The 57,671-nt window shown below is 36.7% G+C and carries 61 protein-coding genes and 1 tRNA gene (2 of these 62 running past the window's edge); 9 read left to right on the top strand and 53 right to left on the bottom strand.

What is annotated here, in order from left to right:
- From pstC to AC1DS7_RS11220, 7 genes are all read right to left on the bottom strand, one after another.
- Positions 1-505: the 5' portion of a phosphate ABC transporter permease subunit PstC gene (pstC, locus tag AC1DS7_RS11250; protein ID WP_002143149.1), read on the bottom strand. The gene continues 446 nt to the left of window position 1, outside the view; 505 of the gene's 951 nt are visible here — the first part of the coding sequence; its start codon is at positions 503-505; its stop codon lies beyond the left edge, outside the window.
- A 27-nt stretch (positions 506-532) separates the two neighbouring features.
- The gene (locus AC1DS7_RS11245; RefSeq protein ID WP_002143150.1) at positions 533-1,450 is read right to left on the bottom strand and encodes a PstS family phosphate ABC transporter substrate-binding protein; all 918 of its coding nucleotides are present in this window, start codon (positions 1,448-1,450) and stop codon (positions 533-535) included.
- 230 nt (positions 1,451-1,680) lie between these two features.
- Positions 1,681-1,815, bottom strand: a complete 135-nt coding sequence (locus AC1DS7_RS11240; protein WP_372488305.1) for a hypothetical protein — start codon at positions 1,813-1,815, stop codon at positions 1,681-1,683.
- 157 nt (positions 1,816-1,972) lie between these two features.
- A complete protein-coding gene (locus AC1DS7_RS11235) occupies positions 1,973-4,096 on the bottom strand; it encodes a peptidoglycan D,D-transpeptidase FtsI family protein (protein WP_016100608.1) in 2,124 nt (707 codons plus the stop codon).
- Positions 4,097-4,205: 109 nt separating this feature from the next.
- Positions 4,206-5,483 carry an MFS transporter gene (locus AC1DS7_RS11230; RefSeq protein ID WP_431181696.1) on the bottom strand — a complete coding sequence of 426 codons (1,278 nt, stop codon included), beginning with the start codon at positions 5,481-5,483 and terminating at the stop codon, positions 4,206-4,208.
- Positions 5,484-5,605: 122 nt separating this feature from the next.
- Positions 5,606-6,217: a superoxide dismutase [Mn] gene (sodA, locus tag AC1DS7_RS11225; RefSeq protein ID WP_001052029.1), complete on the bottom strand. Its 612-nt coding sequence runs from the start codon at positions 6,215-6,217 to the stop codon at positions 5,606-5,608.
- A gap of 220 nt (positions 6,218-6,437) precedes the next feature.
- Positions 6,438-6,511, bottom strand: a tRNA-Ile gene (locus tag AC1DS7_RS11220).
- A gap of 239 nt (positions 6,512-6,750) precedes the next feature.
- On the opposite strand from AC1DS7_RS11220, the gene yqgB reads away from it, so the two are divergent.
- The 3 genes from yqgB (at position 6,751) to ispG (ending at position 9,229) form a co-directional block, all read left to right on the top strand.
- The gene (gene yqgB, locus AC1DS7_RS11215; protein WP_002034056.1) at positions 6,751-7,518 is read left to right on the top strand and encodes a protein YqgB; all 768 of its coding nucleotides are present in this window, start codon (positions 6,751-6,753) and stop codon (positions 7,516-7,518) included.
- A 64-nt stretch (positions 7,519-7,582) separates the two neighbouring features.
- Positions 7,583-7,954: a hypothetical protein gene (locus AC1DS7_RS11210; RefSeq protein WP_002088653.1), complete on the top strand. Its 372-nt coding sequence runs from the start codon at positions 7,583-7,585 to the stop codon at positions 7,952-7,954.
- 165 nt (positions 7,955-8,119) lie between these two features.
- Positions 8,120-9,229 carry a flavodoxin-dependent (E)-4-hydroxy-3-methylbut-2-enyl-diphosphate synthase gene (ispG, locus tag AC1DS7_RS11205; protein WP_198285196.1) on the top strand — a complete coding sequence of 370 codons (1,110 nt, stop codon included), beginning with the start codon at positions 8,120-8,122 and terminating at the stop codon, positions 9,227-9,229.
- Positions 9,230-9,313: 84 nt separating this feature from the next.
- Here ispG and AC1DS7_RS11200 read toward each other — a convergent pair whose 3' ends face one another.
- The 4 genes from AC1DS7_RS11200 to AC1DS7_RS11185 all read right to left on the bottom strand — a co-directional run bounded on the left by AC1DS7_RS11200 (position 9,314) and on the right by AC1DS7_RS11185 (position 12,403).
- Complete coding sequence (locus AC1DS7_RS11200) at positions 9,314-9,727, bottom strand: Fur family transcriptional regulator (RefSeq protein WP_002015164.1); 414 nt, start codon at positions 9,725-9,727, stop codon at positions 9,314-9,316.
- Positions 9,728-9,740: 13 nt separating this feature from the next.
- Positions 9,741-10,574 (bottom strand): metal ABC transporter permease, encoded by an 834-nt coding sequence (locus tag AC1DS7_RS11195; protein WP_002015165.1) that lies wholly within the window; start codon positions 10,572-10,574, stop codon positions 9,741-9,743.
- A complete protein-coding gene (locus AC1DS7_RS11190; RefSeq protein ID WP_002015167.1) occupies positions 10,574-11,344 on the bottom strand; it encodes a metal ABC transporter ATP-binding protein in 771 nt (256 codons plus the stop codon). Before AC1DS7_RS11190 ends, AC1DS7_RS11195 begins: the two co-directional genes overlap by 1 nt.
- Before the next feature lie 180 nt (positions 11,345-11,524).
- Positions 11,525-12,403 (bottom strand): YitT family protein, encoded by an 879-nt coding sequence (locus tag AC1DS7_RS11185; protein ID WP_002015168.1) that lies wholly within the window; start codon positions 12,401-12,403, stop codon positions 11,525-11,527.
- Between the two features lie 151 nt (positions 12,404-12,554).
- On the opposite strand from AC1DS7_RS11185, the gene AC1DS7_RS11180 reads away from it, so the two are divergent.
- On the top strand, positions 12,555-12,809 hold the full coding sequence (locus tag AC1DS7_RS11180; protein WP_002088657.1) for a DUF2624 domain-containing protein: 255 nt from the start codon (positions 12,555-12,557) through the stop codon (positions 12,807-12,809).
- 19 nt (positions 12,810-12,828) lie between these two features.
- Here the strand turns inward: AC1DS7_RS11180 and AC1DS7_RS11175 are convergent, their stop codons facing one another.
- The gene (locus tag AC1DS7_RS11175; RefSeq protein ID WP_476998976.1) at positions 12,829-13,725 is read right to left on the bottom strand and encodes a deoxyribonuclease IV; all 897 of its coding nucleotides are present in this window, start codon (positions 13,723-13,725) and stop codon (positions 12,829-12,831) included.
- A gap of 250 nt (positions 13,726-13,975) precedes the next feature.
- On the bottom strand, positions 13,976-15,286 hold the full coding sequence (locus AC1DS7_RS11170; protein WP_002015172.1) for a DEAD/DEAH box helicase: 1,311 nt from the start codon (positions 15,284-15,286) through the stop codon (positions 13,976-13,978).
- 179 nt (positions 15,287-15,465) lie between these two features.
- On the opposite strand from AC1DS7_RS11170, the gene vrrA reads away from it, so the two are divergent.
- Positions 15,466-16,179: a VrrA/YqfQ family protein gene (gene vrrA / locus AC1DS7_RS11165; protein WP_476998975.1), complete on the top strand. Its 714-nt coding sequence runs from the start codon at positions 15,466-15,468 to the stop codon at positions 16,177-16,179.
- An 89-nt stretch (positions 16,180-16,268) separates the two neighbouring features.
- Complete coding sequence (locus AC1DS7_RS11160) at positions 16,269-17,219, top strand: 4-hydroxy-3-methylbut-2-enyl diphosphate reductase (RefSeq protein WP_002015175.1); 951 nt, start codon at positions 16,269-16,271, stop codon at positions 17,217-17,219.
- A gap of 40 nt (positions 17,220-17,259) precedes the next feature.
- On the opposite strand, the gene AC1DS7_RS11155 is transcribed toward AC1DS7_RS11160, so the two are convergent.
- The 31 genes from AC1DS7_RS11155 to gpr form a co-directional block, all read right to left on the bottom strand.
- Positions 17,260-18,381: a Nif3-like dinuclear metal center hexameric protein gene (locus tag AC1DS7_RS11155; RefSeq protein WP_002190694.1), complete on the bottom strand. Its 1,122-nt coding sequence runs from the start codon at positions 18,379-18,381 to the stop codon at positions 17,260-17,262.
- Positions 18,378-19,085 carry a tRNA (adenine(22)-N(1))-methyltransferase gene (locus tag AC1DS7_RS11150; RefSeq protein ID WP_002190695.1) on the bottom strand — a complete coding sequence of 236 codons (708 nt, stop codon included), beginning with the start codon at positions 19,083-19,085 and terminating at the stop codon, positions 18,378-18,380. Before AC1DS7_RS11150 ends, AC1DS7_RS11155 begins: the two co-directional genes overlap by 4 nt.
- Before the next feature lie 166 nt (positions 19,086-19,251).
- The gene (gene cccA, locus AC1DS7_RS11145; protein WP_002015178.1) at positions 19,252-19,608 is read right to left on the bottom strand and encodes a cytochrome c550; all 357 of its coding nucleotides are present in this window, start codon (positions 19,606-19,608) and stop codon (positions 19,252-19,254) included.
- A 385-nt stretch (positions 19,609-19,993) separates the two neighbouring features.
- Positions 19,994-21,121 (bottom strand): RNA polymerase sigma factor RpoD, encoded by a 1,128-nt coding sequence (gene rpoD, locus AC1DS7_RS11140; protein ID WP_000764062.1) that lies wholly within the window; start codon positions 21,119-21,121, stop codon positions 19,994-19,996.
- Between the two features lie 59 nt (positions 21,122-21,180).
- Positions 21,181-22,983 (bottom strand): DNA primase, encoded by a 1,803-nt coding sequence (gene dnaG, locus AC1DS7_RS11135; RefSeq protein WP_002015179.1) that lies wholly within the window; start codon positions 22,981-22,983, stop codon positions 21,181-21,183.
- An 889-nt stretch (positions 22,984-23,872) separates the two neighbouring features.
- Positions 23,873-24,685 (bottom strand): pyruvate, water dikinase regulatory protein, encoded by an 813-nt coding sequence (locus AC1DS7_RS11130; protein WP_002015180.1) that lies wholly within the window; start codon positions 24,683-24,685, stop codon positions 23,873-23,875.
- A gap of 29 nt (positions 24,686-24,714) precedes the next feature.
- The gene (gene ccpN / locus AC1DS7_RS11125; RefSeq protein WP_002015181.1) at positions 24,715-25,347 is read right to left on the bottom strand and encodes a transcriptional regulator CcpN; all 633 of its coding nucleotides are present in this window, start codon (positions 25,345-25,347) and stop codon (positions 24,715-24,717) included.
- A gap of 106 nt (positions 25,348-25,453) precedes the next feature.
- Positions 25,454-26,200, bottom strand: coding sequence for a DNA repair protein RecO (gene recO, locus AC1DS7_RS11120; RefSeq protein WP_002129136.1), 747 nt, complete (start codon positions 26,198-26,200; stop codon positions 25,454-25,456).
- Positions 26,201-26,233: 33 nt separating this feature from the next.
- On the bottom strand, positions 26,234-26,377 hold the full coding sequence (locus tag AC1DS7_RS11115) for a YqzL family protein (RefSeq protein ID WP_000883924.1): 144 nt from the start codon (positions 26,375-26,377) through the stop codon (positions 26,234-26,236).
- Between the two features lie 176 nt (positions 26,378-26,553).
- Positions 26,554-27,459 (bottom strand): GTPase Era, encoded by a 906-nt coding sequence (era, locus tag AC1DS7_RS11110; protein WP_002088672.1) that lies wholly within the window; start codon positions 27,457-27,459, stop codon positions 26,554-26,556.
- Complete coding sequence (locus tag AC1DS7_RS11105; RefSeq protein ID WP_016100605.1) at positions 27,452-27,850, bottom strand: cytidine deaminase; 399 nt, start codon at positions 27,848-27,850, stop codon at positions 27,452-27,454. The genes era and AC1DS7_RS11105 overlap by 8 nt, the downstream gene beginning before the upstream one ends.
- 99 nt (positions 27,851-27,949) lie before the next feature.
- The gene (locus AC1DS7_RS11100; protein ID WP_002190697.1) at positions 27,950-28,303 is read right to left on the bottom strand and encodes a diacylglycerol kinase family protein; all 354 of its coding nucleotides are present in this window, start codon (positions 28,301-28,303) and stop codon (positions 27,950-27,952) included.
- A complete protein-coding gene (gene ybeY, locus AC1DS7_RS11095) occupies positions 28,300-28,770 on the bottom strand; it encodes an rRNA maturation RNase YbeY (RefSeq protein ID WP_002088675.1) in 471 nt (156 codons plus the stop codon). The genes AC1DS7_RS11100 and ybeY overlap by 4 nt, the downstream gene beginning before the upstream one ends.
- The gene (locus AC1DS7_RS11090; protein ID WP_002015188.1) at positions 28,767-30,911 is read right to left on the bottom strand and encodes an HD family phosphohydrolase; all 2,145 of its coding nucleotides are present in this window, start codon (positions 30,909-30,911) and stop codon (positions 28,767-28,769) included. The genes ybeY and AC1DS7_RS11090 overlap by 4 nt, the downstream gene beginning before the upstream one ends.
- Positions 30,912-31,108: 197 nt before the next feature.
- Positions 31,109-32,068: a PhoH family protein gene (locus AC1DS7_RS11085; protein ID WP_002015189.1), complete on the bottom strand. Its 960-nt coding sequence runs from the start codon at positions 32,066-32,068 to the stop codon at positions 31,109-31,111.
- A gap of 3 nt (positions 32,069-32,071) precedes the next feature.
- The gene (gene yqfD, locus AC1DS7_RS11080) at positions 32,072-33,271 is read right to left on the bottom strand and encodes a sporulation protein YqfD (protein WP_476998974.1); all 1,200 of its coding nucleotides are present in this window, start codon (positions 33,269-33,271) and stop codon (positions 32,072-32,074) included.
- Between the two features lie 249 nt (positions 33,272-33,520).
- Positions 33,521-33,814 (bottom strand): sporulation protein YqfC, encoded by a 294-nt coding sequence (gene yqfC / locus AC1DS7_RS11075; RefSeq protein ID WP_002067170.1) that lies wholly within the window; start codon positions 33,812-33,814, stop codon positions 33,521-33,523.
- 107 nt (positions 33,815-33,921) lie between these two features.
- Positions 33,922-34,365 carry a GatB/YqeY domain-containing protein gene (locus AC1DS7_RS11070; protein ID WP_000054578.1) on the bottom strand — a complete coding sequence of 148 codons (444 nt, stop codon included), beginning with the start codon at positions 34,363-34,365 and terminating at the stop codon, positions 33,922-33,924.
- Between the two features lie 15 nt (positions 34,366-34,380).
- Positions 34,381-34,554, bottom strand: a complete 174-nt coding sequence (gene rpsU / locus AC1DS7_RS11065) for a 30S ribosomal protein S21 (protein WP_000048061.1) — start codon at positions 34,552-34,554, stop codon at positions 34,381-34,383.
- Between the two features lie 395 nt (positions 34,555-34,949).
- The gene (mtaB, locus tag AC1DS7_RS11060; protein WP_002067163.1) at positions 34,950-36,302 is read right to left on the bottom strand and encodes a tRNA (N(6)-L-threonylcarbamoyladenosine(37)-C(2))-methylthiotransferase MtaB; all 1,353 of its coding nucleotides are present in this window, start codon (positions 36,300-36,302) and stop codon (positions 34,950-34,952) included.
- A gap of 6 nt (positions 36,303-36,308) precedes the next feature.
- Positions 36,309-37,058 carry a 16S rRNA (uracil(1498)-N(3))-methyltransferase gene (locus tag AC1DS7_RS11055; RefSeq protein ID WP_002015195.1) on the bottom strand — a complete coding sequence of 250 codons (750 nt, stop codon included), beginning with the start codon at positions 37,056-37,058 and terminating at the stop codon, positions 36,309-36,311.
- Positions 37,059-37,203: 145 nt separating this feature from the next.
- Complete coding sequence (prmA, locus tag AC1DS7_RS11050) at positions 37,204-38,142, bottom strand: 50S ribosomal protein L11 methyltransferase (protein WP_002067162.1); 939 nt, start codon at positions 38,140-38,142, stop codon at positions 37,204-37,206.
- Between the two features lie 28 nt (positions 38,143-38,170).
- A complete protein-coding gene (dnaJ, locus tag AC1DS7_RS11045) occupies positions 38,171-39,277 on the bottom strand; it encodes a chaperone protein DnaJ (RefSeq protein ID WP_002015197.1) in 1,107 nt (368 codons plus the stop codon).
- Between the two features lie 202 nt (positions 39,278-39,479).
- Positions 39,480-41,315 carry a chaperone protein DnaK gene (gene dnaK / locus AC1DS7_RS11040; RefSeq protein ID WP_002015198.1) on the bottom strand — a complete coding sequence of 612 codons (1,836 nt, stop codon included), beginning with the start codon at positions 41,313-41,315 and terminating at the stop codon, positions 39,480-39,482.
- A gap of 26 nt (positions 41,316-41,341) precedes the next feature.
- The gene (gene grpE / locus AC1DS7_RS11035) at positions 41,342-41,908 is read right to left on the bottom strand and encodes a nucleotide exchange factor GrpE (protein ID WP_002165061.1); all 567 of its coding nucleotides are present in this window, start codon (positions 41,906-41,908) and stop codon (positions 41,342-41,344) included.
- A gap of 114 nt (positions 41,909-42,022) precedes the next feature.
- Complete coding sequence (gene hrcA / locus AC1DS7_RS11030) at positions 42,023-43,039, bottom strand: heat-inducible transcriptional repressor HrcA (protein WP_002034070.1); 1,017 nt, start codon at positions 43,037-43,039, stop codon at positions 42,023-42,025.
- A gap of 133 nt (positions 43,040-43,172) precedes the next feature.
- On the bottom strand, positions 43,173-44,312 hold the full coding sequence (hemW, locus tag AC1DS7_RS11025; RefSeq protein ID WP_002015202.1) for a radical SAM family heme chaperone HemW: 1,140 nt from the start codon (positions 44,310-44,312) through the stop codon (positions 43,173-43,175).
- 51 nt (positions 44,313-44,363) lie between these two features.
- Positions 44,364-44,738 (bottom strand): winged helix-turn-helix transcriptional regulator, encoded by a 375-nt coding sequence (locus tag AC1DS7_RS11020; RefSeq protein WP_002015203.1) that lies wholly within the window; start codon positions 44,736-44,738, stop codon positions 44,364-44,366.
- Between the two features lie 189 nt (positions 44,739-44,927).
- Positions 44,928-46,751 (bottom strand): elongation factor 4, encoded by a 1,824-nt coding sequence (gene lepA / locus AC1DS7_RS11015; protein WP_002034072.1) that lies wholly within the window; start codon positions 46,749-46,751, stop codon positions 44,928-44,930.
- A gap of 208 nt (positions 46,752-46,959) precedes the next feature.
- Positions 46,960-47,322 carry a DUF3679 domain-containing protein gene (locus tag AC1DS7_RS11010; RefSeq protein WP_061689604.1) on the bottom strand — a complete coding sequence of 121 codons (363 nt, stop codon included), beginning with the start codon at positions 47,320-47,322 and terminating at the stop codon, positions 46,960-46,962.
- Positions 47,322-48,425, bottom strand: a complete 1,104-nt coding sequence (gene gpr / locus AC1DS7_RS11005) for a GPR endopeptidase (RefSeq protein ID WP_002088693.1) — start codon at positions 48,423-48,425, stop codon at positions 47,322-47,324. The genes AC1DS7_RS11010 and gpr overlap by 1 nt, the downstream gene beginning before the upstream one ends.
- A gap of 180 nt (positions 48,426-48,605) precedes the next feature.
- Here gpr and rpsT point away from each other — a divergent pair, with 180 nt between their 5' ends.
- The gene (gene rpsT / locus AC1DS7_RS11000) at positions 48,606-48,863 is read left to right on the top strand and encodes a 30S ribosomal protein S20 (protein ID WP_002088694.1); all 258 of its coding nucleotides are present in this window, start codon (positions 48,606-48,608) and stop codon (positions 48,861-48,863) included.
- An 83-nt stretch (positions 48,864-48,946) separates the two neighbouring features.
- Here rpsT and holA read toward each other — a convergent pair whose 3' ends face one another.
- Positions 48,947-49,957 carry a DNA polymerase III subunit delta gene (gene holA / locus AC1DS7_RS10995; protein WP_002067332.1) on the bottom strand — a complete coding sequence of 337 codons (1,011 nt, stop codon included), beginning with the start codon at positions 49,955-49,957 and terminating at the stop codon, positions 48,947-48,949.
- Positions 49,958-50,305: 348 nt separating this feature from the next.
- Here holA and AC1DS7_RS10990 point away from each other — a divergent pair, with 348 nt between their 5' ends.
- On the top strand, positions 50,306-50,440 hold the full coding sequence (locus tag AC1DS7_RS10990) for a YqzM family protein (RefSeq protein ID WP_000997609.1): 135 nt from the start codon (positions 50,306-50,308) through the stop codon (positions 50,438-50,440).
- Positions 50,441-50,471: 31 nt separating this feature from the next.
- On the opposite strand, the gene AC1DS7_RS10985 is transcribed toward AC1DS7_RS10990, so the two are convergent.
- The 3 genes from AC1DS7_RS10985 to AC1DS7_RS10975 all read right to left on the bottom strand — a co-directional run bounded on the left by AC1DS7_RS10985 (position 50,472) and on the right by AC1DS7_RS10975 (position 54,028).
- Complete coding sequence (locus AC1DS7_RS10985; RefSeq protein ID WP_016100603.1) at positions 50,472-52,793, bottom strand: DNA internalization-related competence protein ComEC/Rec2; 2,322 nt, start codon at positions 52,791-52,793, stop codon at positions 50,472-50,474.
- 14 nt (positions 52,794-52,807) lie between these two features.
- Entirely contained in the window at positions 52,808-53,365 is a 558-nt protein-coding gene (locus AC1DS7_RS10980) for a ComE operon protein 2 (RefSeq protein WP_016100602.1), read from the bottom strand.
- A gap of 63 nt (positions 53,366-53,428) precedes the next feature.
- Positions 53,429-54,028: a helix-hairpin-helix domain-containing protein gene (locus AC1DS7_RS10975; protein ID WP_002034076.1), complete on the bottom strand. Its 600-nt coding sequence runs from the start codon at positions 54,026-54,028 to the stop codon at positions 53,429-53,431.
- A gap of 77 nt (positions 54,029-54,105) precedes the next feature.
- Between AC1DS7_RS10975 and comER the strand changes: the two genes are divergently transcribed.
- Positions 54,106-54,933, top strand: a complete 828-nt coding sequence (comER, locus tag AC1DS7_RS10970; protein ID WP_016100601.1) for a late competence protein ComER — start codon at positions 54,106-54,108, stop codon at positions 54,931-54,933.
- Positions 54,934-55,105: 172 nt separating this feature from the next.
- Here the strand turns inward: comER and AC1DS7_RS10965 are convergent, their stop codons facing one another.
- The 5 genes from AC1DS7_RS10965 to yhbY all read right to left on the bottom strand — a co-directional run.
- Positions 55,106-55,855: a class I SAM-dependent DNA methyltransferase gene (locus AC1DS7_RS10965; protein ID WP_002088700.1), complete on the bottom strand. Its 750-nt coding sequence runs from the start codon at positions 55,853-55,855 to the stop codon at positions 55,106-55,108.
- A complete protein-coding gene (gene rsfS / locus AC1DS7_RS10960; protein ID WP_000653209.1) occupies positions 55,852-56,208 on the bottom strand; it encodes a ribosome silencing factor in 357 nt (118 codons plus the stop codon). Before rsfS ends, AC1DS7_RS10965 begins: the two co-directional genes overlap by 4 nt.
- On the bottom strand, positions 56,205-56,774 hold the full coding sequence (yqeK, locus tag AC1DS7_RS10955; protein ID WP_002143180.1) for a bis(5'-nucleosyl)-tetraphosphatase (symmetrical) YqeK: 570 nt from the start codon (positions 56,772-56,774) through the stop codon (positions 56,205-56,207). The genes rsfS and yqeK overlap by 4 nt, the downstream gene beginning before the upstream one ends.
- Complete coding sequence (locus AC1DS7_RS10950) at positions 56,764-57,333, bottom strand: nicotinate-nucleotide adenylyltransferase (protein WP_002015218.1); 570 nt, start codon at positions 57,331-57,333, stop codon at positions 56,764-56,766. Before AC1DS7_RS10950 ends, yqeK begins: the two co-directional genes overlap by 11 nt.
- Positions 57,334-57,468: 135 nt before the next feature.
- Positions 57,469-57,671, bottom strand: partial view of a ribosome assembly RNA-binding protein YhbY gene (yhbY, locus tag AC1DS7_RS10945; protein WP_002015220.1) — the 3' portion only. It continues 91 nt past the right edge of the window; 203 of the gene's 294 nt are visible here — the last part of the coding sequence; the start codon falls outside the window, past its right edge; the stop codon is at positions 57,469-57,471.

Here is a 57,671-nt window from a genome sequence, read left to right as displayed (position 1 = left end):
CATTAAAAAACTGTAAATCTGGTATAATCCGTTGTAAAAGTGGTGTGACAACTGTTAACGCGAAAAAACCATATACAATTGTCGGGATACCTGCTAGTAGCTCTAACAACGGTTTTAATATTTTCCGAGCGCCATTCGAAGCGTATTCGCTTAAAAATACGGCACAACCTAAACCAATAGGAATTGCTACGAACATGGCAATTGCTGTTACAAGGATTGTTCCACATATAAGTGGTAATATACCGAACTTTGGATCTTCAAAAAAAGGTAACCATTCCTTTTCTGTCAAAAAAGAATACAATGATATCTTTTGAAAAAACATGATTGTTTCATTTGCCAACGTAATAATAATTCCAAGTGTCGTTACAATGGACACGCTAGCAATGGCTTTTAGTATTAACGGAACAATTCGATTGATTCGCTGCGTTTTTTTTCTTCTATTTGTATTTCTCTCAATCAAATGTTGTACAGAAAATGTAATTTGACTTTTGTCATTATGAGCCAAAGATGAAAACCCCTTTCCACCCTGACATTACCTTTTTATTTCTGTTAACATTCGCAGCTGTTCATTATATTTTTCTTTTGGTAATTTTACATATCCGACCTCTTCAGCAAGGCTTCCAACATGCTTAATCATAAACTCAACATAATTTGCTACATTAATTTTATTTCTGATAGATGCATGATTCACATACGTAAATAGCGGCCTAGATAATGGCTTATACGTACCCGACTGAATGGTCTCTTTCGTTGGAAATACACCATCCACCTGTATTGCTTTTACCTTATCTCGATTGGCCATATAATAAGCATATCCTACAAAAGCAATGGCATTTTTATCATTCATTACCCCTTGCATAATAACTTGATCGTCTTCAGATAAAGAAACCGTTTTTACAAGTCGATTATTTTGTAAGACAACATTTTGGAAATAATCATAAGTACCAGAGTCTACGCCTGGCGCATAAAATTTAACTTGTTCACGTGACCATGATGAATGAATTTGTGACCATCGTTTCAATCTTCCATTTTCACTCCATAATAGACGTAACTCATCTATCGTCATATTGTTTACCCACGTATTTTGACGATTCACAACAATCGTTAGACCATCATAAGCAACCTCAAATGGTGTAAATTGAATAGAGTTTTTCTGCATTGCATTTTCCTCTACCGGTTTCATCAATCTCGAAGCATTGTTTATATCTACTTCTCCTTTACTGAAACGATTAAATCCTCCCCCTGTCCCAGAAATACTAATAGAAATTTTCACGTTCGGATGGGCCTTTGTATATTCCTCTGCTACTGCCTCTATAATAGGAAAAACCGTTGAGGATCCATCAACTCTCACTTCTCCCATTTCATTTGTAGCGAATGCAGTAGACATATTAAAACAAAGGAAACATGTCGATAATGTCAAAACTTTAATCGATGCGCTCATCCATTTCACGTGTTCTTCCTCCTAGAAGTAACCGGAAATAACAGGATTACAGATATAAGAATACTGCTAAACTATTAATTCGGTTTTAATTGTTTGTAAAAGTTTTGTAAAGTTCCACAAAAAACAACTTTATACACAAACTTTATTTCCACTTTTGTACTTTAGATGCAGGAAATTTTCTAATCATCCATAAATTGAAACTTTAATCAGTGGGGGTTTTGTTCATCCCCCACTGATTATTAGCCCTCACCAATCAGGCGTTTACGGGCAGCAGGGCTCCCACCTAACTTCTTTGCTCCAGCTGATTTTGAGGTAGCAGTTTTACTGCCCTCAAATAGCGGGATAAAACTGCTATCTCCTATCACACACAACAAACTTAGAGCGTATGCACTAACCTTGTTGTGTTCATCGTTTTTGAAACTACATGTTTTTTCAACATTTTACGCTTGTCCACATTTACTAAACCATATGCATAAACCATAAAAAAAAGCACACTATCTTTTCAGATAGTGTGCTTTTTTTACAACCTTTTTATTCTTCATCTTGATCTTCTTTTTGATTTTTATTATCTTTTGGAGCTTCACCATTTATTTCTTGGTTTTTCAAATCAAAGTAAGCATCCATAATTTCACGACTAATATATCCATTAATACCAGTCTTATCATCATGTACCCACGGAACAACAACAGAGAATGCTACTTCTGGATCTTCGAGCGGGGCATAACCTACTAATGTTAAGTTATAAGTCTCCACACGCTGACCATCTGCTTTTTTACCAATCTCTTTATCTCCGCCATATACAGTTTGCGCTGTACCAGTTTTCCCTGCAGCTTTATATTTTGCACCTGCAAAGTATTTTGTAGCTGTACCACCTGTATCGTTAAACACTTGTCTAAATCCTTCTTGAACACGTTTAATTTGTGATTCAGGCATATCAACACGATTTAATACTTTCGGTTCCATGGATTGAACAACTTTTCCAACTTCCTCTGGCTTCGCCGATGGCTGACGAATTTCCTTTACAACTTGGGGTTGCATACGATATCCACCATTTGCAATCGTCGAAATATATTGCGCTAATTGAAGCGGTGTATACGTATCATACTGCCCGATTGATAAATCTAATAAGAAACCTGGTTGATTCCCTTTACCTATTTGACCAGCAGTTTCATTTGGCAAATCAATTCCTGTTTTCACACCAAGCCCAAACTGCCCAAAATAGTAACGCATAGTATCAAATGCTTTTTGCTGGATATCTAACGTACCGCCTCGTACGTATGGAACCTCTGCAATATTCATCGCTGTTCTAAACATATAAACGTTAGAAGACTGTTTTAACGCTGTAAGGTCATTAATATACCCCATCGTTTTCCAAGATGACTTCGTAGGTGTCCCTTTTAATTTAATTGGTTCATCTAACTGTACAGATCCAGGTTGAATTGCACCAGTTTGATATCCCGTAAGTACTGTCGCGCCTTTTACAGTTGAACCCATCGGATAAGAACTTGTCATCGTTCCTAATGCAAAATCCTCTACTTTCGTTTCACCGTCTTTATTTACTAATTGTTTCCCCGCCATAGATAAAACTTCACCATTTTTCGGGTTCATCATTACAACGAATGCACGGTCTAAAAGAGGCTCGCTCCCTTTAAATCTCATTAAGTTTTTTGTAAGAATTTCTTCTACGCGCTTTTGTAATTTCATATCAATCGTTAAATTCAGATCGTTACCTCGTTGTCCTTGTGACACATTAATAGTTTCTAAAATATTACCGTCTTTATCTGTAACATTTCTAACTTCAGCTTTTGTGCCGTGTAAACTATCTTCGTACTGTTGCTCAAGGTAACTTTTTCCTACGCGATCGTTACGATTATAATCACGAACAAGATAGTGATCTAATCTTTCTCTCGGTAACCCTTCATCAGAAGAAGTTACACCACCAAGTACACTTCGGAACATATCGTCATACTTATATTTTCGCTCCCAGTCAACATTTGTATCTACACCTGGTAATTTCGCTAAATTTTCACTAATAATCGCGTATTCTTCCGGTGTTGCATTTTTTTTAACGATTTGCGGCGTCATTGCATATCCGCTTTCCATCTTACTTTTGATCGCCAATATTTCTAAATCTTTTGCTGACAGTTGATTAATCTCTTCTTCTGTTACACGATTTCGTTGACGTTCATCTAGTTCTTTATCGTCAATTTTATTCGCTTTAAACTCTTCACGATCTTTTTTTGTGATTTTTGCTTCTGCTTCTTCTTTATGTAAAGCAAGCCAATAATCTTTCTTATCGCGATCTGTTAACTTATCTGTTGGGACTTCAATTAAATCTGCTAACTTTTTCGCCGTCTCTAAGCGATCTGCTGCAGTTGACCCCTTCATTTTTGTAAATGTAATTGTACGAATAGGCTCATTATCTACGACCGCTTCTCCATTACGATCAAATATTTTCCCGCGTGGTACAGGATTACTTATCGTTGAGTTTTCTTTTTTCTCAACTTCATTTTTATATTCCTCACCACGAACAATTTGTACGTATCCAAGCCTTACAATAACCGCGGAGAACATTAAAAACACGCAAAAAAACAACACGTTTAACCGAAAAGGAACGTGGGTCTTTTTCTTTTGTTGTTTCTGCTTCTTGCTCATACAAACCCCCTCTACCAACAGCTATGTAATGTGAAAGGGACACCTTCATACAGGTGCCCTCACTGCTGTCTTACATCTTTTTCTATTCTAGCATAAAACACGCGATAAGTTAACCTTCTGGTTCAGTTTGATTCTGCGTGCTTCCTTGCGCTACAACACTGGTTTTGTTCACATTCCCCTCATCATATTTGACATTTTTAACTGCAAAATAAATAAGAAAATGTCCAGCTCCTAAAATACATAGTAAGAAAGGTAAACTTTTTTCAGGCGGAAAAAATATGACAGCACATAAAAAACTTAAAATGGAACAAATTCTTCCGGCATTTAACCATAATTCCCTGACCACTATATATTCTACACGCCATTCTCTCGCCTGTTTTGCTCTACCAATTACATCGTATGTCATTGAGCCGTACGGAACGAGTAAAATCGGATATGCAACCGCAATACATGCTGCATAAATAAGTAATTTCGTATATGTAACATTAAAAATAACTAAAAATACGACCGCATATAAAATAATGCCACCAAGTAAAATTGCTTTTTTTCGCCATTCTTTCTTTAACATACGAGCAACTAAATAATAGCATACAAATGATACTGCAGAATTCACTAAACTATATTTCCCTAGTGCTAACTCGCTACCAGATGCTAAATAGACATATACCGAAATGACGAAAATAAACGTTCCCTCTCTCAAACCTTGGAAGAAATGAGCGCGCGTAATTCTTCCCCAGTTTTCATCAACTTGCCGCTCTTTCAATACTTGCACAATTTCATAGCGTCCTTCACATTCCCTCTTCGATAAAAAAAAGCTTAGAACGACTGCAACCGCAAATAGCATTAACGAGAGGAAGAAAACGACAGTATAACCACTCCATTTTTCCATACGTGAAATTGTATATCCTGCTGCTATCGGTCCAATCATTCCAGAGAACGATGTAAGAAGTCCTAGAAAACCGTTAAAAAAATCTCTTGTTTCTGGTTCTGTAATCTCAAATGTCAACAAGTTAAAAGCGAGCCAATAAAAACCATAACCAACTCCTAAAAGGGCTCCCATTAATAAAATATAGTGAGATGCACTTTTTCCCGCTACTAAAACGACGATAAAAAAAACAGCTAACGTGCCTACACCGATTCTCAATAAAATCGAGCGATCAATATGTTTCGCTAATTTCCCGCCCACAAGAAATGTTAGAGGCTGCAATACAACGCTGGCCAAATTATACAAGCCCAGATTCACATAATTTTGTGTTTGCTTCCATAAATAAATGTTTACAAACGTATTCGATAAAGAAATTGCGAGCGTGTATAAACCTCCTATAACGAGCAATAATACTAAATCCCGATTCACTTCAACATCACCGATTACATGTTTCCACTTCATACACAACTCTCCTTTACTTCATGTTCTAGTCTTCCAAAGACAAGCTCAATTATGTAAAAGGAGAACATAGAAAAAAGCTAGGAGAAAACCCCCTAGCTTTTTTCTAGCTATATTAACTTTAATTATTTTGCTTCTTGGTAAAGTTTTTCAGCAACGTTCCAATCTACAACGTTCCAGAATGCACCGATGTAGTCAGGACGACGGTTTTGGTAATTTAAGTAGTAAGCATGCTCCCAAACATCTAAACCGATAACTGGAGTTTTACCTTCAGTTAGAGGAGAATCTTGGTTTGGAGTGCTTGTTACTTCTAACTCACCATTATTTACTACTAACCAAGCCCAACCAGAACCGAAGCGAGTTGCGCCAGCTTTTGCGAATTCTGCTTTGAATGCATCGAAGCTACCGAATTTCGCTTCAATCGCAGTTGCAAGTTCGCCTACTGGTTGTCCCCCGCCGTTTGGAGATAGGATTGTCCAGAAGAATGTATGGTTAGCATGTCCGCCACCATTGTTACGTACTGCTGTACGGATTGCTTCAGGTACTTCGTTTAAGTTTGCAACTAATTCTTCAACGCTTTTGTCAGCTAATTCTGCATGACCTTCTAAAGCAGCGTTTAAGTTTGTAATATACGTGTTGTGATGTTTTGTATGATGGATGTTCATTGTTTCTTTATCAAAGTGAGGTTCTAAAGCATCATACGCATAAGGTAAATTTGGTAATTCGTGTTTTGCCATTGTTATATTCCTCCCGGTTTATGTATTGCCACTTAAGTGACATACAACTTCATTCTACCCTAATTGCCATAGGGTGCAAACAAATAAATCGCTTTGTCTTGCTATCATTAAAGTAGCAAAATTCCCACTTCTTTTCAATTAAAATGCTCATATATTCCGAAAAAAAGCTTCCTTCTACAAGGAAGCTTCCTGCTGACATAATAAACATATGAAATGGATATGGACCCTGTAGGACTCGAACCTACGACCGGACGGTTATGAGCCGTCTGCTCTAACCAACTGAGCTAAGGGTCCACGATTATGTATGTACCATTAAAAACAACTAAATTCCAATCAGGTATATCGTTTGAAAAATGTAAGATAAATTTACCATATACGAAAGAAAAGTGTCAATTGTATTTTTCTCTACTAAAAGAAGTAAATTAATAAGAAGGAATTTAGTCCTCTCTACTATATGTAAATATAATATATCTTGAGCTTCTCTAGATTCGTACGTTACAATGATTTTATACATACATAAAGGAAGTGAATCTATGTCCATTTTTACACAGCTAGCAAAAAGCGTATATTCGCCTAAAGATATGGCGCTTTTCCGTTTTCAAAAAATCGGTAAAACCATTTTGTATATTATGCTTCTTTGCCTAATCACTACTATTCCAAGAACTTTCTTGTACGGTAGCGTTATTCAAGATGGTGTTAACATGGTAAATAAAGTAATCGAAAAAGATTTACCTGATTTTAAAATTGAAAATGGCGAGCTAACAGCTGATATTGATCAACCTATCGAAAAAGAAGATGGAAATGCCCTTTTCGTATTTGATCCAAATTCAACAGACTTAGAAAAATATCAAAATAAAACAGGTTTATTTGTTTTAAAAGATAAAGTAGTCTCCATGGGGAATGGTCAAACACAAACATACTCCTATAATGACTTATTAGGCGCATCTCTTGAGAAAAAAGATTTACAAGATTTCATTTCGTTATTTGACAGTATTTATCCAATCTTATTATTCGTTATTGGGTTCTTACTGTACTTGTTCCAATTATTTATTACCTTTGTAGGAGTTACATTGCTTGCCTTCATCGGTTCTGCGATGAGCGGTCAACGCAAATTATCTTATAAACAAGTTTGGACATTAACTGCTTACAGCTACACAATTCCAACAATCTTCTTTATGATTATGGATTTATTCAAAATAAACGTACCTGGCGCAACATTCATTTACATTGCAGTTGTTTTAATCGTTCTATACTTAACAATTAAAGAAGTTCCAAAGCCGAAAGAAAAACAAGAACTATAAAAAATGCCTAAATAGGCATTTTTTTTTTGGACAAGCATATATTCCTAGCAAAGGAGTGAAGGATATGAAGAGATTAGGTGTACTCTTATTCGTGCTTGTCCTCGGTTATATATTTTATTACGACATAAAAATCGGTACTTTACCGATGTTAAGTTCATACAAAAAAACATCTGCTGCCCAAACGATAAAAAAAGAAAATACAGATACAAAACAAAATAAAGAGAAAGAAACAGAAAAAGAAAAAGAAACGGATACAGCTTATAAAGCAATCGAAGTAAAAACTGGCGATACCGTTCTTTCTATTACAGAAGCGATTAATAAGAAAAAAATTCCTTCTATTGAAAAAGTAATTGATGATTTTAAGCAATTAAATAAAAATACATCTGCTACAAAAATCCAAGTTGGAAAGTCTTATAAATTCCCCTTATATCAATAAGCAATCACTTAATCCTTGTCAATTACATAAAGGCGCTGATACAATAGTAAAAGTGAAACCGAGTACTTTGGTTTCTATAGCCCTTTCTCACACATACTATCATTGATGTAAGGGACTAAAATAAGAAACTTCTTTTATAAGGAGAGCGATCAATTCGTGAATGAAATGACTCAACGCACAAAAACACGTCCAGTTAAAGTCGGTAATTTAACAATTGGCGGTAACAATGAATTAATTATACAAAGTATGACGACAACAAAAACGCATGATGTTGAGGCTACAGTTGCTGAAATTAAACGTTTAGAAGAAGCTGGCTGTCAAGTTGTTCGTGTTGCTGTTCCAGACGAACGCGCAGCAAATGCTATTGCTGATATTAAAAAACAAATCAACATTCCACTTGTTGCTGATATTCATTTTGATTACCGCCTTGCTTTAAAAGCAATCGAAGGCGGCATTGATAAAGTACGTATCAATCCAGGTAACATTGGACGTCGCCATAAAGTAGAAGCTGTTGTAAATGCAGCGAAAGAGCGTGGCATTCCAATCCGTATCGGTGTAAATGCCGGCTCATTAGAACGTCATATTTTAGAAAAGTATGGATATCCAACTGCTGATGGTATGGTCGAGAGCGCACTGCACCATATTAAAATTTTAGAGGACTTAGATTTCCACGATATTATCGTATCAATGAAAGCCTCTGATGTTAACTTAGCAATTGAAGCATACGAAAAAGCTGCTCGCGCCTTTGATTATCCATTACATTTAGGTATTACAGAATCAGGAACATTGTTTGCTGGGACTGTAAAAAGCGCCGCCGGTCTTGGAGCAATTTTAAGTAAAGGCATCGGAAATACACTTCGTATCTCTTTAAGCGCTGATCCAGTTGAAGAAGTAAAAGTTGCACGCGAACTATTAAAATCATTCGGTCTTGCATCTAATGCCGCAACACTTATTTCTTGTCCAACTTGTGGTCGTATTGAGATCGACCTAATTAGCATTGCTAATGAAGTCGAAGAATACATCTCCACACTTAAAGTTCCAATTAAGGTTGCAGTACTCGGCTGTGCCGTAAACGGTCCTGGTGAAGCTCGTGAAGCTGACATCGGTATTGCCGGTGCACGCGGAGAAGGTTTATTATTCCGTAAAGGGCAAGTCGTTCGTAAAGTACCAGAAGAAACAATGGTAGAAGAACTGAAAAAAGAAATTGATGTAATCGCTGCTGAAATGGCTGCCGAACGAGAAAAAGAAAAAGAAAAACAAGAACAAGAACAATAAAAAGAAGGTTGCCACAATTTTTGTGAGCAACCTTTTTTTACATTCAAATTAAAAACTCGTCAGTTATATAACTGACGAGCCCTCTCATTTTGCACATTTTGGGCAACGACCATATATTTCAAACTTATGCCCCGTTACCTCATAACCTTTAAAATCTTTATTCATAAAATCCATCGGGCAGGAATTAATCTCTTTCGTACCACCACAATCTAAACAAATGAAATGATGATGATGTTCCATAATGGAGCATGTAAAACGGAAATGCTTTTCACCATTTAATTCCGTTTGCTCTAAAACACCGACTTCAGCAAAAACCGTTAAGTTACGATAAATCGTATCAAAACTAAGTCCTGGATAATCACCCTTCATATGCTCTAAAACATCTTTCGCAGTTAAATAACGATTATGAGCTGCGAATAATCTCAGCATCTCTTCCCTTTTCCCTGTATGTTTGTATCCCTTTTCCTTCATTAGGCGTAAAGCTTCTGTTAGATTCATACCTATCCCTACTTTATGCAGTTTTTTTCTTTTTCCATAAAATTGCACCAATTAAAATAAGAACCGCTATCATAACAATTGTACCACCTGGAGCTAAATCAAGTTGATACGAAGCAAACATTCCACCAATTACTGCAATTTCACCAAATAAAATGGAAAAGAAAATTGTTTGTTTAAATCCTTTTGCAATACGAATACTTGCTGCAACTGGTAACGTCATTAAAGATGATACGAGAAGAACACCTACAACACGCATTGATACCGCAATTACAAGAGCAACTAATATAATGAAGATAAAGTGAATCCACTTTGCACTTAAACCGGTTGATACAGCGTATTCCTCATCAAATGATAGTAAAAACAACTCTTTGTATAATAAAACAATCGTCGCAATAACAACAATTGCTACTATACCAATAATAATTAAATCCGCACTTGTTACAGCACTTACACTACCAAATAAATAACTAAATAAATCCGTATTGAATCCATTAGCAAGTGAGATGAAGATAACTCCAATCCCCATCCCTGCTGAAAGTATAATCGGGATTGCTAACTCTTGATAATGTTTATATACAGTACGTAATTTTTCAATTAGCAATGCTCCACCGATTGAAAAAAACATCCCCATATATAAAGGGTTTAAAAACCCACCGGTAAAGATTGTCTTTTCAAGTAATAAACTTGCTGCAATTCCTGATAACGTCACATGACTTAATGCATCCGCAATAAGCGACATGCGGCGAATTACAACGAACACGCCGATAAGTGGTGCGACAAGCCCTATTAAAATACCAGCGTATAAGGAATTACGTAAAAAATCATATTGTAAAAAATCCTGTATCATTATATCCTCCCGTGATGCCCATGTTCATGTTCTAAGCGATGAACATGATGTCCATATAAAATCGACATTTCTGCATCTTCTAACTCTCGGAATTTCTCTACATTCCCATGGAAATGTAAATGCTGATTCAAACATGCAACATGCGTCACCTTCTCTGTTACAGCACCCATATCGTGCGTAACAAGAATTAACGTAATTCCCAATCTTTTGTTTAAATCCTCTAGTATCTCATAAAAACTTGCCACATTTTTCACATCAATCCCAACAGTAGGCTCGTCCAAAATAAGCAATTCCGGATCACTTACAAGTGCACGAGCAATAAATACACGCTGTTGTTGTCCACCAGAAAGTTCTCCAATGTTGCGACCTCGAAACTCGCTCATACCTACATCAGCAATCGCTTTTTCTACTTTCGCATTATCGTCTTTCGTAAAAAAGCGAAAAAGCCCTTTTTTCGAAACGAGCCCCATTGAAACAACCTCGAAAACAGTTGCCGGGAAACCTGAGTTAAAGCTACTTGCCTTTTGGGATACATAACCAACTTTATTCCACTCTTTAAATTTCTTACTATCAATGCCAAACAATCTAATACTTCCTTGCTTTGGTTTTAAAACACCCAATAAGCATTTAAGTAAAGTCGATTTCCCTGAACCATTCGGTCCAACTAAACCTAAAAAAGCTCCCTTCGGAACTTGCAAATTAATATCTTCTAACACGTTGCGATCTTCATACCGAAACGTTAATCCTTCTATTTCCAATATATTATTCATAGCATCTCACCTATTTTAATTCAGAATGATTCCGATTTATCTCTATTTGAATTATAGTACAGCTTATTATAGTTGTAAACCAATCTGCCTAAAATATATTCTTTATTTCAAGAAATCTTATTATTATAACAAAAAGCAGAGAAGAATTCTCTGCTTTCAAAAGATATTACAATTAACTTTTTAGTGAATTGCTGATTTAAACTTACCACCATTTGTCTCTTGTGTATTCATAATCGTAACAAATGCGTTTTCATCAATTTCATGCACAATTGATTTTAACTTCGTCACTTCCAGACGTGTTACAACTGCATAAATAACTTCTTTTTCTTTATCTGTATAGCCACCTTTAGCAACAAGTTTTGTTGTTCCACGACCAAGGCGGTGTAAAATCGCATTTGATACTTCCTCATATTGATCCGATACTATTAAAACTGCTTTCGTTTCGTCTAATCCTTGAATTACCGTATCAATTGTTTTGAATGCGATATAGTACGTCATAACAGAATACATCGCTTGTTCAACACCAAAAACAAATGCTGCCCATGCAAAAATGAATAAGTTCACAAACATTACGAATTCACCAACAGAAAACGGTAATTTCTTCGTTAATAGAATCCCCATAATCTCGGTCCCGTCTAACGATCCACCATGACGAATAACAAGTCCTACACCAATTCCTAAAATAAGACCGCCGAAAACTGTTGCTAAAATCGGCTCTGTTGTAAATGGCGGAATAGCATGCAACGTTGATTCAATAAATGCTAAAGCTACAATTCCAAATGCTGAAGATAACATGAATGTTTTTCCAATTTGCTTATACCCGGAGTACATAAAAGGAATGTTGAGGATAACAACTAAAGTAGAAAAGCTTAACCACCAAATATTAGGAGTAAGATAATCTAATATAAGAGAAATACCAATAATTCCACCATCAATAATTTTATTTGGCATTAAAAACAGTTCAATCGCTACCGCCGCACACGCTGCCCCAAAGACAATCATAACTAAACGATATACAAGATGAATAACACTTTCTTTTCGATGTTGCTTTTTTTCCATAAGTCCTCCTTATACTCTTTATCTATAGTTTTGTTCTTATATTATAACATAAGCTTCTTTTCCCCATTGAAAAAATGCACCTTGATACGAATATGTACAAGCTATGCGTACATATATTTCGATAGAAGAACGTGTGAAGGAGGACAACACGATGAACCTCATTAAACAAATTGTGAACAAAAAATTAAATCATATTTCTACAAAAGAACTATTGAAATATAGTAAAGAATACGAAGTTCCAATCACAACTGCACAAGCTGATAAAATCGTTTTACTTATGAAAGGGAAAAACATTAACATTTACGATAATACCGAGCGACTAGATTTGTTAAAACAAATCGCTAAAGTAACTACTCCTGCCACTGCCCAACAAGTAAATATTTTATTTCAGCAGCTATTAAAATAAGGAGGGGAAAATCCCCTCCTTATTGTGCTTTAATTTTTTCAAGAATTCCTTCATCAAAAGTACCATTTTTCAGCATTTCGATTTCTAATTTATATGGTGGCTTCTTATCTTTTTTATCTTCACCTACATACGGCGTTTCAAGAATTTTTGGTACGTGCGTAAGTTGTGGGTGATGCACAATGTGATGCAATGCCTTATAGCCAATATGACCAAAACCAATATTTTCATGACGGTCTTTTCCAGCTCCGCGTACATTTTTGCTATCGTTAATATGAAGTACTTGTAAACGATTTATCCCAACAATTTTATCAAATTCGTTTAACACACCGTCAAAATCATTTACAAGGTCATAACCTGCATCATGCGTATGACACGTATCAAAACATACAGATAGTTTTTCATTATATTTCACACCATCAATAATTTTCGCAATTTCTTCAAAGCTACGACCGCATTCCGTTCCCTTTCCTGCCATCGTTTCTAACGCAATGTTAACCGTCTGCTCTGGCGTTAATACTTCATTAAGCCCTTTAATAATTTGTTGAATACCAGCATCCGCTCCTGCACCAACGTGCGCACCTGGGTGAAGAACGATTTGTTTCGCTACACCTAATGCCGATGTTCTTTCAATTTCCATGCGAAGGAAGTCTACACCTAATTGGAATGTTTCTGGCTTCGTCGTATTCCCAAGATTAATAATGTATGGCGCATGTACGATAATTTCTTCAATACCTTTTAGTTCCATATGTTTTCTTCCTGCTTCTATGTTCAATTCTTCAATTGGTTTTCTTCGTGTATTTTGCGGTGCACCTGTATAAATCATAAACGTCGTTGCACCGTATGAAACAGCCTCTTCACTTGCTGCTAATAACATTTTCTTACCACTCATAGAAACATGAGATCCAATCTTTAACATACAATCACCTCTTCAATATACAATAGATATAATGATAGCATAATTTGTAGAAATATGTAGCGAATTGTTTGTTTACACAAAAGGCACTACATAAATCAAACAGACTATTCAAACAATCTGAACTCTATACTTAAATTAACCCAATAAAGCGAAACTTTAGTCAACGTTTTTTCTACCTCGCACTAATTATTAGTCTACATTAATCGACTTTCTCTCAAGCAGTGAGATAAAAAAAAATAAGGGAAATCCCTTATCTTTTTTTATTGCTATATTTTTTCTTCACTTTGTCACGTTCTGTTGCAAGTTTTCGTTTATAGTTTGGTTTTACTTTTTTCGGCTTCTTAACAACTTTTGTTGCCATAACATCTAGTCCATCACTTGGTTTTTTACGGCTCTTACGACGACGACGGTCACCTAAATCCGCCCATTCATCTCCGCGTAAATCTACATGTTTAAACTCGATATGACGTTGTTTTTCCAAACTATCTAACGCTTCTTCATTTGCTGGATCATAAATCGTCACTGCAATACCTGAATGACCCGCACGTGCAGTTCTTCCAACACGGTGAACGAAGAAATCTAAATCTGGTGGAAGTTCATAGTTAATAACATGGCTAATTCCCTCAATATCAATACCACGTGCCGCCAAATCTGTTGCGACAATGTATTGGAACTCTAAATCACGAACTTGTTTCATCATTTTTCTACGATCACGTGGTGATAAATCACCGTGTATACGCCCTACTTTTAATCCACGTTCTGCTAATCCATCGGCTACTTCGTCAGCCTTCTTCTTTGTGTTTGTAAAGACAATTGCTAAATATGGTTTAAATTGAAGTAGCATATTTTTCACTAATTCAGTTTTATTACGGTGTCTTGAAGGCACAAGGTAATGATCAATATTTCCTGCTGCAACTTGCTTCGGATTAATATGAATATGTTCTGGATTCTCCATATATTTCTTCAAAAATGGTTTTAATTTTTGAGGAATTGTTGCAGAGAAAACTAACATTTGCAGATTTTTAGGCATACGTGCCGCAATTTTATCTACATCTTGAATGAATCCCATATCAAGCATTAAGTCCGCTTCATCGACAATAATAGTATCCGCTTTATAAACAAATAGCGCCTTTTCTTCTACTAAATCTTTAATACGTCCTGGCGTTCCAACTACAATATGAGGTTGTTTTTTCAACTTTTCAATTGATCGTTGTTTATCAGTTCCACCAATTAAACAGCGTGCTGTAATCATTTGATCTTCTGCACAGAACTTTGTTAGTTTCACAATTTCTTCGTAAATTTGTTGTGCTAACTCACGAGTAGGCGCTGTAATAACAAGTTGTACCTCTTCACGACTTGCATCAATTCTGTTTAATGTAGGAAGTAAGTATGCATGTGTTTTCCCAGAACCAGTTTGGGATTGTCCAATTATACTCACACCTTTTTTCACGACCGGGAAAATTTTCTTTTGAATTCCTGTTGGCTCTGTAAAGCGTAGTTCACGAACTGCATCTATTAAAAATGGTTTAAAATCATACTGTGTAAAAGTTTGTAGTGTCATAAGTTACACCTTCTTTCTAAAATTTCTACTGCGCACAAATCAGTCAAGTCTACATTATATCGAAATCTACAAGTAAAATCCATCTTTAGTTTAGGTTTTTATCTCAAAAACTAACCTTCTTTCCTTCCATTGCATATTGTATGTGTATATACCTAACTGAAGAAAGGAGGATTTCCCACATGTTTCCGAAATCCCCTATAAGACAAATGTATCCGAATCGAGGACAACAATCTTACACACCATATCCGATTCCACAACTACCACCGATGGCTCAAAAAAAGAAAGGTTTCCTTGCTAAACTCTTTAAAAAACACGATCCAACCGAACCTTTCATGCAAATGGTCCCTCCTTATCGACAAATGGAAGGGCCACCGATGATGCACCAACAACCGCCGCCCCAATATCAACAGCAACAGCCATACCAACAACAATATACACAACAATATCAGCCATACATGCAGCAATATCCAGAGCAGATGATACCACCTCAAATGTATGAATCAAATGATACACGTGGTGCTGCGTCAGCTACAACTGCAGCGGCATCTAGCAGCGGCATCGGTAGTTTTTTTTCAAATTTAATTTCGAACCCAACTAATATGATAAATAATATCGAAAAAGTATCTCAAGTCGTGCAATCTGTCGGTCCTGTTGTCGAACAGTACGGTCCCATTATGCGTAGTCTACCAAGCATTGTTAAAATCCTCACCTCTGGAAAAAGTACGAAAAAAAATCAAACTGAAGATGCAACAGAACAGGTTGAGGTAGCAACTCCACCTCCTCCACCTCCAAAAAGGAAACGAAAAAAAATAGTGCTTGAACCGGTAATAGAAAAAGAGGTTCCGAAAGAACCCGTTCAACAATCAGCAACAAAACCAAAACTATATGTGTAACAATCCTTTGTTTTCTATCCACTCCTCCTTTATAATGTAATGGACTATGCACAAAAGTATCCCTTGTTTAGAAGGAGAGGATTACTCACATGAAGATTGTTAAAATTTCCCCTCGTGGTTATTGCTATGGTGTTGTTGACGCAATGGTTATTGCACGTAACGCCGCATTAGATAAATCATTACCGAGACCCATTTATATTTTAGGTATGATTGTTCACAATAAGCATGTCACAGATGCTTTCGAAGAGGATGGCATCATTACATTAGACGGTCCAAGTCGATTAGAAATTTTAGATAAAATCGATTCTGGTACTGTTATTTTCACTGCACACGGTGTTTCTCCAGAAGTTAAACAACGTGCAAAAGAAAAAGGTTTAACGACAATTGATGCAACTTGTCCAGATGTTACAAAAACACATGACCTTATCGAAGCAAAGAAAGCTGAAGGATACCATGTCATTTATATCGGCAAAAAAAATCATCCAGAACCAGAAGGCGCAGTTGGTATCGCACCTGATATCGTTCATCTTATCGAAAAAGCTGATGATTTAAAAACACTAGAAATTCCAACGGATAAAATTTTAGTTACGAATCAAACAACAATGAGTCAATGGGATGTTCAACATTTAATGGAGGACATTCAGAAAAAATTCCCAACAGCAGAATTCCACAAGGAAATTTGTTTAGCAACTCAAGTTCGCCAAGAAGCTGTCGCTAAACAAGCTGATGTTGCAGATTTAACAATTGTTGTCGGTGATCCGAAAAGTAACAACTCAAACCGTTTAGCACAAGTATCACAAGAAATCGCTGGTACGACAGCATACCGCGTTGCAGACGTAAGTGAAATCCAATTAGAATGGCTACAAGGTGTAGAAAACGTAGCTGTTACAGCAGGTGCTTCTACTCCAACGCCAATTACAAAAGAAGTTATTGCTTTCTTAGATCAATATGACCCAATGAATCCAGCTACATGGGACAGAATTCGAAAAGTACCACTTCAAAAGATACTACCTCGTGTAAAAGTGAAAAAAGAACAATAATAAAAACCGTTGCCTACATGAGCAACGGTTTTTATTTTTCTTATACAAATGTGAATGGATCTGTATGTAACTGCGAAGCGTGAATGTGTACATTGAATTTCTTCACATCTACTTTTTCTTGCAATTGTTTTTGTACACCTTGCTTCATTACTTTTTCAACGTTATGTCCTGGATCAACTATATTTAAACCAATCATCATCGCATCGTGAGCAACATGATAATACATATCACCTGTTACATATACATCTGCTCCTTTAAATTTCGCTTGGTTTATATATTTATTACCGTCACCACCAAGTACAGCTACTTTACGCACCTTATCATCTAACTTTCCAACAACTCTTGCACCCTTTACATGTAATGATTGTTTCACATGTAAAGCAAACTGCTCAAGCGTCATTTCTTCTTGTAAATACCCTATTTTACCAAGACCTAATGTTTCACCTTTATTATCAAGCGGATATACATCATATGCCACTTCTTCATATGGATGGGCTGCCAACATCGCTTTAATAACTTTTCTTTGTAATGAAGCTGGAATAATCGTTTCGACACGTATCTCTTCCACACGTTCTAACTGCCCAGTTTCTCCGATATAAGGATTTGTACCTTCTTGAGGGATAAACGTACCTACCCCTTCGCTACCGAACGTACAGTGGCTATAATTACCGATATGACCTGCATCCGCATCTCCAAGAGCTTTGCGCACTTCTTCTGCATGGGTTACTGGAACAAATACAACAATTTTTTTCATTTCTTCTGCATATGTAGGAGCTAATACTTCTGTATTTTGTAACCCTAACGCATCAGCAAGTAAATCATTTACCCCGCCCTTAGCAATATCTACATTTGTATGTGCGGCATAAACCGCAATATCATTTTTAATACACATTTCAATAATTCTTCCGTACGCCTTATCTGTATGAATCGCTTTTAATGGATTAAAGATTAAAGGATGGTGCGCTATAATGATATTCGCTCCTAATTGGATCGCCTCGTCCACAACTTCCTCAGTTACATCTAACGCGATTAATACGTGCTGGACAGGTTTATTAAGCGCTCCAATCTGTAAGCCAATCTTATCCCCTTCCATCGCTAAATGCTTCGGATACATACCTTCAAACAAAGAAATAATTTCATGACCATTCGGAATTTTACTCATGATAAAACCTCTCCTATCATTTTCATTTTCGCTTCTACTTCTGCACGCTTCGCTTTTGTCTCTTCAGACTCTGCTGCACGTTCTAACTGTTTTAAAATATTTTGGAAGTTTTTCAATTCCCCTTCCCACTTTTCAATAAAAGCTTCACTTTTTTCTTTTATTAAAAATGGACCCATAAACAATTCAGCTTGTTTATTTTCAGAGTAAGGTACTGCTGTATCTCCTCGCTCTCCGACTAAAATCTCGTAAATCTTTCCGTCTTCTATTACAATTTTCTCACGGATAAGCTCCCATCCATTTTCAATAAACCATTCACGGATATGGTGTGCTGCAATATTCGGCTGTAAGATTAAACGTGTTACACCTTCTAATTTTTCTTTACCACTTTCTAAAATGTCACGAATTAACGCTCCACCCATACCAGCAATCGTAATAACATCTACTTCTCCTGGCACTATAACAGCTAATCCATTCCCTTTACGAACGTCTACTTTATCTTGTAAGCCACTTTCAGCTACAGTTGCTTGTGCAGAGCGAAACGGTCCATCTACAACCTCTCCTGCAACTGCTTTTGTAGCAATATTATTTATAATTGTATAACACGGTAAATACGCATGATCCGATCCAATATCAGCTACTGTAGAGCCTACCGGAATCTCCCTCACAACTTCTTCTAATCGTTTCGAAAGCTTTACTTCATTCATGTATTTCCATTACTCCTTCTCTTCTCAGTCTGTCTCCATGATAATGAATTTATAGTAGTTGTTGCAAGTCCATAACAATACTTCAATTCTCTATTACTAATCGTATTTTAGATAGTATAGAAAAACAAGCCTTTTGCAAAAAGCAAAAGACTTGTTTTTCTATACTTTATTTTTTCTTCGATAACCAATCAGCTACTTTCGTTGCTTGATCAGCTGGAATTAAATTAGCTGGCATATTTCCTTTTCCTTTTGACAGAACTTCTTTAATTTCATCTTTTGAAAGTTTCCCACCAATTTTTTGTAAATTAGGGCCTACCGCTCCTTGTAACTGATCACCATGACAGCTCGTACAGCTTTGCTTTACAATATCCTCTGGCTTTGATGCTGTTTGTGCTGGTTTCCCACCATTTTTTGCATCAGCTAACTCTTTAGATTTATTTAGCCCCTGAAATGAAAATACAAACATAACGATAATACCTAATGCTGCAATAAGAGCGAACGGAATCAACGGATTACGTTTCATATCTCTTCTCCCCCCTCTATACCGCTAAATAGTTAGATGATTCAGTCATTTATATTGTACTTGAAAACGCCCTATCAGAAAAGAGTAAACTACTACTTGTTAAAAATATTCCGTAAATTCATTTTATTGATTTCCACTATTATATCGCATATTATTTCGATAATTACTAACGTTTCTCATCATATTTTTTACTTTTCTACATATTATTTTGTATATAATAAACAAAATAAATCGAAAAATCGAAAAATGAGCATTTGCAAATCAAAAGACAATTCTGTAAAATAAATTACAAGAAATTGTAATCGTTGCCGATAGATAAATTTTAACAAAAATTAACAAAATAAAAAAGTTTACTTCACAAAAGTGAAGTAAACTTAAAGGTAGCCTATTCTAAGAAATCCTTAAGACGCTTACTACGGCTTGGATGTCTTAATTTGCGAAGTGCTTTCGCTTCAATTTGACGAATACGTTCTCTCGTTACGCCGAATACTTTCCCAACTTCTTCAAGCGTACGAGTTCGTCCATCATCTAAACCAAAACGAAGACGCAGAACATTTTCTTCACGATCTGTTAGTGTATCTAACACATCTTCTAATTGTTCTTTTAGCAATTCATACGCTGCATGGTCCGCAGGCGATGTTGCTTCTTGGTCTTCGATAAAGTCACCTAAATGGGAGTCGTCTTCTTCACCAATTGGTGTTTCAAGAGAAACTGGCTCCTGTGCAATCTTTAAGATTTCGCGTACTTTTTCTGGAGCAAGATCCATTTCTTCACCAATCTCTTCAGGAGATGGTTCGCGTCCTAAATCTTGTAATAATTGACGTTGTACACGGATTAACTTATTAATTGTTTCAACCATATGAACTGGAATACGAATTGTTCGCGCTTGGTCTGCAATCGCACGTGTAATAGCTTGGCGAATCCACCAAGTTGCATACGTACTAAATTTAAAACCTTTACGGTAGTCGAACTTTTCAACTGCCTTAATTAGACCCATATTTCCTTCTTGGATTAAGTCTAAGAAAAGCATACCACGGCCCACGTAGCGCTTTGCAATACTTACTACAAGACGTAAGTTTGCTTCTGCAAGACGGCGTTTTGCTTCTTCATCGCCTTCTTCAATACGTGTCGCAAGTCGAATTTCTTCTTCAGCAGATAGTAAGTCTACACGACCAATTTCTTTTAAGTACATACGAACAGGGTCATTGATTTTCACACCTGGCGGCACACTTAAATCATTAAGGTCAAATTCTTCTTCCGTTTTTGTAATTTGACGATTATTAGGACCTTCGTCGTTGTCATTGTCACCAACTAAGTCAATCCCTTGTTCACCTAAATATTCATAGTATTCATCCATTTGATCGGATTCAATTTCAAATCCATTCATGCGTTCTGCAATCTCTTCATATGTAAGAACGCCACGTTTTTTTCCGAGCTCAGTGAGTTGTTCTTTCACTTGCTCAAGGGTCATTTCAGTTTCAATTTGTTTAGAACGAGCTGGTTTATCAGCCATCTGTTCCCCTCCTTACGCGAGATACAAACATTCATTATACTAAAACTTTATCGAAAAAGCTATTTTCTTGCTTTTTGACTTTGTAAATATGCCACATAATATTTAGCAGCCTCTACAGGATCTGTTTTTTCCATTTGTTTTACTTTAAAGATAATTTCCATCTTTTCAAGTTTTTCTTTATGGCGTCTTAGCGCCTCCAAATGACCTTGTAACGCTTCTTCTGTGTACTCTGGATTAATAAATTCATCCGTCGAAATATCAGTAATAATATTTTTCAACTTTTCATCAGAGAGCCAACTTAAAAATGTTCCGACTGAAGGTTCATTTCCCTTTTCATAATATGCGTATAGTTCATATAAAATCCCTTTATGTTCTTCTGTATAAAAATCTTCTATATGAGGTTCCATACGCACTGTCACTTCTGCACTTTGCAACATATGGTAAATAATTTCTCTTTCTGCCCTTTCAAAACCTGTTAATTTCGGTTTCGTTTGAACAATTTGAGATGGCTTAGAAACCTGCTTTATTTGTTTTTGCTGTACCTTTTGTTCTTTGCGATATTGGTGCAATTGATTCAAAAGTGTTTCCATTGAATACGAAAATTCTTGCGATAATGATTTTAAATATGATTCCGCCTGCATCGCATCCTGTAGCAATGATAACTCTTTTAAAACACTTTTTACATATTCTTCTTTGCCAGACTCATCTTGCAAATTTTTCCCTAAACGCAAATAATTTATTTTGAAACCAACAAAACTTATACTTGATTTCACAAGATTTTCAAAAGCGGTTGTCCCATATTGTTGCACATATTCATCAGGGTCAAGCTTATCTGGCAAGGATGTAACTTTCACTTGGCAACCAACTTGCAATAGTAATTGCCCTGCTTTCATCGTCGCTTCTCGCCCTGCTTTATCACCATCATAGCAAAGAACAACAGTTTCAACGTTACGTCGCAGAAGTTTCGCTTGTTCTTCAGTTAAAGCTGTTCCCATTGTCGCAACAGCTTCTTCCACACCACTTTTCACCGCGGCTAGTACATCGGCATAACCTTCAAAAAGGACAACCTGCCCACGTTTTCTAATAAACGGCCTTGCTTGGTGGAAATTATACAACAGCTTACTTTTGTAAAAAATCGGTGTTTCAGGACTATTCAAATATTTCGGAGTGTCATCTCCTAATGCCCTTCCACTAAACGCTATCACCTTACCTTGTAAAGTATAAATCGGAAACATAACTCTTCCGCGGAAGCGGTCATAATGACTGCCATCCTTCTCACTTCTTACAAGAAGGCCAGCCTGTTCCATACTAGATAGCGACAAACCTCTTTTTTGTAAAATTTTCGTTGCTGCATCCCAAGCTTGTGATGCATAACCAATTTCAAATTTCTCAATCATCTCTTTTGTAATACCACGTTTTAATAAATATGAAAGTGCTTCATTTCCTTCTTCTGTATTTACTAATAAATGATGATAATACTTTTTCAAAAGTTCATGAGCCTGTTGCATGATGACAGTGTCATCAGATATGTCTTCTTGTTGTTGTTGTCCTTGCCCTGATGTATATTCTGCAACTGCAATTCCATTTCTTTCGCCAAGCTTTTGAACAGCCTCTGTGAAAGCAAGTCCTTCCATTTTCATAAGAAAAGAAAATACATTTCCACCTTCTCCACATCCGAAACAATGAAAAATTTGCTTATCAGATGAAACAGAGAATGAAGGAGAATTCTCACCATGAAATGGACAAAGGCCGAAATAGTTACGCCCCTGCTTTCTAAGTTGAACATACTCACCAATCACTTCTACAATATCGGATGATGTCCGAATCTGTTCAACAACTTCTTCAGGAATTCTGTTCCCCATAACTCCATCTCCGTGTCGTATTTTGTATTCGATATAAATTAAAAGATTCCTTTATAATTCGACAATATTTTTCTAAATTTGTTAGAAAGTACTGTCGATCACATTGTGTAAACGATTTTGGACCTTTCGTATAAGTTCCCAGTCTGCGTAAATTCGCAGATACATACTACTATATAAAATTGTATACATTTGCTCATCTGTTACAAATGTATCTCCTGGAGACAATACATATACTCCTTTTTCACAAGAAGACTAGCAAGAAGCACTATAGCCTGTATGATCATGTGATCTGTAGCTTTTGCATGTTAATAAATATAACAATCAACTTCATCTTGCTCAGAATCTACATAGACCCAATTACCTTGCTGTTTTCTTGAACGATGAGCATAGGATACGACAAACAAAATTTCGACATAAAATTTTGTTCCAACTTGCACAATTGCATTCTTCACGGGATACGCATCTGCATCAAATAATATCTTATCTGATGTTTTGCATATTTCTGTATTCTACATCCCTTCTGTGAATCCTTCCATAATGTGCGTTTTCTTGTCTAGATTTTGTCGATTTAACGTAAATACATGTCTTTTTCGAAAATCCTATCCCTAGTTTATTCTGAAAAATTAAAGTCTAAACGTAAAATATAGGTTTTTATCACAATTTTTTATTATAATATATTTTCTTCAACTACGCTACATATCCCTTTAATTTTCATCTTACACTTAAAGATAACGAAATCGTTCCTTTAGCATAATTAAAAAACAGAAGAATATAAGTATAACCATTCCGCTATATTCTATTACTAAGCCGAAAGTTCATGCTCTACTTCGCATCTTCCTCTAACGCCTTCTCACGAGCGAAAAAAGCACATTCACCTTTGGTAAATGTGCTAAAACATTTTTTGGTTTTGCACTGCATTCACAATAATATTTGCTGTTTCTTCAATTGCCTTATTTGATACATCAATCACTTGACAATTTATTTTACTAATTACTTCCTCAAAATGATCAATTTCTTCTTGAATACGATTAATATTTGCATATGTTGCTCCATCACTTAATCCAAGTGATTTCAATCGTTCTTTTCGAATATGATTTAACTTATCTGGTATAATTTTCAAACCGAAACATTTCTCTTTTGCCACTTGATATAATTCCTCAGGCGGATCGACTTCCGGTACAAGTGGTACATTAGCAACTTTCAAACGTTTGTTATGCGCTAAATATTGTGAAAGTGGTGTTTTTGATGTACGTGAAATTCCAATCAACACGATATCAGCTTTTAAAATACCACGTGCATCTCTACCATCATCATACTTAACTGCAAATTCAATCGCTTCAATTTTTTTAAAGTACTCTTCATCTAATCTTCGAACGACACCTGGCTCATACCTTGGTACTTGCCCTGTAATTTCTTCAATTTGATCGATAAGAGGTCCGATAATATCGTATGCCTCTACTCCTTCTTTTGCCGCTTCTGTCAATAAATATTGACGCATATCAGGCTTTACTAACGTAAAACAAATAAGCGCTTGATTGCTCTTGGCAATCGAGATTACTTCTTTTAATGTCCCTGTATCTTCTACATACGGTACACGCCTAATATCAGGAGCGAATGGGAACTGTCCCATTGCCGCTCTAACAACCAAATCAGCCGTTTCTCCTACAGAGTCAGATACGACATATACGATTTTATTATCCATTACATTACCTCACTTTAAACAAATTACACTTATTCGTTATTTACTAAATTTACAAACGCACGTGTAATATTTGTTTTTGTAATTCGTCCAATCACTTCTAAACCTTGTTTCGTATCCTTCACAACCGGCATCGCATCAATCTGTCTTTCTATTAATTCCATCGCAATATCATATAAAGAATCCTCCCTGCGACACATCGCAATGTTTGGCATCCTTGTCATGATAATATTAACCGGAAGAGAGGTTAAATCCTGCTTTCCTAAGCTAGCTCGTAATAAATCTTTACGAGATACAACGCCAACTAATAAAGTAGCTTGATCTACAACAAATAATGTACCAACGTCCTCTAGAAACATAGTACAGATTGCATCGTATACTGATACATTTTTATCAATTACAGCCGGTCTAGATTGATAATCTTGCACTTTAATTTTCTTAACAGCTTCAGATAATAGCTGTCCCCCGGTTTTACCCGTATAAAAATAACCTACACGTGGACGCGCTTCTAAATAACCAGCCATCGTTAAAATTGCTAAGTCTGGTCTTAGCGTTGCACGTGTTAAACCCAATTGCCCAGCAATTGACTCCCCTGTAATAGGACCGTGATCTTTTACAATCTGAATGATATGCTCTTGCCGTTTATTCAGCTCTATGATAATCACCACCTTTAATGCACAACGAAAAAAGTTATACTATCTCTTAAATATTATATACTAAATATGCTATTCGAAAAAGAAAGTATGTAAAAAGGACCGTATACGGCCCTTTTTATATTTGAAACTTATCAAGTTGTTCCAAGAAACGCCTTGTTTTCAAATAAATCCCACAATATTCGTCATAATATGTATTCAATACTGTGCGCATTTGTTTTTTTGTACTATCCTTCACCGATACATTACCGAGCCGGTGTAAATCAAAGTGAAAAAAGAGACGTAATAATTTATGAACAGCCTCTCCCACCGGAATGCGATACGGATCTTGCTCCGCATGACGCGAGCACAGAAAACCGCCTTCCCGGACAGAGAAGGCGACAAAATCTGTTTCTTGATGACAAATAGCACATGTATCAAAGTACGGGCGCATCCCTAATACCGGAAGCATTTTCGTTTGATAAATTAATGATAATACTTCTGGATCAACACCCTCACACATATAATGCAACGTTTGATATAACATTTCAAATAAATATGGATTATGCTTCTTATCTTCTGTTGCTTTATCGGTTAATTCAATAATAAATGATGCATAAGCAGTTAAAAATATATCTTCGCGAATTTCTTTCATAGATGAAATAATCTCGCCTTGTTGCAAAGTTCCAAGTCCAGATCCCATTTGAATAAGAAAATGACCATGTGTCATAAGTTGCGAAATAGCTGCTAACCGACTCTTCGGCTTTTTCGCCCCTCTTGCCATTGCACTTACCTTACCAAATTCCCGTGAGTATATTGTAACAATCTTATTTGTTTCTCCGTAATCTGTCGTACGGATAACAATGCCCTCAACTTTTTGAAACATGTTCGTCACCATCCAAGGTTTGAACAAAACGGGTCAAGAAATTGGAGAGTCTAGATGCGCTAACTCCTCTTCATGTTGATCCATCTCATCGTTTACGTCTTTTTCCATTTCTTTCAAAAGCAAATACGTTTCAATGCTTCCTGTTTTGGAGAAAAACTTCCAGGTAAAATCTAGCATAAGAATCCACCTTTCTCAATAAGCGTAGCCTATAAACCAATTTCTTTTGTTGTTATTAAGTTGACCCATTTTGTTCATTTTCATGTGAGAAAAATTTTTCCTAATTTATCAAGGTTCATAAAAACCAATAATCAGCGGATGAACAAAACATCCACTGATCACAACTTTACTTCATATTAATACTCGTCTTCACGGAAACCAAGGTCACGAAGCTGTGACATCTTATTACGCCAATCTTTTTGCACTTTCACCCATACTTCTAAAAATACTTTAGAACCAAGAAGTGCTTCAATGTCAAAACGAGCTCTCTTACCGACTTCTTTTAACATCTTCCCTTGCTTACCTATAATAATTCCTTTTTGTGATGCACGTTCAACAACAATCGTTGCGTTTATATAAACCGCTCCGCCCTCACGCTTTTGAATTGCATCAATAACAACCGCTACAGAATGTGGTACTTCTTCACGTGTTAAATGTAATACTTTTTCACGAATAAGCTCTGAAATAATAAATCGCTCTGGATGATCCGTTACTTGATTATCCGGGTAATATTGCGGTCCTTCTGGTAAATACTTTTTAATTGCTCCGATTAACGCTTCAACGTTATTACCGTCCAATGCAGAAATTGGCACAATCTCCGCGAACTCATATAATTTACGATATTGATCAATCAACTCCAGCAATTGCTCTGGATGAAGTTGGTCAATTTTATTAATTACCAAAAATACCGGTTGTTTCGTTTCTTGTAATTTCTCAATAATAAATTCCTCACCACGACCATATCCTTCAGTTGCATTGACCATAAACAAAACAATATCAACTTCTTTTAATGTCGTTTGAGCCATCTTCACCATGAAATCGCCTAGTTTATGTTTAGGTTTATGTATTCCTGGTGTATCAATGAAAACTACTTGTGAATCATTTTCTGTATATACACCTTGAATTTTATTACGAGTTGTTTGTGGCTTATCGCTCATAATGGCAATTTTTTGGCCAATAATACGATTTAAAAATGTAGATTTCCCAACATTCGGTCTGCCAATAATAGAGACAAAACCTGATTTATAACCTTTTCTATTCATGTAAATCCTCCGCTAAAAATGCTCCTGGTAACAATTCTCCGACTGTTGTCTCTTGAACATCACCATGTAAGTTTGATAGGTATACTTTCGTATCCTGTTTACATAATTCTATCATAACTTGTCGACATGCTCCACAAGGAGGTACTGGACGCTTTGTATCCGCTACGACTGCAATAGCTACAAACTCGTTATCCCCTTCAGAAATTGCCTTAAATAAAGCTGTTCGTTCTGCACAGTTACATAAACCATATGATGCATTTTCAACATTACATCCACGATATATTTTTCCATCCTGAGTTAGTAAAGCTGCACCTACTTGAAATTTAGAATATGGTACGTACGCTCGTTTACGCGCTTCGATTGCTTCTTGAATTAATTGTTTGCTATTCATATTCCCGCATCCTTTCCGTTCATAGATGTGAATAGATACACTCTTTCATTAAAGGCCTTCACGGCGCTCCCAAAGCTTAATAAAAGCTTCGGAATGCAACTATACCATATACGGTAAAAAGATAATAGCACCAATTACAGCAGCTATAATTGCAAATAATAAAACTGCCCCTGCTGCAACATCCTTTGCAATTTTTGCAACCGGATGAATATCGGCGGTTGCTAAGTCTACTGTTTTTTCAATAGCCGTATTCACCATCTCTAAACTCATTACAATCCCTATCACAATAAGTACGACAATCCATTCCATTGTTGTAATATGGAAATAAAAGCCGCAGCATATAACGATGACTGCGGCTAAATAATGAATTTTCATATTTCGTTCATGACGAAGACAAAAGTATATACCAGCTATAGCATATCCAAAACTATCTAAAAGTTTTCCTGTTTTCATCGTCCTAATCCAAAGGCCTCTAAAATTTCTTTTTGTCTTCCAAACATTTCTTTCTCATCTTCTTCTGTCATATGATCATAACCAAGCAAATGCAAAAAGCCATGTAGTGCTAAAAACCCAAGTTCTCGATCAAAAGAATGCCCATATTCTTCAGCTTGTTCTTTTGCTCTTGGAATAGAAATAATAAGATCTCCTAACATACGCGGCATCTCTGCACCGACAATTTCCATTTCGCCTTCTCCCATTTCTTCCATAGCAAAAGAAATAACGTCCGTAGGCTGATCCTTATCTCGGTAATCACGGTTTATTTCACGAATACGTTCATTATCTACAAATGTAACCGATAATTCTGCGCCTTCTTCTATGTTCTCCATTTGGGCTGCTTTCTCTACTAAACCTCGAATCAAACTTATATATTCGTCTTTCACTTCTTCTGTTTCATCAATAAAATCAATTAATAAACTCATTCTTTCTCCTTTTCTTCCGGCGGTTCCGGATATGTAATACGGGAATGGAAAATACCATTTAACGTTTCACATAACGTTTTTCCAACGATTTGTAGTTCCTTAAATGTCAAATCACATTCACTAAATTGACCATCTTGCAGGCGATCTTTAATAATACTTTGCACTAAATTATTAATCTGATCTGGTGTTGGATGGTTCATCGAACGTACCGCCGCTTCCACACTATCAGCAATACCAACGATCGCCGACTCTTTAGAAGTTGCTTTTGATCCTGGATAGCGGAACATTTCCTCCGTATATTTCTCTTTATCTTCTTTAATCGCATTATAATAAAAATATTTAAGTAACGTTGTACCATGATGCTGTCCAGCAATATCGATAATTTCTTGAGGTATATGGTGTTCTTCTAACATTCTCACCCCATCGGTTACATGAGCAATTATAATATCTTTGCTCGTTACAGGGTCTAATCTATCATGCGGGTTTTCAATACCCATTTGGTTTTCAATAAAAAACTGTGGTTGTACCGTTTTCCCTACATCATGATAATACGCCCCTACACGCGCTAATACTCCATTTGCTCCAACTGCTTCACAAGCAGCTTCTGAGAGATTAGCTACCATCACACTATGGTGATATGTACCTGGTGCTTCTAATAAAATTTTACGCAAAAGCGGGTGATTCGGACTTGAAAGTTCCATCAATTTCATACTCGATACAATCCCAAGACCACTTTCTAAATACGGTAAAATCCCCATAGCTAGAACAGAAGAGATAATACCCGAAACAGCAGCCATTAATAATTGCACCCCAATTTCAAGAGGCGAAAAATTCCCGTTACGTAATAATAGCAAAGCCGCTAATACGACTACATTTAATACAGAAACGAGTATACCAGCTTGTAAAATCATCGTACGACGATTTTTTTCTCTCAAGAAAATACTAACTGATAATGAACTTAATAAAACATAAATCCCCACACTATAATTCAGTGTACTCGTTACACCTTCATTAAACATAATACTTCCGCATACAGAAAAGATCATACTCGTTAAAAATACAAATCGATCACCAATCATTAATTTTACAAGTATTGTTCCCATTGCAACTGGAACAACATACGCGATTCCTGCATACTCAAGCTTTTGAAACAAACTAATGATTTTCATTAAAACAATCGTGATAGACAAAATTGTAATATACGCTAAGACATACGGCCTATCTTCTCTTTTCCGCTGTAAAAACACTTCAAACTGCTTATGCATAAAGTACAATAGCACACCAATGAGTACCGCTAACCCAACATAGGGTTGAAAACTGTTCCCTTTTTCTAACAGGCCAACTAATTTCAACTGATTGTACATATCACTTGAAATCGTTTCACCTTCTCTAACAAGGACTTGCCCTTGAAGAATATAAACAGGTGGAACTAAATCTTCTTCCGCTTTTCTCTTCTCTTTTGTTAAGGTCGGATCATAAAAATAGTTTGCAGAAATCGCATATTTCCCTAACGCCTTAATAGATTCCTTTAAACCATTATCAACATTAACACTATTCATCTCACTTACATATCGTTCCTTCGCATCCTTCAATTCATCCATTTTAACATGCTCAGTCATGATACTATTAATAGCTGTAACTGTTGCATCTTTCGCTAATACTAATTGGTTCGAATCTGCATTAATTAAGTTTAGTAAGTTTGAATCAGATAATTCTTTCGTTAAATCAGTAGGCAATTTTTTTTTCAACTTGTCCACTTTTTCAGCATCAGTAATCTTTTTTTGCTCATCCGGTCCAACCGCTTTAATCTCTTGTATCACTTCATCTACTTTAGCAAAGACGTCATTCACAATATCCACTTTATTTTGTTTATACTCACTTTTATATGTATATTGATCTTCAACTTTTGTAGCGGCTTCTTTTTTCTTTTTGTCCGTTGTAACTTTATCTTCAATTTTAATAGGAGAATGGATTGTTTTTTTCGCAATAGAATATGTTGTAACATCTAATTGCTCTGGTTTTACATTATTCATAAGTGCAAAAAACAGTACTGCTCCTAATAAAACGTAAGAAATCCAACTTAGTTTTTTCGAATGTTGTAAATTACGAAACCACTTAGAAATTTCTTGAGATCTTGACATGATTTCAATACCTTCTCCTCTCCAGAAATAAAGTAAAACTATTTATAGCTTTCATTTCTTCCAGCCAACGATGCTTTTTAGGACCATATTTTTATAGACCATCACCTATAGTTTATTTCCCTCGTCTTTAATGATAGTAAAAAATATGTCATTCGCCAACCTTATCATACAAAAAGAAATGATCCTGACAAATAGGATCATTCCATTTTATCATATGCCTCAATAATACGTTGCACTAATGGGTGTCTCACAACGTCCGTTTGTTCCAATGTTATGAACGAAAGACCTGATACACCAGATAAAATATTAGCAGCAATAGAAAGACCTGACTTTACCCCTTTTGGCAAGTCTACCTGTGAGGGATCCCCCGTAATAACCATTTTAGAACTAAAACCTAATCGTGTTAAAAACATTTTTATTTGAACACCAGTTGTATTTTGCGCCTCATCTAATATAACAAATGAATCATCCAGAGTACGCCCTCTCATATAAGCAAGAGGTGCAATTTCAATTACACCACGTTCCATCATACGTTGTGTATATTCTTGTCCAAGAATATCATGTAACGCATCATATAGTGGACGTAAATACGGATCTACTTTTTCTTTCAAATCACCTGGCAAAAACCCTAAGCTCTCTCCAGCTTCTACAGCAGGTCTTGTTAAAATAATTTTCTTTACATACCCTTGCTTTAAAGCTCTCACAGCCATTACTACGGCTAAGTATGTTTTTCCTGTCCCAGCAGGTCCTATCCCAAATACAATATCATTCTTTTTCATTGCATGAATATATCGTCTTTGCCCCATCGTTTTCACACGAATGGATTTACCTTTTGCCGTTTTAAAAATTTCCTCTTCATATAATTCTTCGAATTGAGCAATTTTCCCTTGTTGCCCAAGCTGAATCGCATACGCAACATCTCTTTCCGAAATTGATACACCTTTACGGATAACAACAAGTAACTGTTGTAAGATTTTTTCTACGAGCACCACAGTTTCATCTGCCCCAGATACACGAACAGATTCTCCTCTAGTCACAATCGATACACTAAGTTCTCGTTCAATTACTTTTAAATGAGCATCATTTACCCCAAAAAGAGCGATTGCTTCGTTGGGATTTTCCAATTGTTGGTTCATTTCTACTAATTGTTCTGCCATTACTCAGTCTCCTTGAATATCGGATTCAGATATTGGTTGTGGCTCTGCAATATTTTCAATCACTGTATAATGTAATGTGACCTTTAGGTGATCCGCCTCAACCTCTTTACTCAAAATGTTATCACTTACAATCATAGCATGTTCATCCAATTTTTTCTTCAGTTCTTTTTCTGCCATTTCTTTCGCTACTTTCATTGCTTGTTTTTCGGTATATTCTCGGTTCGCTTCTTCCTCTTCTCGTACAATATCTTTCTCGTATGCAATTGGTAATGTAAATCCAAATAATTTCACATCATGTTTTACACTTTCAGTACGAGAGCGCTTATACTTATCCTGTAGAAATCCCCATATTTTTATTTTAGTACTCCCAAATTTAAGGAAATGTTCATTGTATGAATTACCAGTATACACTTGAAATTGTGTCTTTAACGGAACATTCACCTCAGATTTATACCACGTTTCTCCATATACAATCCCTTTAGCCGAAACAACTGTCGGATTCTCCTCATTACCATACATCCCGGATACGAGAAGTTGCCCCTTTTCCACATGGTCATTTTTCATGACAACCGGCTTCCCAACTTCCACAAATGTTTTTGTAATAATCCCTTCTTTTTTTGCTACTAAGTTTTGTGGCTGTTGTTCACTTTCTTTTTTCGGTTCATTTTTTTCAACAATCTTAAAATGATATGTTGTCCCTCTTATTTCTAATCCCGCCCAAGTAATCGCATTAATATTGTCTGTCAAATGACGTTGAACATCTTCTACACTCGGCATTTTGAATTGTAATTTACCTTTTTTTATACCCATTTTGTCCAATTCTTTCATCAATATATACTCTGTTTCAGGTTTTGCTCCTGTAATTTCAATTTTCCACACCATATTTGACAATGCGATCATTCCGAAAAAAAATATTAAAAACCCAATTAAAAATCCACTATTTTTAATTACACGCTTATTCCAAAAAGGAAAACCGTAACGTCCAATAAAATATAATTTACATTCATTTTTTCTATAAATTGGTTTTATCTTTTTCACATCTCGTAATAACATACAAAAAACTAACGTTTCATCAGCTATCTTCTTTACATCCCAAACGAGTAATTTCTTCCGCACACACTCGTTAACAAAGCGTTCCGCTCCTCTACCTTCAATTCGCACCTTTACATACCCAAGCCATTTTATGAACCATTTATTTTTCATCGACTATCTCCACTACCTTTCTAAAAGTAGATACACTACTTTTCAATTCGATTATCAAACTAGCTCGTACTAAAATTTTAATTAGCAGATTCCTTGATCCTCACTAATTATTAACCTTCACGAGCCAGTTTTTTACGTGGAACTCAATTCCCACCTATCCTCTTTGTACGAACCGAATATTGAGCCCAGAACGTTACCGCCTGTTAATACAAGGTAACGAAGAAAAACTTCACAAACGGAAGTTTCTCCTCACTCCTCTTTCTTTTCATTTTCTAAAAACGTCACTTGTTCAATAATCCCTTCAAGCAACAGTTCTTCTGGAAGGATTGTTTTAATAACAAAGGATTGACCTTTAATTAATAATTGACCATGTTTCAATAGCAATCTTACCTCTTTATCTGAAAACACTAATAATCCTCGATGATTTTCTATATAGATATGTACTTGCCCAACAAGCGTGATCCGAGGTAGATCCATTAACACATCCACTGGCAGGTCTATTTGCTTCGTTAACCAATTCTTCATTTGTTCTATTTTTTTCATCTCAAAAGACCCCCTCTCATCCCATATGTATGAAAAAAGAGCTTGTAATATCACGTCCAAACTGAAAAAAGCATAAAAAAACGTCTCATACGAAATGAGACGCTTTTTTATGCTAATAGCTGGATAACCAGCTTATTCACAAGTGATCCGTCTGTTTTACCTTTTACTTTCGGCATAACAGCAGTCATCACTTTACCCATATCTGCTTTAGATGTAGCACCAACTTCAGAAATAACTTGCTTAATTATATCCGCTAGTTCTTCTTCTGTTAATTGCTCCGGCAAATATGCGCTTAAAATCTGAATTTCACTTTGCAGTTTATCAACAAGGTCTTCACGACCAGCTTTTTTAAATTCAAGGAGGGAGTCCTTATACTGTTTTACTTCACGAGCTAAAACTGTTAATTCCTCTTCTTCAGTAAGAGTATGTTGCAGTTTAATACCTTCATTTTGTAAAGCAGCCTTAACCATACGAATAACGGTTAATTTTTCTTTTTGTTTATTCTTCATCGCTTGTTTCATATCATCGTTTAAACGACCGAGAAGACTCATAACTTACACCCTCTCTTAGAACTTACGCTTTCTTGCCGCTTCAGATTTCTTCTTACGTTTTACACTTGGCTTTTCATAAAACTCGCGCTTTCTTGCTTCAGCAAGTGTACCAGTTTTAGAAACCGATCTTTTAAAACGGCGAAGTGCATCCTCCAAAGACTCGTTTTTACGAACGACTGTTTTTGACATTCTCTTTCCCTCCCTCCGAAACATCACACTTACATACTAATTTCAGCATGCAAAAAGAAACCCTTCTTCAGCATGTCTTTTACGATTATAATACATTTTATCACTTCAGGTCAACTATTTGGCAGAATAAAAGAAGAATAGATGCCCTTACCTGTTCAAAAGCTATGTAGATAGCTATTATCCTTTTCCCCTGAAGACAACTATATTTTTTATCATAACACCTTTTTTAATACAAGAAAGCATGCAAATCGTTTCCGTTTGCATGCTTTCTTATCCCGCTATTTGCCAGGACAGTAAGACCCCCACCTCAAAATTCAGCGAAAGCAAAGAACTTAGGCGGGGGTCAGGCTGATAATCAGCGGGGATGAACACCCCCCACTGATTAAAGTTTCATTTTATGCGCTTGCTGATTCTTTTTTTACATCATCTTCAAGAACACGAACAAACTGCGCTTCGTTATATGGATAACCAGCTTTTGTAATTTTCACTTTTACTAGCTTACCAATCAATTCTTCAGATCCTTCAAACACAATTTTTAAGTAGTTATCTGTATAACCTACATATAAACCTTCACGGTCACCATCTTTAAATGTCTCTTCCGGAATGATTTCAAGTACTTCACCTTCAAATTTAGAAGCATACTCTTTCGCTAATTGATTTGATAGCTCAATTAGACGGTGAACACGATCGTTCTTCACGTCTTCAGGAACTTGATCTTCCATACGTGCTGCTGGAGTACCTGTACGTTTCGAATAAGGGAAAACGTGTAATTCAGAGAAACGATTCTCTTTAATGAAATTGTACGTTTCCATGAATTCCTCTTCTGTTTCGCCTGGGAATCCAACAATTACGTCTGATGTAATCGCAAGACCTGGTAACGCTTCTTTCAAACGATCTAAACGCTCTTGGAAAAATTCCATCGTATACTTACGGCGCATACGTTTCAATACAGTATTAGATCCTGACTGTAATGGAATATGCAAGTGACGTACAACTACTTCTGATTTATCTAACACTTCAATTACTTCATCAGAAATTTGACTCGCCTCAATAGAAGAAATACGAAGGCGTTTCAATCCGCCTACTTCCGCTTCCATATCGCGCAGTAATCCAGCTAAGTTATACTCTTTTATATCTTCACCGTACCCACCTGTATGAATACCTGTTAATACAATTTCTTTATAGCCCGCATCTACTAATTGCTGCGCTTGTTTAATAACTTCTTTTCCATCACGAGAACGCATTAAACCGCGCGCCCAAGGAATGATGCAAAATGTACAGAAGTTATTACAACCTTCTTGTATTTTTAAAGATGCACGTGTACGGTCCGTGAAATATGGTACATCGAGCTCTTCATATACACGTGTTTTCATAATATTGCGGACAGCATTAATCGGTTGACGCTCTTTACGGAATTCTTCGATGTATCCTAACATCTTCTCACGATCTTGCGTACCAACAACAATATCTACACCTGGAATCGCCATAATTTCCGCTGGAGATGTTTGTGCATAACATCCAGTTACACAAATTACCGCATCTGGATTTTGACGTACAGCACGTCTAATTACTTGACGGCTTTTTTTATCTCCAGTATTCGTTACTGTACATGTGTTAATAACGTATACATCCGATTTTTTTTCATATTCAGTTCTTTCATAACCACCTTGTTTAAACAATTGCCAAATCGCTTCTGTTTCATAGTGGTTTACTTTACAACCTAACGTGTGGAACGCAACAGTTGCCATTGATTATCACCCCATCAATTCAAAATGATAAGAAGCGGCACTTAACGCATAAAGCGGAGCCGTTTCTGTTCTTAAAATTCTTGGTCCTAAACTACATGGTACAAATTTATGTTCACGAAGTGCGGTTATCTCTTCCTCCGCTAAACCGCCTTCTGGTCCAAATACAATCAGCAGCTTTTGGCCTGGTTTAATCGTCGCTAAAGCTTTCGCAAAATTAGATTTCTCACCTTGTTTCGCTTCTTCTTCATACGCAACAAGACAAACATCATACTCGCTACTCATCGACAGCAGTTGTTTAAATGATGAGGGAACGTGTACTTCTGGAATTTCACTTCTATGCGATTGTTCCGCAGCTTCTTTTACAATTTTTTTCAAACGCTCAACTTTTTTATCTGCTTTTTTCGCATCCCACTTTACAATAGATCGAGATGCTTGAAATGGTAAAAATGCAGCTGCCCCAAGCTCAGTTCCTTTTTGAAAAATTAACTCTAGCTTGTCTCCTTTCGGCAGTCCACTTGCAATCGTCACGAACACAGGAAGTTCGCTTGACGCCTCTACCCATTCTACAATAGTGGTATCCACAAATTCACTGGTAATTTCAGCAATTGAACACTCTGCTGTTTTACCATTTACACAGCAATAAATGTGGTCACCAGCTGACATACGCATCACTCTTGCGATGTGATGGACATCATCACCCATTATGCGAATACTTGTCTCATTTACATATTTCTCTTCTACAAAATAACGTTGCATATAATCACCTTAGTAGAGTTTCGTTCTTTTCGTAAGTCAACACTTACGAAAAGAACGAAACGTTATCATTTTCATATAACAAACGGCAAGTCCCTCACCTTATACGGTGAGAGACTCCCCTGTTCTTTATAGACTAAAATCTATATTACGCATTTCGTGCAATAATTGCTACCCAATCTTCCATTCGAAGTACTTCTTCAATTGAAAATCCAGCTGTTTCTAACGCTTCAGAAATTACTTTTTCTTTCGCACCAATAATACCAGATGTAATAAATAATCCACCTGGTTTCACAACTCTCGCTGCATCTTCAGGGAATAGAAGAATAATTTCCGCTAGTAAATTTGCTACGATTAAATCAACCGGACCTTCAATGCCTTCTAATAGACTATTCTGTCCAACATTGACAATGTCATCTGTTTTATTTAAGCGCACATTCATTTCTGCACTTTCAACTGCAACTGGGTCTAAATCATACGCTTGAACAGAAGCCGCACCTAATTTTGCCGCAGCAATACTAAGTACCCCCGAACCTGTCCCCACATCAATCACAGTATCACCTGGCTGAACCGTTTTTTCTAACGCACGAATACACATCGTCGTTGTTGGATGTGTCCCTGTACCAAACGCCATACCTGGATCTAATTCAATAATTTTTTCATCTGGAGAAGACGGTGTATACTCTTCCCACGTCGGCACAATTGTGAATGTATCAGAAATTTGAACTGGATGATAATACTTCTTCCAAGCAGTAGCCCAATCTTCCTCATCGACTTCATTAATTGTAATAGTTCCTTTACCAATTTCGATGTCGAAAGATGGTAGTGCATCAATAGATGATTTTACACCTGCAACCGTTTCGTGTAAAGAATCCGTTTGTGGGAAATATGCTTTTACCAAAACACCCTCACTTGGATATTCATCTGGGTTAAGTGCATAAATCTCACCGTATTGTTGCTTGCGCTCTTTCGTCAACTCCGCTGGGTCCTCAATCGCAACCCCGCTAGCGCCTGCTTCATGCAAAATATGAGAGACAGCTTCTACTGCTTCTTCTGTTGTATGAATACTAATTTCTGACCATTTCACAATTTACCAACTCCATTTTTTATTTCCATTATTCCCCTTTAAAAGCACGTTTAAGCTTTCTGAATAAGCTATCATCCTGCTCTTCTTGCCCTGCAAATTCACGCAATAAATCTTTTTGATGTGAAGTTAATTTCGTCGGCACAACAACACGAACGACTACATATTGATCTCCTTGACCATATCCACGTACGTTCGGAGCACCTTTTCCTTTTAAGCGGAATTCTGTTCCTGTTTGTGTTCCTGCTGGAATTTTCAGCTTCACTTTGCCATGAACGGTAGGAACTTCTACTTCCGCACCAAGTGCCATTTGCGCAAATGTTATTGGCATTTCGCAAATAATGTGATCCCCTTCGCGTTCAAAGAATTCATGATTTCTCACATGAACAACAACATATAAGTCACCTGCCGGTCCGCCATTTACGCCTGCTTCACCTTTTCCAGATACACGAATTTGTTGACCATTATCGATACCCGCTGGAATTTTAACATTGATTTTTTTACGTTTACGAACTTTACCAGAACCATGGCATGTCGTACATTTCTCTTTAATCATTTGACCTGTTCCTGAACAATGTCCACAAGCTTGACGGTTTACAATACGCCCAAATGGTGTATTTTGTTCTACACTTACTTGCCCTGATCCTGAACAATGTTTACATGTTTCTTTTGAAGTCCCTGGTTTTGCTCCACTACCCTTACAAGTATCACATGGATCCTCCACTGGAATCTCAACGTTTAATTCTTTACCAAAAATAGCTTCTTCAAACTCTAAAGTAACTTGATATTGTAAATCAGCACCTTGACGTGGAGCATTTGGATCACGACGTCTTCCGCCGCCACCGCCAAAGAATGAACTAAAGATATCTTCGAAACCGAAGCCACCGCCGAAGTCTCCTCCGCCACCGAAACCTTGATTCGGACCCGCGTGACCAAATTGATCATACTGCGCGCGTTTTTGATCGTCACTTAATACTTCGTATGCTTCTTGTACTTCTTTAAACTTTTCAATTGCATTTTCTTCTTTACTTACGTCTGGATGGTACTTTTTAGCCAAACGACGATACGCTTTTTTAATTTCATCTTTTGAAGCGCCCTGGCTAAGTCCAAGGACCTCATAATAGTCTCGTTTATTCATAAATTTACAACCCCCGAATCTTTCACATAAACGTAATTTTAACACCGAAAGAAAGTGCTTTGCAACAAAGTTTCCTCACTTACAGTATGCAAAATAAAAAACTTAAGATCCTCACACATTTCTTCTTATTCGTGAAAAAAGCCAAAGCCAAGGCACGCTTGACTTTGACTTTTTGTCATCTTACTTATTTTATTTCACTGTATTACTTGTCTTCTTTTACTTCTTCAAACTCAGCGTCTACTACATTATCTTTTTTCGCGCCAGCGTCTTGTGCTCCTTGTGCACCTTCTGCTTGCCCTGCAGCCGCTTGAGCTTGCTCGTATAATTTAACAGTTAATTGTTGTACGATTTCTTGAAGAGCATCTTTTTTCACACGGATTTCTTCAAGTTCGTTTTTCTCGATTGCCGCTTGTAATGCTTCTTTCGCTTCCGTTGCTTTCGCTACTTCAGCTGCATCTACTTTACCTTCTAAATCTTTTACAACTTTGTCTGTTTGGAATACAAGTTGGTCAGCTTCGTTACGAAGTTCAACTTCTTCCTTACGTTTTTGGTCAGCATCAGCATTTGATTCAGCTTCTTGTACCATACGATCTACTTCTTCATCAGAAAGACCTGAAGAAGATTGGATTGTAATAGTTTGCTCTTTGCTTGTACCTAAGTCTTTTGCACGTACGTTAACGATACCGTTCGCATCAATATCGAATGTTACTTCGATTTGTGGAATTCCACGTGGTGCTGGCGGAAGGTCTGTTAATTGGAAACGACCTAACGTTTTGTTGTCAGCTGACATTGGACGCTCACCTTGTAGTACGTGAATGTCTACCGCTGGTTGGTTATCAGCAGCTGTTGAGAATACTTGTGACTTACTTGTCGGAATTGTAGTGTTACGCTCGATTAGTTTCGTGAACACACCGCCCATAGTTTCGATACCTAAAGAAAGTGGAGTTACGTCTAATAATAGAACGCCCTCTACATCACCAGTAAGTACGCCACCTTGAACTGCAGCACCTAATGCTACAACTTCATCTGGGTTTACACCTTTGTATGGCTCTTTACCAGTTTCACGTTTAATTGCTTCTTGTACAGCTGGGATACGAGTAGATCCACCAACAAGGATAACTTTATCTAATTCGCTTGGAGCAAAACCAGCGTCTTTTAATGCACGACGAGTTGGCTCTAATGTTCTTTCAACAAGACCAGCTGAAATTTCTTCGAATTTAGCTCTTGTTAACGTTAATTCTAAGTGTAATGGGCCAGCAGCTCCAGCACTAATGAATGGTAATGAAATTTGTGTTTGTGTTACACCAGAAAGATCTTTCTTCGCTTTTTCAGCTGCATCTTTCAGACGTTGAAGTGCCATTTTATCTTGGCTTAAATCAATGCTATTTTCTTTTTTGAATTCAGCTACTAAATGATCGATGATAACTTGGTCAAAGTCATCTCCACCAAGACGGTTGTCACCAGCAGTTGAAATAACTTCGAATGTGCCGTCTGCTAACTCAAGGATAGATACATCAAATGTACCGCCACCTAAGTCATATACTAAGATTTTTTGCTCTTCATCTTGTTTTTCTAAACCGTAAGCAAGTGCTGCGGCTGTTGGTTCGTTAATGATACGCTCAACTTCTAAACCAGCGATACGACCAGCATCTTTCGTTGCTTGACGCTCTGCATCGTTGAAGTATGCAGGTACTGTAATAACAGCTTTCGTTACTGTTTCACCTAAGTATGCTTCAGCAGAAGCTTTTAAGTTTTGTAAAATGATTGCAGAAATTTCTTGAGGTGTAAAATCTTTACCTTCAACTTCTACTTTGTAGTCTGTACCCATATGACGTTTAACAGACATGATTGTATTTGGGTTTGTAATTGCTTGACGCTTCGCAACTTCCCCAACTTGACGCTCTTCATTTTTGAAAGCTACAACAGAAGGTGTTGTACGATTTCCTTCTGGATTTGGGATAACCTTTGGTTCTCCACCTTCCATAACAGCTACACAAGAGTTTGTTGTACCTAAGTCAATACCGATAATTTTACTCATGGCGAATCCTCCTACTTTTATGTAAATTATTGATTTACTTTTACCATTGATGGGCGAATCACACGGTCTTTTAGTTTATAACCTTTTTGGAATTCTTCAACTACCGCGTTTGATTCAAATTCACTGTCTTCCACTTGCATAATAGCTTGGTGTTCATTCGGATCAAACTGTTTACCAACAGCTTCAATCGCTTCAACACCTTCCTTAGTCAACGCTTCTAGCAATTGACGATGCACCATTTCCATACCTTGTAACAAGGATTGCGTTTGCTCGTCAGTCGCTTCCACTTGCATCGCTCTTTCAAAATTATCAAGAGCTGGCAAAATATCTGAAACTAGACTTTGTGCTCTATATTTATCAGCAGCCTGTTTATCCATTTGGACACGGCGCTTATAATTTTCAAAATCAGCTTGTAGACGTAATGTGCGACCTTCCGTTTCCGTTAGTTTCGCTTGTAACTCATCTACTTTTTCTTGTAAAAGAGCAGCCTCACTTTTTTCTTCTACAGTTTTTTCACTGTTTTCTGGCGTGACAGCTTCTTCAACTTGCGCTTCTTTCACTTCTTCTACCACTTGTTCGTTACGCTCTTCCACAATTTTCACCTCCTTAAAAGGTATTAGGTATCATGCTTAGCATGATTACCTAAGCATTATATATTACACACAGCAATGAAAATTTCATCACTTGAGCGAATGTATTACTCTCATTTACTTTTTAAGTCCGTCTGTAAATTGTCTTGTAAATAACTGCAGTAAACTAATTACACGAGAGTATTGCATTCTCGTCGGACCTAAAATTGCAATTGTTCCAAGTTGCTCTTCTCCAATCGAATACGTTGCAGAAATCAAACTGCAATCCTCCATTGCCGTAGAAGAATTTTCTCTACCAATTTTCACTTGAATTCCGACTTGTTTATGACGCAAAATGTCATAAAACGCAGCCTCATTATCGATCATCGTCAGCAAAGATCTTACTTTGTGAATGTCATGGAACTCTGGTTGCGAAAGCATATTTGCTTTTCCTCCAAAGTATATCTTTTCCGATAAAGGGACTTGAAATGTACCATCTAACATTTTTATTGCACTATCGTAATTATGAACATACCCACGCAAGACTGTAACAATCTCTTTAAAGATTTTATTATGAAGTTCTGCCATAGGTATACCAGATAGCTTTTCATTTAAAATATTAACCATTTTTTCTAAATCTGATAAATCAACAGATTCCGGAACGGTAATCGTTTTACTTTGCACATGCCCTGTATCTGTTACAATAATAGCGACTGCTGTTTGACGATCAAGCGGTACAATTTGTACATTTTTAAGTTTATTTGTGCTCAATTTGGGACCAAGAACAATGGCCGTATAATTCGTAAGCTCTGATAAAATTTGAGCTGATTGTTGTGCAATTTTTTCTGCTTCAAAAATTCTTTCAGCAAATAAATCTTTAATTTGTACAATTTCATCGGTCGGTAAGTTTTGCGGCGCTAAAAGATGGTCTACATAAAATCGGTATCCTTTTTCAGAAGGAACACGCCCAGAAGAACTATGCGTTTTTTCAATAAATCCTAATTCTTCTAAATCAGCCATTTCATTTCGAATAGTAGCTGGACTAAACGTAATTTCATCTTTCTTAGCCAACGTCCTCGAACCAACTGGTTGCGCTGATCCAATAAAGTCATCAACAATTGTTTGTAAAATTAAGAGCTGACGTTCCGTAAGCATCTCATCATCACCTCTGTTAGCACTCTTTGTCTTCGAGTGCTAAATCTATTAATAACTTACCAAAATTGACATTCAATTGTCAACGGAAACGTCACGAAATAACAAAAAATTTTCGCGCTTATGGCACATTTAATTAATCAATCAAAAATGACTGGAATACTTCATTCCCTAATAGCTTCCCTTTCCTCGTTAAACAAACATGTCCATCTCTGTTTTCAAGTAATCCTTGCTCTTGATTACTTTGTAACTGCTTTGCAAAAACATGGTCCATCTCCACATTAAATTTCTTTTGGAATTCTAACTTAGAAACACCTTTTGTTTTTCGAAGTCCTAAGAACAACTCTTCTTCCATTTTTTCTTTCTCTGTCACTGGGTGAACATCTAAATATGGAAATCCTGTCTCATCAATTTTAGTGAAATATTGCTTGAGCGGACCTACATTTTGAATTCGTTCCCCGTTCACATAGCTATGCGCTCCAGCTCCAAATCCATAATACTCTTCATTATTCCAGTATGTGAGATTATGTCTACTTTCATTATTACCTTTTGAGAAGTTACTAATCTCATACTGGTTATAACCATGTTTCTCCATTTCATCCATTACCATTTCGTACATTTTCGCTTCATGGTCTTCACCTGGAAGTCTTAATTTCCCTTTATTCATTAAGTTATAAAATACGGTTTTCGGTTCCACAATTAATGAATATGCCGAGAAATGTTGTACACCAAGCGTAAAGGCAATGTCTAATGTTTCCTTTACATCTTCTATCGTCTGTCCTGGCAGAGCATAAATTAAATCTACATTAATATTTGTAAAACCGACTTCCTGCGCTTCTCGAATTGCTACGAATGCATCTTCTCTCGTATGCCTGCGTCCAATCTTCTCAAGTAGCTCATCACGAAACGTTTGCACACCAAAACTAATTCGGTTTACTCCACCTTCTAGCAATACGTTCAACTTCTCTTTCGGTAAATCACCTGGATTCGCTTCAAATGTTAATTCACAATTCGGCGCAAATGGACGTAAACGGCGGTTAATGATGTCGAGTAGTTTTTTTGTTTGCTCCATATTTAAAGCTGTCGGAGTTCCTCCGCCAACAAAAATCGTTTTCATACTTTCAAACGGTACTTTTTGAACCGTATTTATTATTTCTTTCTCTAAATATTGTAAGTATTGATCAACCGGTTGGCGTTCAATAAATACTTTATTAAAATCACAATAGTGACAAATATGCTGACAAAATGGAATATGAATATATGCAGCTTGTACCAAATATAACTCCTACCTTTCTAAAAAGAAAACCTCCGCACTCCGGAGGATTCTTTACTTCTCTACTGTATTACGGATTTGTTCCATTCGCATTTTTCCCCAATCATACATCATTTCAACGATCGGTAAAAGCGACATACCTAATTCCGTCATATAGTACTCAACACGCGGAGGAATTTCCGGGTATACCGTTCGATCAACAATCCCGTCCTCCATTAACTCTTTCAATTGATTTGACAACACTTTATGAGAAATGCTCGGGAACAGACGTTGCAATTCACTAAAACGATGCGGACCTTCCACACCTAAGTGCCACAATATCACAACTTTCCACTTCCCACTAATTATAGAAAGCGTCAGTTCCTTTTCGCAATTAAAATTACCTTTTTGTATTTTCTCTCGAATATCTTTTCGAATATTTTCGGACATTAATAGTCTCCTAACTCTATATCAATCACTAAAAAGCTCTCTCACTATTGTAAATGAGAGATGATAAGATGTCTAAAAAGTAGCATATAAAAAAGAAGCCGAACGAACGGCTTCTACTTTTATCACGATTGGTGCGGGCTAATAATTAGCGAAGAATAGAAAAATCTCCACTAATTATAGTTCACTCCATTAGTTATCATCCATTTTCAGTACAGCCATGAATGCTTCTTGCGGCACTTCTACAGAACCAACAGACTTCATACGTTTTTTACCTTCTTTTTGCTTATCAAGAAGTTTACGCTTACGAGAAATGTCACCACCGTAACATTTTGCAAGTACGTTTTTACGCATCGCCTTAATTGTAGAACGAGATACAACTTTATTTCCGATAGTCGCCTGAATTGGCACTTCAAACTGTTGTCTTGGAATTAATTTCTTTAATTTCTCTACAATTACTTTACCACGGTCATACGCTGAATCACGATGTACAATAAATGATAAAGCATCCACTTGTTCATTATTTAAAAGAATATCCATTTTCACAAGTTTAGATGGTTTATAACCAATTAACTCGTAGTCAAATGATGCATATCCTTTCGTATTTGATTTCAATTGATCGAAGAAATCATATACGATTTCTGATAACGGGATTTCATATGTCAATGTAACACGTGTTTCATCTAAATATTGCATATCAATAAACGTTCCACGTTTCCCTTGGCAAATTTCCATTACAGCTCCAACATAGTCATTCGGAACCATAATTGCAGCCTTCACAAACGGCTCTTCTACACGATCGATAGTCTGTGGATCTGGCATATTAGATGGATTATCAACAATAAAATCTTCACCGTTTGTTAAATACACTTTATAAATAACACTTGGCGCTGTTGTAATTAAGTCAATCTTGAATTCACGTTCAATACGTTCTTGAATAATCTCCATGTGAAGAAGCCCTAAGAAACCACAACGGAAACCAAAACCTAAAGCTTGAGATGTTTCAGGCTCAAATTCAAGAGCAGAATCATTCAATTCTAGTTTTTCTAACGCATCACGTAAGTCGTTATAACGTGCAGAATCGATTGGATATAAACCACAGAATACCATTGGGTTTAATTTTCGATACCCTTTTAACGGCTCTGCAGCCGGACGTTTCGCATGTGTGATCGTATCACCTACGCGTGTATCACCTACGTTTTTAATAGATGCCGCTAAGAAACCTACATCACCTACTGTTAACTCGTCACGTTGCGTCGTTTTCGGTGTAAACACACCTACTTCTGTTACTTCAAATTCTTTTCCAGTTGCCATCATACGTACTTTATCGCCAACTTTTACCGTTCCATTTACAACACGGATATATGCAATTACACCACGGTACGGATCATATAAAGAATCGAAAATCATACATTGTAACGGCTCTTCTGAATCACCTGTTGGAGCTGGTACCTTTTCAACGATTTGTTCTAAAATATCTTCAATACCAATGCCAGCTTTCGCTGAAGCAAGTACAGCTTCCGATGCATCTAAACCAATTACATCTTCTACCTCTTGACGTACGCGTTCTGGGTCTGCACTTGGTAAGTCGATTTTATTAATAACTGGTAAGATTTCTAAATTATTATCAAGCGCTAAATATACGTTCGCTAATGTTTGCGCCTCAATTCCTTGCGCTGCATCCACTACAAGAATTGCACCTTCACAAGCCGCTAAACTACGAGATACTTCGTACGTAAAATCGACGTGTCCTGGAGTATCGATTAAGTGAAGAATATACTCTTCACCGTCTTTCGCTTTATACGTTAGTTGTACTGCATTTAATTTAATTGTAATACCACGCTCACGCTCCAACTCCATAGAGTCAAGCAATTGCGCCTTCATTTCGCGCTGTGCCAACGCGTTTGTTTTCTCCAAAATACGGTCTGCCAACGTTGATTTCCCGTGGTCAATGTGAGCAATGATGGAGAAGTTACGAATTTTGGACTGTCTTTTTGCTCTTTCTTCTTTATTCATCTATGTTCTCAACTCCTAATAGTCTCGCCAATATACACTAGCACTGATTATATCAATAGAGCAGCAAAGATTCAATGAAAACTCGTGCTGCTTACAATACAAATCACTCTATCTATATCTTATGCGAACAAACCATAAGAGACAAACCTTTTTCAAATTAAAAGACAGCTCTCTTACAAACATAAGACAACCATCCTTCCCGCTACCCTTAACTAAAAATTCCTTTTATTGCCCCAACAACTATATCCGTTCCAAACTTTGTCATATCACGAGCAACACTTGCTATCGCCATACCGATACCTTCTACAACATTAAAACTTCTTAAGCTTTCTAACTGTTTTTGTTTTTCAATAGCCGAAAACGTCTCTCCCGAAATTCCGGGTTCAGCCCCAGCGCCTTCTGTTCCTGTCATATGAGCAATTTGTTCATATGACAGCTGACGATATCCCTTCATACTTTTTAGACCATGATTAGCGAGTCCCACTCCAGCTATCATCATAAGCAAACATAAGACTGTACCGCATATACATAACAGCGTAAATTGACTCAAGCTATTTCTGCCTCTTTCCATCAATGTGTATATGCCCCTGTATTATCCTGATCAATCTGATGATGCAGCGCTGCATTTAAACCGCTGGCTATTACATTTGCCATATCCTCAATAAACGCATCTACTTCTTTTGGAGTTACCATTAAATTATGACCAAGAGGAGATAACACTTCATAAATTAACTTTCTCTTCTCTTCTTCTTCTAACGTACCAATAGCTCCTAAAAACATATTTCGACTCTTTTCATCTGGCATATCTTCTTCTGTTAATTTTTTCTTTTCTCCAAATGTAAAACCTGCTGGCAATAAAGAGCGTGACGGTTTGTTTCCTTCTTTCAGTTCCCGGCCAAAATGTTTCAAAATAAAATCAATTGTATCACTCGTAATCGAAACAGCATCTACCACAGTTGGCACACCAATTGCGATAACAGGAATACCTAATGTTTCTTTACTTAGTTCCTTACGCTTATTCCCAACACCAGATCCTGGATGAATTCCTGTATCAGAAATTTGTATCGTACTATTTACTCGTTCAATAGAACGCGCAGCTAATGCATCAATTGCGATGACAAAGTCTGGTTTTGTCTTCTCAATAATGCCGTAAATGACATCGCTCGTTTCAATCCCTGTAATTCCCATTACCCCTGGACGAATGGCACTAACAGGTCTAAACCCTTCTTCCACACTTTCAGGCTGCAATTTAAACAAATGTCTCGTCACCAATACGTTCTCTACAACTATCGGTCCGAGTGCATCCGGCGTTACATTCCAATTCCCAAGACCTACGATTAAACAACTCGCTTCTTTTGAAACTCCAACCTCTTCTAAGAAATAAGAAAATTCTTTTGCAAAAATACGCTCTACCTTTTGCTGAAGTTCCGTATCTTGTTGTCGTATACCTTGCACCTCAAGAGTTAAATAACTTCCAGGTTTTTTCCCCATCGACTCAGATGCAATTTCATCAATAGTTACTTTTGTAATTGTAACTCCCTCTTCTTCCCTCTCTTTTACAATAACTCCCTGTATCCCTTTTTGTTCTTCTTGGCGCTCTTGTAGCATTTGGTGCGCCTCTACAGCAAGGTCAGTTCTAACACTATATTTACTTAAATCTAATGGTTCTTTCATCGTATCTCCTCCGTAATTCATAGTAAATATCGTTAGATTTCCCCAAGTTATATTAGGTCATTCTTTCCTTTACGTGAAATTTCATTGATATACTATTGCAATTCTCTTCACCGTTTGATAAAATATCACTTGTTCTATGTAAGAATCGAGTCATTCGATTGCACCAGGGAGGTGAAAAGTATGGCAAACATCAAATCTGCTATCAAACGCGCTAAACTTAGCGAAGAGCGTCGTTCACATAACGCTTCTATCAAGTCTGACATGCGTACTGCTGTTAAAACTGTAGAAACTTTAGTTACTAATAACGATCTTGAAAATGCTAAAGAAGCTTTCAAAACTGCTTCTAAAAAACTTGACAAAGCAGCTCGTAAAGGTCTTATCCACCAAAACGCTGCAGCTCGTCAAAAATCTCGCTTAGCGAAACAAGTAAACGCGTAAGGCGTTTAAAAAACGATCCATTCGGATCGTTTTTTATATACACAAAAAGTTCACGTACTAAGTACGTGAACTTTTTTGTGTCACTACATATGATTTAACCGCATTAAGAAAAACTCAAGCACAAGTTTCTTATCCATCTTTCCAGTCTTCATACTATAATCAGCTTCCGCCAATTCTATAATAACTTTTTTTAATTCTTCAAAAGAGAAAAACTTGGTTTGATTCATCGCCAACTTTACCCGGTACGGATGTACACCAATATGGGACGCGATTTGATTTTGTCCGTAACCACGCTGTTGCAACTCTTTCACTTGATGTAGCAAGCGGAACTGACTTACTAATAAAGCGAGCAGTTTAATCGGTTCTTCCTGCTGTGTAAATAATCCGTCTAAAATTTGCATCGCACCAGCGATATCTTTTTTCACCACTTTTTCTGTTAAAGCAAACACGTTTTGCTCAACAGATTTCGGCACAAGTTCCGTGACAAGTTTTGGCGTAATTTCTCCGCCCATACCGACGTATAACGTTAACTTGTCCATTTCCTTCGCCAACATTGTTACATTACTTCCCACAAGCTCTAACAATAAACTAACAGCTGCATTATCAATATGCACATGCACCTCATCCGCACGAGAAACAATCCACTTCTGAACATCCTGCACTTGCATCGCATTTGCTTCTATTACATCCGCTGTTTTCTTTAATAGTTTTGTAATTTTTTTTCGTTCGTCTAATTTTTCATAAGGCGCAACAAAAACAAGAATAGAAAAAGGAGAGGGCTCCCCAATATATTCTTCTAAAATTTTTATATTTTGTTCTAATTTTTCTTTTTGTGCCGTTAAAAATAGTGGTGATTTTATTAATATAACTTTACGCTCTCCAAAAAAAGGAAGCGTATGCGCATCCTCAACTACATCTTCTAAATACGCTTCTTCCAAATCGTATGTCACAACATTAAACTCTCGATCTTCCTCTTCAAGCGCGTACGTTGTAATAAGCTTTATCGTTTCATTTATAAAATAGGCTTCCGTTCCATACAGTACATACAACGGAGCGAACTGTTTCTTTTTAATCTTTTTATGTATATCACTCATATTTTTTCCTACTCCCTAACTTGGCAATATATATTTATACTAATGCCCTAGCTTTTGTTTTACAAGTACAAAGGGACGGCCTTTATAACCCGCCCCTTTATTTATATAAAACGCCACGCAATAAGCCCCGGATTTCTTATTGGTGTGCGGTAATCACCTTCCCTTTATTATTTACAATAATAATCTTAGTATAAGTGCCAACTGTTAACATGATTGGAAATGAAAAATTCACGCTACTTAACTAACTAGAAAAAGTATACAAATACTCTATTTCACTTCATATGGAAATTGTAGATTTTTTTCTGACAATATTTTATACTAAAATGGAATGTTGGGGAGGGATTCTAAATGAATGATTTTGAACAAAACGTTCAAAGTAAACGCAATGACGCTATTGATTCAGGGGTAGGATTTATCGTCTCATTTGGTTTTTTCGCAACACTTTTCATTATTGCAACTGTTATTAAATTCATCGGTTCTTAAAGGCTGCTGCTTAACGGCAGTCTTCTTTTTTTCATCTTCTATGTGTTTCATCATATGTGATTTTACTTTGAAAGGTTCCTTTTTCTCCATTAAAAACATAGGAAATAGCACCTTGCTTATCCGTACGCCATATATCAATACCCATCTTTTTAAAACGCTCTATAACTTCCTTATGCGGGTGCCCATACCTATTACGCTCCCCCACAGAAATAATCGCTACAGCAGGCTGTACAAGGCTTAAAAACGAGTCTGCAGACGATGTTTTACTCCCATGGTGGGCAACTTTTAAAATATTAGCCCGCAAATCAGGATATGTTGATACTATAAACTTTTCTCCTTCTTCTTCTAGATCACCCGTAAATAGCCATGTTAGTCCCCCTAGTCTGGCCCATAGTACAATCGAAGAGTCATTTTCTCCCTTTTCTTTCCCCTTTGGAGCTAATACGAAAAATTCCGCTTCATTTACCCTCCAACCTTCCCCTTCTCCTACTACACTTATCTTCACGCTCTTTTCTAACGCCTTTTTCTTCACCACTTTTTCCAATACAGCATCTTGTTCCTTTCTCCCAAATACAACTTCTTTTACAATAATAGATGACAGCAAATCCAGCGCAGCACCTATATGATCCGCATCTCCGTGCGTTACAATTAATTTATCAATCGTTTTTATACCTTCTTTTTGTAAAAAAGGAACAAGAATATCATGCCCAACAGAAAATTCATGCTTTTTCTGTTGCCACGCTTCCTTCTTGACAGAAAGGGCTCCTCCTGTATCAATAAGATAAACCTCTTTATCGTATGGAAGACGAATTAATATCGCATCTCCCTGTCCAACATCAAGAAATGTAACACTCCCACTTTCGCGAAAATATGGATATACATAATGACAAGTACTAATAAAAAGAAACACACCCACAACTATGCACAAAATTTTTTTCGTTATTACCCTTTCCCAAATCACAAATATACTAACGATACTAAAACAATATATAGCCACAAGAAATAAAGGAGTTTGACCAAAAGCAAGTCGGATGAAAGGGAAACTTTCACAGTAACTTAGAAAATCATTAGAAATGGTTAAACATAGTGAAAGTACATATGCAATTCCTTTTGCGAAAAATGGAATAACCGGCATACATATAAGAATAATGATGCTACATGGCAATACAATAATGGATAGAAAAGGAACATATATAAGATTGAGGAAAATGCTATAAGGAGAAAAATAACCAAAATGATATAACAAGATGGGGGTACTAGCGAGCTGTGAAATTATAGAAATGTAAATAGAATTTCGAACTATCCCATTACTACGCCCTAATAATATCGGCGCAGATAGTAGTAAAGAAAAACTACCTACAAATGAGAATTGAAATCCAATGTTGAAAATAAGATACGGATCGTATATAAGCATACATATAGCCGTTATACTTAAGGCGTCTAGACTAGATAAGCGAACAGAGCATATGAAAGCTACCAATAATAAAACTCCTGTTATAGAAGCCCTCACAACAGATGGCGACGCCCCAGCTATGATCATATACAGAGGAATGCAAACTATAAGGCATACTGTTGCTATCTCTTTCGTCACACCACTTCTTAGCAAAACAAAATACATTATAACCATTAATAATACGATATGCGATCCTGAAATTGCTAACAAATGTATAAGACCAAATTGTTGATATTGCTCTTCTACTTCAAACGTCATTTGTTGTCGATCTCCAAATAATAATGCGTTCATAAATGCACCTGATTGTTCCGGGAACATTTCTGTAACTTTCGAGATTGTTTGTTGCCTGAGAAGGAAAATCCATTGCACGAGTGACAACGATGTTTTTTGACATTCAGAAATGTATGTCACATCAAATATAAAATGTATTTTTTGCTGATATAAATAATTACGATAATCAAAAACATGAAAATTCCGGGCAGTTTGTGGTTCTTTCACCTCCCCTTTAAATGTACACGATATACCTGCATGTAATTGTTGCAACTGCTTCTTTTCCGAAGCAGATTGTATTTTATAATTTAACTGCACTAAGTTTTTATTCTGATCTTCAATTTGAAAAGAGAGACGATCCCCATTAATTAGAGGTGTATTTTGCACTACCCCTCGTGTAACTTCATAGGACTCCCCTAGCGGCTTATTTAGACTCTGAACATACGTGGTGTACATAACGCCACTAAAACACGCTATTATACAAAATATGAAGGTTTTACGCGAAGTACGATATAAACAAAATAAAACATAACAAACGAAACAACAAGCAGCCAACAAATGCGATTCGGAAAAGGTAATTGCAATCCCAATTATAAATGAGATTGCAACATAGCCCCATTGCCCATTCAACTCATACTCACTCCTTATAGCATCATTTTCGCTTTAGTGAATACACGCTGTAATTCTTCCATTGATAAATTATCTTTTTCTAAAGCTACGAATAATTCCTTTAGCTGTAAATGACGCTCTTGTTCCTCTAGCGATGTAATATCGTATTCTAGCGGAACGTGCTTTACTGTTACACTCGCTTGTTCAAATAACTCTACGGCATACGGATGATTTTTATAGTCCTGTGCATAATAAACCGCTGTAACACCACTTTGAATAATCGCCTTACAGCACTGTAAACAAGGAAAATGTGTGACATAAATTTCCGCTTCCTCTGTTTTTGCACCAAATTTCGCACATTGCAATAAAGCATTCATTTCAGCATGAATTGTACGAACGCAATGATTATCAATGACATAGCAACCATCGTCTATACAATGGACACCACCTTTAATTGAACCGTTATATCCACCAGCAATAATTCGTTTATCACGAACGATTGTCGCTCCTACCGCAAGCCTTGTACATGTACTACGTAAAGATAGTAGATGGCTTTGCGTCATAAAATATTGATCCCATGAAATTCGTTCCATATTTTTCACCTTCTTTTTTGTCTACTTGTAGTGTAGCGAAAAAAGAAAAACTTCGTCAATCTTTTATGGAATAATAATTTGATCTTTTATTTTCTCTAAAGACTTCGCACCAATCCCATCAATTTCTAATAAATCTTCTATTTTCTGAAACGGACCATGTTCTTCTCGGTATTTCAAAATACTTTCCGCTTTCCGAGAACCAATGCCTGTTATTTTTTCAAGTTGCTCTTTAGAAGCTGTATTTATTTGCACTTTACCCTCGCTTTTTGAAAAAGTAGCCCCTTCTTGCACTGGCTCATTCTTGTTAGGAACATAAAGAAGCATTTGGTCTTGGACCATTTGCGCCAAATTCACTTTCTTCACATCTGCATCCGGCAACAAACCACCAGCTTTTTCAACCGCCTCCTTCACCCGGTCCCCTTCCTTCATTTCATACACACCCTCTTTAAAAACCGCCCCTTTCACATCAATTATAATTATTTTTTTCTGCTCCTTTGTATCCAATACTTTCGGTTTACTTTTTTTCTCCACATCTTTTACTTGAACTTCCGTTGTAATGAGCGATCGCTCTGTTTGCTGATTCGTTTTCCAGAAAAAAAGAAAAATCAAAGTGCCAATAATAACCACTAATCCCAACCATTTTTTTGGAAAATCCCACATCATTTTACACCTCTAATCATAAATTTATAACATCATTCATATTGTTTAGGAGAAAGCTGTTACGAAGGAGGGATGAAACATTGAACATAGGAATTATAGGGACAGGGAACATGGGGAATATACTAATCGATGCATTTTTAGAAACCCGTGCTGTCAAACCTTCGTGCCTTACTATTATTAATCGGACGCCTGCCAAAGCATATCATATAAAAGAAAAATACCCTTCTGTTCATATAGCCAAAACAATCCAAGAGGTAATCGAACAATCCCAGCTTATTTTCATTTGCGTAAAACCGATAGACATATACCCTATTCTACAAAAATACGCTGACCATTTTTCAGACGAAGATTGCTTAGTTTCTATCACAAGCCCCATATCTCCATCACAATTAGAAACACTTATACCTTGCCACGTCGCTCGTATCATTCCAAGCATCACAAACCGCGCCTTATCCGGCGCATCACTATTTACATTTGGAAATAACTGCTCTCTAGAATGGCAACAAAAACTACTTCGTCTATTCAAAAACATTTCTACTCCCCTTGTTATAGAAGAAGATATAACGCGCGTTTCATCTGATATAGCAAGCTGCGGCCCTGCTTTTTTTAGTTATTTATTACAATGTTTCATTAACGCTGCTGTAGATAAAACAAATATTACACATGAAGAAGCCACTACTTTAGTAAGTGAAATGGTCATTGGAATGGGGAAATTACTTGAAAAAGAAATTTTCACATTACCTACTTTACAAGAAAAGGTATGCGTTAAAGGCGGTGTTACAGGAGAAGGTATTCGTATTTTAGAAGAGCACGTTGGGGATATGTTTCATAAATTAATCGAACGGACACATGAGAAATTTGATGAAGATTTAAAATGCGTTGAGCAGCAATTCGATAAACACACATAATAAATACGCCATCGTAATCCCAAACCCTTTTTATTAATACTTATCTTTTTCATGCTACATTTTCACTAAAACTAGCATTTTTACACTTTACACATATCATCTTTTTATTTTTCTAGAACTAAAACTACATCTTTTCTATAAAACAAAAGCAACCTTATCGGTTGCTTTTCTTTTATCCATTCTTCTTCGCCATAAAAAAGATGCGCTCTGTTTGTTCTGTCACTTCAATTCGTTCAAAGTCACCTGTGACGCGAAGCACTGTAAACCCAGCTTCTTCAAGCCATTTTGTTAACACTTCAACCGAATACGCACGTTGCACGTGACATTCGTCAAAACGATGATACACATCTTCTTCTGAATCTTGTACAAAGAATGTCAAATCATGTTCCACACTATCTGATTCTTCTCCAGGGAAGCAGTTCCAAATAAGTGATATTTCTTCGCCGTTCACTGTATATGTTTCATTTTGAAATACGTGATGTATTTTATATAAAGAGTGTACATCGAATAAAAACAAGCCATCCTGACGTAAATGGTGGAAAACTCTTCTAAATGTTTCTTGCACTCCATCTTCTTGCAATACGTAATTTAATGAGTCACAAAAGATTGTCACACAATCAAATTCACCAGGAACATCGAGCTCTCTCATGTCTTGTTGGTAAAAAGGAATAAAATATCCTTCTCCCCCCAATTTTTGCTGCGCGACAGTTAACATTTCTTCCGAAAGATCTACACCAATTAAATCATAACCTTTTCGCACAAGCGGAAGTGTTACGTTACCAGTTCCACATGCTACGTCAAGGATTCTTGCCTCTTTCATAGATGCCTGTTGTAAACTTTCCTCTGTGAATTCCACCCATTTATCATAAGGGACATCATTCATCAGTTCGTCATACAGCAAAGCAAATTGTTCGTATTTCATTGATCTAGCTCATCTGCAATATCTTCACGCGGCACATCGCCCCATAGACGCTCTAAATTATAGTGATTACGCTCATCTTTATGGAATACATGAGCAACCACATCACCAAGGTCTACTAAAACCCAACGTGCTTCATCAAAGCCTTCCATACGTTGTACGTTAATTTCGAACTCATGTGCCTTCGCTTTAATTTCACGTGCAATTGCTTGTACTTGCTTGTCTGAATTTCCGTGACAAATAATAAAATAGTCTGCAATCGGTGAAATACCTTGCATATTTAGTACAACCATATCTTCTGCTCTCTTATCATCAGCTGCTTTTGCCGCTAATACTAATAACTCTTTATCTTTCATTTATTAATTTCCTCCTTGATAACTTCATTGTATGTTTGGAATGTTAATGGATAAATCGTTTGATCTTTTTCCATTAAAAATTGAATTGTTCGCTTTAAAGCAAACAGTAAAGCTTGATTTATATCTTTATATGCGAGTTTCCTCGCTTCTTCCACACCAGGAAACTTACGTCCTGGTTCAATGTAATCTGCTACATAAATAACTTTATCTAACATTGTCATTTTTTCATGACCACTTGTATGATATGTAATAGCTTGTAGAATTTCAGGATCAGTAATGCCTACTTCTTTTTCTACTAAGTATGCCCCAACAGGTGCATGCCATAACTCTTTGTTATAGTGCAGTAGATCCTTCGGCAAAGCTTCTCTCTTGATAATCTCTTCCATTTCTGGAATCGCTCTACATTTTGCATAATCGTGAAATATAGCAGCCGTCTCTGCCTTTTTCTCATCTACACCATATAACCTAGCAAGTTCAATCGCTGTTTCCATTACACCAACCGTGTGTATATAACGTTTTTCATGCATTTGTTGTTTGACAATACTAAGTGCTTCCTCACGATTCATACAACCCATTCCTCTCGATATATACCTGTACTTTTTCGGGGAGTAAATATTTGCACGTTTTCTTTGTCATATATCTCTCACGTAACAGAGAAGAAGAAACTGCAAACTCCGGAATTTCCACTTTTACGATATCATAAGGCGTATGTAATGTATAACCTGGTCTTGCAACTCCAACGAAAGTCACAAGCTTAAGTAACTTTTCAATGTTATACCACTTCGGCAAATACTCAACCATGTCTCCGCCAATAATAAAGTGAAACTGCACATCAGGATACTTCTCCGTTAATTGTACCATAGTATCGTACGTATAAGATGGGCCTTCTCTGTCTAGCTCTTCTAAACAAATTGAAAAGTATGCTTCTTCCTCAATCGCTATTTGCAGCATGTTTAATCGACTTTTCACACTCGTAATGTTACGTCCTTGCTTGTGCGGTGGAACTTGATTCGGCAAAAACCATACCTCTTCCAACCCTAAAGCATGATACACTTCATTTGCAATTAACAAATGCCCATTATGAGGTGGATCAAACGTGCCACCAATAATGCCAATTTTTCTCAAAAGAAACGCTCCTTCCTTTTACATACAGCAACTCTCCCCATACAAATTCGAAGAGAGCCCACTGTTAATAAAAGTTCAATTGGTTTCGCTTTCTACATATCAAGCGTCCATTACGAAATAACTCACGTATATCTTTTATCGAGGAAGCTTAATCTGCTTATTTTCTCTTGATTCTTTGTATAAAACAATTGTGCTTCCGATTACTTGAACGATTTCAGCTCGTGCACCTTGTGCAAGCTCTTCTGCAACTTCACTACGATCAAATTCACAGTTTTGTAATACGCTCACTTTAAATAGTTCACGAACTTCTAATGCTTCTCCAATTTGTTTCACCATAT

The organism is Bacillus sp. P4_E1 (genome assembly GCF_056401715.1).
The sequence above is the reverse complement of the archived record's forward strand: the minus strand, read 5'-3'. Positions and strand labels throughout refer to the sequence as shown.

What these genes read in the sequence shown, in the direction of transcription:
- AC1DS7_RS11235 (WP_016100608.1), bottom strand. Translation starts at nt 4,096, where the DNA reads ATGAGCAAGAAGCAGAAACAACAAAAGAAAAAGACCCACGTTCCTTTT.
- AC1DS7_RS11230 (WP_431181696.1), bottom strand. Translation starts at nt 5,483, where the DNA reads ATGAAGTGGAAACATGTAATCGGTGATGTTGAAGTGAATCGGGATTTA.
- sodA (WP_001052029.1), bottom strand. Translation starts at nt 6,217, where the DNA reads ATGGCAAAACACGAATTACCAAATTTACCTTATGCGTATGATGCTTTA.
- yqgB (WP_002034056.1), top strand. Translation starts at nt 6,751, where the DNA reads ATGTCCATTTTTACACAGCTAGCAAAAAGCGTATATTCGCCTAAAGAT.
- AC1DS7_RS11210 (WP_002088653.1), top strand. Translation starts at nt 7,583, where the DNA reads ATGAAGAGATTAGGTGTACTCTTATTCGTGCTTGTCCTCGGTTATATA.
- ispG (WP_198285196.1), top strand. Translation starts at nt 8,120, where the DNA reads ATGACTCAACGCACAAAAACACGTCCAGTTAAAGTCGGTAATTTAACA.
- AC1DS7_RS11200 (WP_002015164.1), bottom strand. Translation starts at nt 9,727, where the DNA reads ATGAATCTAACAGAAGCTTTACGCCTAATGAAGGAAAAGGGATACAAA.
- AC1DS7_RS11195 (WP_002015165.1), bottom strand. Translation starts at nt 10,574, where the DNA reads ATGATACAGGATTTTTTACAATATGATTTTTTACGTAATTCCTTATAC.
- AC1DS7_RS11190 (WP_002015167.1), bottom strand. Translation starts at nt 11,344, where the DNA reads ATGAATAATATATTGGAAATAGAAGGATTAACGTTTCGGTATGAAGAT.
- AC1DS7_RS11185 (WP_002015168.1), bottom strand. Translation starts at nt 12,403, where the DNA reads ATGGAAAAAAAGCAACATCGAAAAGAAAGTGTTATTCATCTTGTATAT.
- AC1DS7_RS11180 (WP_002088657.1), top strand. Translation starts at nt 12,555, where the DNA reads ATGAACCTCATTAAACAAATTGTGAACAAAAAATTAAATCATATTTCT.
- AC1DS7_RS11175 (WP_476998976.1), bottom strand. Translation starts at nt 13,725, where the DNA reads ATGTTAAAGATTGGATCTCATGTTTCTATGAGTGGTAAGAAAATGTTA.
- AC1DS7_RS11170 (WP_002015172.1), bottom strand. Translation starts at nt 15,286, where the DNA reads ATGACACTACAAACTTTTACACAGTATGATTTTAAACCATTTTTAATA.
- vrrA (WP_476998975.1), top strand. Translation starts at nt 15,466, where the DNA reads ATGTTTCCGAAATCCCCTATAAGACAAATGTATCCGAATCGAGGACAA.
- AC1DS7_RS11160 (WP_002015175.1), top strand. Translation starts at nt 16,269, where the DNA reads ATGAAGATTGTTAAAATTTCCCCTCGTGGTTATTGCTATGGTGTTGTT.
- AC1DS7_RS11155 (WP_002190694.1), bottom strand. Translation starts at nt 18,381, where the DNA reads ATGAGTAAAATTCCGAATGGTCATGAAATTATTTCTTTGTTTGAAGGT.
- AC1DS7_RS11150 (WP_002190695.1), bottom strand. Translation starts at nt 19,085, where the DNA reads ATGAATGAAGTAAAGCTTTCGAAACGATTAGAAGAAGTTGTGAGGGAG.
- cccA (WP_002015178.1), bottom strand. Translation starts at nt 19,608, where the DNA reads ATGAAACGTAATCCGTTGATTCCGTTCGCTCTTATTGCAGCATTAGGT.
- rpoD (WP_000764062.1), bottom strand. Translation starts at nt 21,121, where the DNA reads ATGGCTGATAAACCAGCTCGTTCTAAACAAATTGAAACTGAAATGACC.
- dnaG (WP_002015179.1), bottom strand. Translation starts at nt 22,983, where the DNA reads ATGGGGAACAGAATTCCTGAAGAAGTTGTTGAACAGATTCGGACATCA.
- AC1DS7_RS11130 (WP_002015180.1), bottom strand. Translation starts at nt 24,685, where the DNA reads ATGGATAATAAAATCGTATATGTCGTATCTGACTCTGTAGGAGAAACG.
- recO (WP_002129136.1), bottom strand. Translation starts at nt 26,200, where the DNA reads ATGTTTCAAAAAGTTGAGGGCATTGTTATCCGTACGACAGATTACGGA.
- AC1DS7_RS11115 (WP_000883924.1), bottom strand. Translation starts at nt 26,377, where the DNA reads ATGCTAGATTTTACCTGGAAGTTTTTCTCCAAAACAGGAAGCATTGAA.
- era (WP_002088672.1), bottom strand. Translation starts at nt 27,459, where the DNA reads ATGAATAGAAAAGGTTATAAATCAGGTTTTGTCTCTATTATTGGCAGA.
- AC1DS7_RS11105 (WP_016100605.1), bottom strand. Translation starts at nt 27,850, where the DNA reads ATGAATAGCAAACAATTAATTCAAGAAGCAATCGAAGCGCGTAAACGA.
- AC1DS7_RS11100 (WP_002190697.1), bottom strand. Translation starts at nt 28,303, where the DNA reads ATGAAAACAGGAAAACTTTTAGATAGTTTTGGATATGCTATAGCTGGT.
- ybeY (WP_002088675.1), bottom strand. Translation starts at nt 28,770, where the DNA reads ATGAGTTTATTAATTGATTTTATTGATGAAACAGAAGAAGTGAAAGAC.
- AC1DS7_RS11090 (WP_002015188.1), bottom strand. Translation starts at nt 30,911, where the DNA reads ATGTCAAGATCTCAAGAAATTTCTAAGTGGTTTCGTAATTTACAACAT.
- AC1DS7_RS11085 (WP_002015189.1), bottom strand. Translation starts at nt 32,068, where the DNA reads ATGGCAGAACAATTAGTAGAAATGAACCAACAATTGGAAAATCCCAAC.
- yqfD (WP_476998974.1), bottom strand. Translation starts at nt 33,271, where the DNA reads ATGAAAAATAAATGGTTCATAAAATGGCTTGGGTATGTAAAGGTGCGA.
- yqfC (WP_002067170.1), bottom strand. Translation starts at nt 33,814, where the DNA reads ATGAAAAAAATAGAACAAATGAAGAATTGGTTAACGAAGCAAATAGAC.
- AC1DS7_RS11070 (WP_000054578.1), bottom strand. Translation starts at nt 34,365, where the DNA reads ATGAGTCTTCTCGGTCGTTTAAACGATGATATGAAACAAGCGATGAAG.
- rpsU (WP_000048061.1), bottom strand. Translation starts at nt 34,554, where the DNA reads ATGTCAAAAACAGTCGTTCGTAAAAACGAGTCTTTGGAGGATGCACTT.
- mtaB (WP_002067163.1), bottom strand. Translation starts at nt 36,302, where the DNA reads ATGGCAACTGTTGCGTTCCACACGTTAGGTTGTAAAGTAAACCACTAT.
- AC1DS7_RS11055 (WP_002015195.1), bottom strand. Translation starts at nt 37,058, where the DNA reads ATGCAACGTTATTTTGTAGAAGAGAAATATGTAAATGAGACAAGTATT.
- dnaJ (WP_002015197.1), bottom strand. Translation starts at nt 39,277, where the DNA reads ATGAATAAACGAGACTATTATGAGGTCCTTGGACTTAGCCAGGGCGCT.
- dnaK (WP_002015198.1), bottom strand. Translation starts at nt 41,315, where the DNA reads ATGAGTAAAATTATCGGTATTGACTTAGGTACAACAAACTCTTGTGTA.
- hrcA (WP_002034070.1), bottom strand. Translation starts at nt 43,039, where the DNA reads ATGCTTACGGAACGTCAGCTCTTAATTTTACAAACAATTGTTGATGAC.
- AC1DS7_RS11020 (WP_002015203.1), bottom strand. Translation starts at nt 44,738, where the DNA reads ATGTCCGAAAATATTCGAAAAGATATTCGAGAGAAAATACAAAAAGGT.
- lepA (WP_002034072.1), bottom strand. Translation starts at nt 46,751, where the DNA reads ATGAATAAAGAAGAAAGAGCAAAAAGACAGTCCAAAATTCGTAACTTC.
- AC1DS7_RS11010 (WP_061689604.1), bottom strand. Translation starts at nt 47,322, where the DNA reads ATGGAAAGAGGCAGAAATAGCTTGAGTCAATTTACGCTGTTATGTATA.
- gpr (WP_002088693.1), bottom strand. Translation starts at nt 48,425, where the DNA reads ATGAAAGAACCATTAGATTTAAGTAAATATAGTGTTAGAACTGACCTT.
- rpsT (WP_002088694.1), top strand. Translation starts at nt 48,606, where the DNA reads ATGGCAAACATCAAATCTGCTATCAAACGCGCTAAACTTAGCGAAGAG.
- holA (WP_002067332.1), bottom strand. Translation starts at nt 49,957, where the DNA reads ATGAGTGATATACATAAAAAGATTAAAAAGAAACAGTTCGCTCCGTTG.
- AC1DS7_RS10990 (WP_000997609.1), top strand. Translation starts at nt 50,306, where the DNA reads ATGAATGATTTTGAACAAAACGTTCAAAGTAAACGCAATGACGCTATT.
- AC1DS7_RS10980 (WP_016100602.1), bottom strand. Translation starts at nt 53,365, where the DNA reads ATGGAACGAATTTCATGGGATCAATATTTTATGACGCAAAGCCATCTA.
- AC1DS7_RS10975 (WP_002034076.1), bottom strand. Translation starts at nt 54,028, where the DNA reads ATGATGTGGGATTTTCCAAAAAAATGGTTGGGATTAGTGGTTATTATT.
- AC1DS7_RS10965 (WP_002088700.1), bottom strand. Translation starts at nt 55,855, where the DNA reads ATGAAATACGAACAATTTGCTTTGCTGTATGACGAACTGATGAATGAT.
- rsfS (WP_000653209.1), bottom strand. Translation starts at nt 56,208, where the DNA reads ATGAAAGATAAAGAGTTATTAGTATTAGCGGCAAAAGCAGCTGATGAT.
- yqeK (WP_002143180.1), bottom strand. Translation starts at nt 56,774, where the DNA reads ATGAATCGTGAGGAAGCACTTAGTATTGTCAAACAACAAATGCATGAA.